This window comes from Allobosea sp. RIT-PG3_2 (assembly GCF_057321085.1).
On sequence record NZ_JBXWCA010000004.1, the window covers coordinates 112,439 to 167,327 of the forward strand.

General features: G+C 67.0%; 55 protein-coding genes (2 of these 55 cut by a window edge). 26 read left to right on the forward strand and 29 right to left on the reverse strand.

Annotated elements, in window-relative coordinates; all coding sequences use genetic code 11:
* The 4 genes in view from AC2FAN_RS13860 to AC2FAN_RS13875 are tightly spaced (at most 56 nt apart) and all read right to left on the reverse strand, a layout consistent with a single transcriptional unit that may run on beyond the window.
* On the reverse strand, positions 1-124 hold the start of the coding sequence (locus AC2FAN_RS13860; RefSeq protein ID WP_265050766.1) for an SDR family NAD(P)-dependent oxidoreductase. Its footprint begins 623 nt before the window's first position; the window shows 124 of its 747 coding nt (coding positions 1-124); its start codon is at positions 122-124; its stop codon lies off the left edge, out of view.
* The gene (locus tag AC2FAN_RS13865; protein ID WP_485174753.1) at positions 124-1,413 is read right to left on the reverse strand and encodes an ABC transporter substrate-binding protein; all 1,290 of its coding nucleotides are present in this window, start codon (positions 1,411-1,413) and stop codon (positions 124-126) included. The genes AC2FAN_RS13860 and AC2FAN_RS13865 overlap by 1 nt, the downstream gene beginning before the upstream one ends.
* 56 nt (positions 1,414-1,469) lie before the next feature.
* Complete coding sequence (locus AC2FAN_RS13870; protein ID WP_485174755.1) at positions 1,470-2,768, reverse strand: ABC transporter substrate-binding protein; 1,299 nt, start codon at positions 2,766-2,768, stop codon at positions 1,470-1,472.
* Positions 2,740-3,531: a FadR/GntR family transcriptional regulator gene (locus AC2FAN_RS13875; RefSeq protein ID WP_485174757.1), complete on the reverse strand. Its 792-nt coding sequence runs from the start codon at positions 3,529-3,531 to the stop codon at positions 2,740-2,742. Before AC2FAN_RS13875 ends, AC2FAN_RS13870 begins: the two co-directional genes overlap by 29 nt.
* Positions 3,532-3,628: 97 nt before the next feature.
* On the opposite strand from AC2FAN_RS13875, the gene AC2FAN_RS13880 reads away from it, so the two are divergent.
* From AC2FAN_RS13880 to AC2FAN_RS13905, 6 genes are all read left to right on the forward strand, one after another.
* Entirely contained in the window at positions 3,629-4,753 is a 1,125-nt protein-coding gene (locus tag AC2FAN_RS13880) for a mandelate racemase/muconate lactonizing enzyme family protein (RefSeq protein WP_485174759.1), read from the forward strand.
* 190 nt (positions 4,754-4,943) lie between these two features.
* Positions 4,944-5,816: a carbohydrate ABC transporter permease gene (locus AC2FAN_RS13885; protein WP_485174761.1), complete on the forward strand. Its 873-nt coding sequence runs from the start codon at positions 4,944-4,946 to the stop codon at positions 5,814-5,816.
* Positions 5,809-6,651 carry a carbohydrate ABC transporter permease gene (locus tag AC2FAN_RS13890; RefSeq protein ID WP_485174763.1) on the forward strand — a complete coding sequence of 281 codons (843 nt, stop codon included), beginning with the start codon at positions 5,809-5,811 and terminating at the stop codon, positions 6,649-6,651. The genes AC2FAN_RS13885 and AC2FAN_RS13890 overlap by 8 nt, the downstream gene beginning before the upstream one ends.
* 6 nt (positions 6,652-6,657) lie before the next feature.
* Positions 6,658-7,554 (forward strand): DUF6772 family protein, encoded by an 897-nt coding sequence (locus tag AC2FAN_RS13895; RefSeq protein WP_476805487.1) that lies wholly within the window; start codon positions 6,658-6,660, stop codon positions 7,552-7,554.
* Positions 7,554-7,889 carry a hypothetical protein gene (locus AC2FAN_RS13900; protein WP_265050759.1) on the forward strand — a complete coding sequence of 112 codons (336 nt, stop codon included), beginning with the start codon at positions 7,554-7,556 and terminating at the stop codon, positions 7,887-7,889. Before AC2FAN_RS13895 ends, AC2FAN_RS13900 begins: the two co-directional genes overlap by 1 nt.
* 160 nt (positions 7,890-8,049) lie before the next feature.
* A complete protein-coding gene (locus AC2FAN_RS13905) occupies positions 8,050-8,853 on the forward strand; it encodes a DUF72 domain-containing protein (RefSeq protein ID WP_485174765.1) in 804 nt (267 codons plus the stop codon).
* A gap of 3 nt (positions 8,854-8,856) precedes the next feature.
* On the opposite strand, the gene AC2FAN_RS13910 is transcribed toward AC2FAN_RS13905, so the two are convergent.
* The 6 genes from AC2FAN_RS13910 to htpX form a co-directional block, all read right to left on the reverse strand.
* Positions 8,857-9,345, reverse strand: coding sequence for a YbaK/EbsC family protein (locus tag AC2FAN_RS13910; protein WP_485174767.1), 489 nt, complete (start codon positions 9,343-9,345; stop codon positions 8,857-8,859).
* Positions 9,342-9,620: a hypothetical protein gene (locus AC2FAN_RS13915; protein WP_485174769.1), complete on the reverse strand. Its 279-nt coding sequence runs from the start codon at positions 9,618-9,620 to the stop codon at positions 9,342-9,344. The genes AC2FAN_RS13910 and AC2FAN_RS13915 overlap by 4 nt, the downstream gene beginning before the upstream one ends.
* A 155-nt stretch (positions 9,621-9,775) precedes the next feature.
* The gene (purH, locus tag AC2FAN_RS13920) at positions 9,776-11,368 is read right to left on the reverse strand and encodes a bifunctional phosphoribosylaminoimidazolecarboxamide formyltransferase/IMP cyclohydrolase (RefSeq protein WP_485174771.1); all 1,593 of its coding nucleotides are present in this window, start codon (positions 11,366-11,368) and stop codon (positions 9,776-9,778) included.
* 105 nt (positions 11,369-11,473) lie between these two features.
* Entirely contained in the window at positions 11,474-13,192 is a 1,719-nt protein-coding gene (locus AC2FAN_RS13925) for a heparinase II/III family protein (protein WP_265050754.1), read from the reverse strand.
* Positions 13,193-13,312: 120 nt separating this feature from the next.
* On the reverse strand, positions 13,313-14,635 hold the full coding sequence (locus AC2FAN_RS13930) for an RsmB/NOP family class I SAM-dependent RNA methyltransferase (protein WP_485174773.1): 1,323 nt from the start codon (positions 14,633-14,635) through the stop codon (positions 13,313-13,315).
* 44 nt (positions 14,636-14,679) lie between these two features.
* Positions 14,680-15,633, reverse strand: coding sequence for a zinc metalloprotease HtpX (htpX, locus tag AC2FAN_RS13935; RefSeq protein ID WP_485174775.1), 954 nt, complete (start codon positions 15,631-15,633; stop codon positions 14,680-14,682).
* A 122-nt stretch (positions 15,634-15,755) separates the two neighbouring features.
* Between htpX and AC2FAN_RS13940 the strand changes: the two genes are divergently transcribed.
* Together AC2FAN_RS13940 and AC2FAN_RS13945 are read left to right on the forward strand one after the other, a co-directional pair.
* A complete protein-coding gene (locus AC2FAN_RS13940) occupies positions 15,756-15,977 on the forward strand; it encodes a DUF1674 domain-containing protein (RefSeq protein ID WP_265050751.1) in 222 nt (73 codons plus the stop codon).
* Positions 15,978-16,063: 86 nt separating this feature from the next.
* Positions 16,064-17,368 carry a class I SAM-dependent methyltransferase gene (locus AC2FAN_RS13945; protein ID WP_485174777.1) on the forward strand — a complete coding sequence of 435 codons (1,305 nt, stop codon included), beginning with the start codon at positions 16,064-16,066 and terminating at the stop codon, positions 17,366-17,368.
* A gap of 107 nt (positions 17,369-17,475) precedes the next feature.
* Here the strand turns inward: AC2FAN_RS13945 and AC2FAN_RS13950 are convergent, their stop codons facing one another.
* Positions 17,476-17,793, reverse strand: coding sequence for a DUF2853 family protein (locus tag AC2FAN_RS13950; protein WP_265050749.1), 318 nt, complete (start codon positions 17,791-17,793; stop codon positions 17,476-17,478).
* A 239-nt stretch (positions 17,794-18,032) separates the two neighbouring features.
* Here AC2FAN_RS13950 and AC2FAN_RS13955 point away from each other — a divergent pair, with 239 nt between their 5' ends.
* Complete coding sequence (locus AC2FAN_RS13955) at positions 18,033-18,980, forward strand: 2-hydroxyacid dehydrogenase (RefSeq protein ID WP_485174779.1); 948 nt, start codon at positions 18,033-18,035, stop codon at positions 18,978-18,980.
* A gap of 6 nt (positions 18,981-18,986) precedes the next feature.
* Here the strand turns inward: AC2FAN_RS13955 and AC2FAN_RS13960 are convergent, their stop codons facing one another.
* The 4 genes from AC2FAN_RS13960 to AC2FAN_RS13975 all read right to left on the reverse strand — a co-directional run bounded on the left by AC2FAN_RS13960 (position 18,987) and on the right by AC2FAN_RS13975 (position 22,499).
* Complete coding sequence (locus AC2FAN_RS13960; RefSeq protein WP_265050747.1) at positions 18,987-19,511, reverse strand: L,D-transpeptidase; 525 nt, start codon at positions 19,509-19,511, stop codon at positions 18,987-18,989.
* A gap of 123 nt (positions 19,512-19,634) precedes the next feature.
* Complete coding sequence (locus AC2FAN_RS13965; protein ID WP_485174781.1) at positions 19,635-20,459, reverse strand: heme ABC transporter ATP-binding protein; 825 nt, start codon at positions 20,457-20,459, stop codon at positions 19,635-19,637.
* Positions 20,452-21,531, reverse strand: coding sequence for a FecCD family ABC transporter permease (locus AC2FAN_RS13970; RefSeq protein WP_485174783.1), 1,080 nt, complete (start codon positions 21,529-21,531; stop codon positions 20,452-20,454). The genes AC2FAN_RS13965 and AC2FAN_RS13970 overlap by 8 nt, the downstream gene beginning before the upstream one ends.
* A gap of 23 nt (positions 21,532-21,554) precedes the next feature.
* Positions 21,555-22,499 (reverse strand): heme/hemin ABC transporter substrate-binding protein, encoded by a 945-nt coding sequence (locus AC2FAN_RS13975; RefSeq protein WP_485174785.1) that lies wholly within the window; start codon positions 22,497-22,499, stop codon positions 21,555-21,557.
* A gap of 360 nt (positions 22,500-22,859) precedes the next feature.
* Here AC2FAN_RS13975 and hmuQ point away from each other — a divergent pair, with 360 nt between their 5' ends.
* The 3 genes from hmuQ to AC2FAN_RS13990 all read left to right on the forward strand — a co-directional run bounded on the left by hmuQ (position 22,860) and on the right by AC2FAN_RS13990 (position 25,330).
* A complete protein-coding gene (gene hmuQ, locus AC2FAN_RS13980; RefSeq protein WP_485174787.1) occupies positions 22,860-23,207 on the forward strand; it encodes a heme-degrading protein HmuQ in 348 nt (115 codons plus the stop codon).
* A 10-nt stretch (positions 23,208-23,217) separates the two neighbouring features.
* On the forward strand, positions 23,218-23,739 hold the full coding sequence (hutX, locus tag AC2FAN_RS13985; protein ID WP_485174789.1) for a heme utilization cystosolic carrier protein HutX: 522 nt from the start codon (positions 23,218-23,220) through the stop codon (positions 23,737-23,739).
* A gap of 223 nt (positions 23,740-23,962) precedes the next feature.
* Entirely contained in the window at positions 23,963-25,330 is a 1,368-nt protein-coding gene (locus tag AC2FAN_RS13990) for a hypothetical protein (protein WP_485174791.1), read from the forward strand.
* Between the two features lie 34 nt (positions 25,331-25,364).
* On the opposite strand, the gene AC2FAN_RS13995 is transcribed toward AC2FAN_RS13990, so the two are convergent.
* Positions 25,365-26,087, reverse strand: a complete 723-nt coding sequence (locus AC2FAN_RS13995; protein WP_265050740.1) for a fused DSP-PTPase phosphatase/NAD kinase-like protein — start codon at positions 26,085-26,087, stop codon at positions 25,365-25,367.
* 150 nt (positions 26,088-26,237) lie between these two features.
* Here AC2FAN_RS13995 and ppa point away from each other — a divergent pair, with 150 nt between their 5' ends.
* Positions 26,238-26,774: an inorganic diphosphatase gene (ppa, locus tag AC2FAN_RS14000; RefSeq protein ID WP_485174793.1), complete on the forward strand. Its 537-nt coding sequence runs from the start codon at positions 26,238-26,240 to the stop codon at positions 26,772-26,774.
* Between the two features lie 117 nt (positions 26,775-26,891).
* On the opposite strand, the gene AC2FAN_RS14005 is transcribed toward ppa, so the two are convergent.
* Positions 26,892-27,767, reverse strand: a complete 876-nt coding sequence (locus tag AC2FAN_RS14005) for an HpcH/HpaI aldolase/citrate lyase family protein (RefSeq protein ID WP_485174795.1) — start codon at positions 27,765-27,767, stop codon at positions 26,892-26,894.
* A 92-nt stretch (positions 27,768-27,859) separates the two neighbouring features.
* On the opposite strand from AC2FAN_RS14005, the gene AC2FAN_RS14010 reads away from it, so the two are divergent.
* The 6 genes from AC2FAN_RS14010 (at position 27,860) to AC2FAN_RS14035 (ending at position 34,331) form a co-directional block, all read left to right on the forward strand.
* The gene (locus AC2FAN_RS14010; RefSeq protein WP_485174797.1) at positions 27,860-29,575 is read left to right on the forward strand and encodes a serine/threonine dehydratase; all 1,716 of its coding nucleotides are present in this window, start codon (positions 27,860-27,862) and stop codon (positions 29,573-29,575) included.
* Between the two features lie 91 nt (positions 29,576-29,666).
* Positions 29,667-30,728: a MaoC family dehydratase gene (locus tag AC2FAN_RS14015; protein ID WP_485174798.1), complete on the forward strand. Its 1,062-nt coding sequence runs from the start codon at positions 29,667-29,669 to the stop codon at positions 30,726-30,728.
* A gap of 149 nt (positions 30,729-30,877) precedes the next feature.
* Positions 30,878-31,279 (forward strand): succinate dehydrogenase, cytochrome b556 subunit, encoded by a 402-nt coding sequence (sdhC, locus tag AC2FAN_RS14020; RefSeq protein WP_265050736.1) that lies wholly within the window; start codon positions 30,878-30,880, stop codon positions 31,277-31,279.
* Between the two features lie 12 nt (positions 31,280-31,291).
* Entirely contained in the window at positions 31,292-31,684 is a 393-nt protein-coding gene (sdhD, locus tag AC2FAN_RS14025) for a succinate dehydrogenase, hydrophobic membrane anchor protein (protein ID WP_265050735.1), read from the forward strand.
* A 4-nt stretch (positions 31,685-31,688) separates the two neighbouring features.
* The gene (sdhA, locus tag AC2FAN_RS14030) at positions 31,689-33,521 is read left to right on the forward strand and encodes a succinate dehydrogenase flavoprotein subunit (RefSeq protein WP_265050734.1); all 1,833 of its coding nucleotides are present in this window, start codon (positions 31,689-31,691) and stop codon (positions 33,519-33,521) included.
* Positions 33,522-33,533: 12 nt separating this feature from the next.
* Positions 33,534-34,331, forward strand: coding sequence for a succinate dehydrogenase iron-sulfur subunit (locus AC2FAN_RS14035; protein ID WP_265050732.1), 798 nt, complete (start codon positions 33,534-33,536; stop codon positions 34,329-34,331).
* Positions 34,332-34,588: 257 nt separating this feature from the next.
* On the opposite strand, the gene AC2FAN_RS14040 is transcribed toward AC2FAN_RS14035, so the two are convergent.
* Together AC2FAN_RS14040 and AC2FAN_RS14045 are read right to left on the reverse strand one after the other, a co-directional pair.
* Complete coding sequence (locus tag AC2FAN_RS14040) at positions 34,589-35,830, reverse strand: NAD(P)/FAD-dependent oxidoreductase (protein WP_485174801.1); 1,242 nt, start codon at positions 35,828-35,830, stop codon at positions 34,589-34,591.
* Complete coding sequence (locus AC2FAN_RS14045; RefSeq protein WP_485174803.1) at positions 35,827-36,630, reverse strand: glutamine amidotransferase; 804 nt, start codon at positions 36,628-36,630, stop codon at positions 35,827-35,829. Before AC2FAN_RS14045 ends, AC2FAN_RS14040 begins: the two co-directional genes overlap by 4 nt.
* Before the next feature lie 249 nt (positions 36,631-36,879).
* On the opposite strand from AC2FAN_RS14045, the gene AC2FAN_RS14050 reads away from it, so the two are divergent.
* The 3 genes from AC2FAN_RS14050 to AC2FAN_RS14060 all read left to right on the forward strand — a co-directional run bounded on the left by AC2FAN_RS14050 (position 36,880) and on the right by AC2FAN_RS14060 (position 42,004).
* Positions 36,880-37,518 (forward strand): TetR/AcrR family transcriptional regulator, encoded by a 639-nt coding sequence (locus AC2FAN_RS14050; protein WP_485174805.1) that lies wholly within the window; start codon positions 36,880-36,882, stop codon positions 37,516-37,518.
* 77 nt (positions 37,519-37,595) lie between these two features.
* Positions 37,596-38,771, forward strand: coding sequence for an efflux RND transporter periplasmic adaptor subunit (locus tag AC2FAN_RS14055; RefSeq protein ID WP_485174807.1), 1,176 nt, complete (start codon positions 37,596-37,598; stop codon positions 38,769-38,771).
* Between the two features lie 11 nt (positions 38,772-38,782).
* Positions 38,783-42,004, forward strand: coding sequence for an efflux RND transporter permease subunit (locus tag AC2FAN_RS14060; RefSeq protein ID WP_485174809.1), 3,222 nt, complete (start codon positions 38,783-38,785; stop codon positions 42,002-42,004).
* A 4-nt stretch (positions 42,005-42,008) separates the two neighbouring features.
* On the opposite strand, the gene AC2FAN_RS14065 is transcribed toward AC2FAN_RS14060, so the two are convergent.
* The 3 genes from AC2FAN_RS14065 to AC2FAN_RS14075 form a co-directional block, all read right to left on the reverse strand.
* Entirely contained in the window at positions 42,009-42,677 is a 669-nt protein-coding gene (locus tag AC2FAN_RS14065) for a hypothetical protein (RefSeq protein ID WP_485174811.1), read from the reverse strand.
* Positions 42,674-43,786: a hypothetical protein gene (locus AC2FAN_RS14070; RefSeq protein ID WP_485174813.1), complete on the reverse strand. Its 1,113-nt coding sequence runs from the start codon at positions 43,784-43,786 to the stop codon at positions 42,674-42,676. The genes AC2FAN_RS14065 and AC2FAN_RS14070 overlap by 4 nt, the downstream gene beginning before the upstream one ends.
* Positions 43,787-43,861: 75 nt before the next feature.
* Positions 43,862-44,365, reverse strand: coding sequence for a winged helix-turn-helix transcriptional regulator (locus tag AC2FAN_RS14075; RefSeq protein ID WP_485174815.1), 504 nt, complete (start codon positions 44,363-44,365; stop codon positions 43,862-43,864).
* 99 nt (positions 44,366-44,464) lie between these two features.
* Here AC2FAN_RS14075 and AC2FAN_RS14080 point away from each other — a divergent pair, with 99 nt between their 5' ends.
* Positions 44,465-45,025 (forward strand): dihydrofolate reductase family protein, encoded by a 561-nt coding sequence (locus tag AC2FAN_RS14080; protein ID WP_485174817.1) that lies wholly within the window; start codon positions 44,465-44,467, stop codon positions 45,023-45,025.
* A 10-nt stretch (positions 45,026-45,035) separates the two neighbouring features.
* Here AC2FAN_RS14080 and AC2FAN_RS14085 read toward each other — a convergent pair whose 3' ends face one another.
* Positions 45,036-45,938 carry a DMT family transporter gene (locus AC2FAN_RS14085; protein ID WP_485174819.1) on the reverse strand — a complete coding sequence of 301 codons (903 nt, stop codon included), beginning with the start codon at positions 45,936-45,938 and terminating at the stop codon, positions 45,036-45,038.
* 164 nt (positions 45,939-46,102) lie between these two features.
* On the opposite strand from AC2FAN_RS14085, the gene AC2FAN_RS14090 reads away from it, so the two are divergent.
* The gene (locus AC2FAN_RS14090) at positions 46,103-46,969 is read left to right on the forward strand and encodes a LysR family transcriptional regulator (RefSeq protein ID WP_265050721.1); all 867 of its coding nucleotides are present in this window, start codon (positions 46,103-46,105) and stop codon (positions 46,967-46,969) included.
* 77 nt (positions 46,970-47,046) lie between these two features.
* Positions 47,047-48,090, forward strand: a complete 1,044-nt coding sequence (gene obgE, locus AC2FAN_RS14095; RefSeq protein ID WP_485174821.1) for a GTPase ObgE — start codon at positions 47,047-47,049, stop codon at positions 48,088-48,090.
* Positions 48,091-48,257: 167 nt separating this feature from the next.
* Here the strand turns inward: obgE and AC2FAN_RS14100 are convergent, their stop codons facing one another.
* Positions 48,258-49,034: a hypothetical protein gene (locus AC2FAN_RS14100; RefSeq protein WP_485174823.1), complete on the reverse strand. Its 777-nt coding sequence runs from the start codon at positions 49,032-49,034 to the stop codon at positions 48,258-48,260.
* A 66-nt stretch (positions 49,035-49,100) separates the two neighbouring features.
* On the reverse strand, positions 49,101-50,237 hold the full coding sequence (locus tag AC2FAN_RS14105) for a DSD1 family PLP-dependent enzyme (RefSeq protein WP_485174825.1): 1,137 nt from the start codon (positions 50,235-50,237) through the stop codon (positions 49,101-49,103).
* 121 nt (positions 50,238-50,358) lie between these two features.
* Here AC2FAN_RS14105 and AC2FAN_RS14110 point away from each other — a divergent pair, with 121 nt between their 5' ends.
* Positions 50,359-52,179: an ABC transporter ATP-binding protein gene (locus tag AC2FAN_RS14110; protein WP_485174827.1), complete on the forward strand. Its 1,821-nt coding sequence runs from the start codon at positions 50,359-50,361 to the stop codon at positions 52,177-52,179.
* Positions 52,180-52,333: 154 nt separating this feature from the next.
* Here AC2FAN_RS14110 and AC2FAN_RS14115 read toward each other — a convergent pair whose 3' ends face one another.
* The 4 genes from AC2FAN_RS14115 to AC2FAN_RS14130 all read right to left on the reverse strand — a co-directional run.
* Positions 52,334-52,855, reverse strand: coding sequence for a hypothetical protein (locus AC2FAN_RS14115; RefSeq protein WP_485174829.1), 522 nt, complete (start codon positions 52,853-52,855; stop codon positions 52,334-52,336).
* A 12-nt stretch (positions 52,856-52,867) separates the two neighbouring features.
* Positions 52,868-53,797, reverse strand: a complete 930-nt coding sequence (locus AC2FAN_RS14120; protein WP_485174831.1) for a nucleoside hydrolase — start codon at positions 53,795-53,797, stop codon at positions 52,868-52,870.
* A 4-nt stretch (positions 53,798-53,801) separates the two neighbouring features.
* Positions 53,802-54,563 carry an ATP-binding cassette domain-containing protein gene (locus AC2FAN_RS14125; RefSeq protein WP_485174834.1) on the reverse strand — a complete coding sequence of 254 codons (762 nt, stop codon included), beginning with the start codon at positions 54,561-54,563 and terminating at the stop codon, positions 53,802-53,804.
* Between the two features lie 135 nt (positions 54,564-54,698).
* Positions 54,699-54,889 carry the 3' portion of a sugar ABC transporter substrate-binding protein gene (locus tag AC2FAN_RS14130; RefSeq protein WP_485174836.1) on the reverse strand. It continues 730 nt past the right edge of the window, so the window shows 191 of its 921 coding nt (coding positions 731-921); its start codon lies beyond the right edge, outside the window; its stop codon occupies positions 54,699-54,701.

The window sequence follows — 54,889 nt, forward strand, 5'->3', positions numbered from 1 at the left end:
CTTCGTCGCGATCGTGGATGACGATATGCGCGCCCGCGCCGGCCAGGGCCGTCGCGATGGCGAGGCCGATCCCGCGCGCCGCGCCGGTAACCAGCGCGACGCGTCCCGAAAGTGCGCCCGTCATCAGCCGAGCAGCGGCTTCACACGGGCGGTCGCATCGTCCATCGCCTGCTGCGCCGGCTTGCGGCCGAGCACCGCGGCCTGCGTCTCCTCGATGAAGATGTCGTGAGCGCGTGCCTGTTCGTCGAACGCCGGGAGATGGATGCGCGAGGCCTTGAGCGCTGCGGCCTCGTCGGCGGCATAGGGCATCGCCGCCTTCAGCTTCTCGTCGGCATAGGTCGAGATGCGCACGGGGCCGTTGCCGTTCAACGCCATCGCGGTCGTGCCGGCCTTGGAGGAGAGCGCGCGGATGAACTCCCAGCTCAGCGGTTTCTGCTTGGCGTTCTTCGGGATCATCAGCGACCAGAACTCGACCGTCGGCGCGAAGGCGACCTTGCCGGCGAGATCGGCCGCCATCGGCGGCAGCAGCGATTTGAAGCGCCCGCCATATTTGCCCTTGGACGGGTCGTTATAGGTGACGAGCCGGGCGAAGGGGTTGATCGTCATCGCGGCCCGGCCCTGCTGCATCCAGGTCGTGATTTCCTCGTTGTTCACGGTGGCGAAGTTCCGCGGCAGCACGCCGGCCTTGTAGAAATCGGCGAGCAAAGAGAGCGTCTTCACCATCGGCGGCTCGGCCGCGACGATCTTGCCGTCCGATGTCATGTAGTCGCCGCCGAGGCAGCGGGCGAGGGTGAGGAAGTTCGAGGCGAAGACGGCGGTGAAGGCGAGGCCGTAGACCTGCGTGCCGTCCTCGCGCTTGAAGGTGAGCTTGCGGGCGAGCTCCGTCAGCTCCTCGAAATTCGTCGGCAGCTTGGTGACGCCGCGCTCCTCCAGCAACGCTTCGTTGTAGATCAGCGCGTTCGTCGCATGGCGCACCGGGATGCCGTGCAAGGCGTCGCCGACCTTGAGCGGCCCGATGAGACCGGGCGCGAAATCGTCGAAAGCCTCGATCGGCGCCTGCTTCATCAGCGCGTCGAGCGGCTCGAAGAGCTGGAGATTGCGGGGCACAGCGCGGCCATTGACGAGATAGGCGACGTCGATCGAGGTCTCCGACAACGAGGCTTCGCGCAGCAGCCGCTCATGCACGGCGTTGACGTCGCCGAAGGTCACCCAGTTCACATCGGCGCCATTGGCTTTGCGGAAGCCCTCGGTCGCGTCACCGCCGGGGCCCGTCGTCGCCGCCGTCTGGTGGACGCGATGGCCGAGCGCCGTCAGCGTCTTTGCCTGGGCGAGGGCGCCTTTCGGCAGAAGTGCCGAAGTGGCGGCGGCACCAGCGAGAGCGCCGAACCGGCGGCGCGAGATCCGAAACGTCATCGATGTCCTCCGGGATTGTGTCTCCGGCGCCGTTACCGCGCCGTATTCTCGATCGTTCAGGCCGGCAGCAGCGGCTGCACGCGCTTGACCAGAGAGGCCATCGCCTCCTCCGGCGTCTTCATGCCGAGCACGGCGGCCTCCGCCTCTTCCTTGAAGAAGTCGCCGGCCCGTGCCGCCTCGTCGAAGGCCGGCAGGGGCACGCGCGCCACCTTCAGCACCTTCAGCTCCTCGGCGGCGTAGGGCACCGTTCCGGCGAAGCTCTGGTCGGCATAGGTCGAGGCGCGCACCGGCCCGTTGCCGTTGAGGGCGGCCTTCAGCGTCGCATCCTTGGCGGTCATCGCCTTGATGAAGCTCCAGGCGAGATCCTTGCGCTTGGCATTCTTCGGGATGACCATGCCCCAGAACTCGACCTTCGCGGGGGCGGCATCGTATTTGCCGGCGAGCGTCTTCGAAGCGGGAACCGCGATCGTCTTGATCTTGCCGGGGAATTTCGACTTCTGCGGATCGTTGTAGATCCGGTTGCGGCCCATGCTCTGCAGGCTCATCGCTGCCCGGCCCTGCTGCATCCACACGTTGACGTCCTCCGGCGAGAGCGTCGCGAAGCTGCGCGGGAAGGCGTTGGCCTGGAAGAGTTCGCGCAAGGTGCGGACCGCGTTCAGCATCGGCGGCTGGTCGGCGACGCATTTGAAGTCGGGCGTGATGAAGTCTCCGTCCCAGGCGCGGGCGAGGTCGATCACGTTGGGATAGGTGACGCCCGGCGTGCAGAGACCGACGACCTGCGTTCCGTCGGCGCGGCGATAGCTGCAGGCCTTGGCGATCTCGATCATCTCCTCGATCGTCGCCGGCGGCTTGGAGAAGCCCTTCTCGGCCAGTATCTCCTCATTGTAGTGCAGGCCGGAGGAGGCATGGCGGAACGGGATGGCGAGCTGCTTGCCGCCGACCTTCATGCCTTCCATCAGGCCGGGGAAGATGTCGGCGATGTCCTCGACCGGGTCCTTCTTCAGATAGTCGTCGAGCGGCTCGAACAGCGTCGCCGCGCGGGGCACGACCTGCGTGTTGACGACGAAGCCGACATCGACCGAGGTCTCGCCGAGGCTGGCTTCGCGGAACAGCCGCTCTTGCAACGGACCGGTGTCGAAGGTCGTCCATTGGACGGTGACGCCGTTCTTCTGCGCCCAGTCCTTGGTGATGTCGCCGCCCTGCGCACCGGTTGAGACCGTCTGCATGACGCGATGAGTGAAGACGTTGAACGGGCCGCTCTGCGCGCGAGCCTGCCCGGCGCCGAGCCCGGCGAAGCTCAAGCCCAGAATGCCCGCCCCGAACTGCCTACGGTCGAGCGTCGTCCTCTGGCTCATGGTGATCCTCCCTGTGGTTCGCGAGTTCCGCGATGGCGGCTTCTGCCGCTTCGAAATGCTTATTCATGGCAGCGAAAGCCCCGGCCGCATCGCCAGCCCGGATCGCATCGACGACACGGACATGGCGCGCAAAGGTGCGCTGCCAGTCCTCGGGGCCGCGGGCCTCGCGCGAATTGAAGATCTCCATCACCTCGCGGATCACCGGCCTCAGGCCCCGGATCTGGAAGTCGAGCAGGCGGTTGCCGGAGGAGGCGGCGACGGCTTCGTGGAAATCGAGATCGGCCTCGATCCAGCGCGGTACGTTGCCCAGCGCATCTTCCATCCGGGCGAGGATGAGGTCGAGCTTCTCGAGGTCCTCGGCCGAGCGGCGCTCGGCGCTATGGGCCGCGGTCGGCGGCTCGAGGATGCGGCGCAGCTCCACCGCCTCGGTCAGCCCATTGCTGCGGCCACGCACGGCGAAGCGGTAGAAGCGATCGAGCGGAGCGGCATCGAGCGCCCGCACGCGGGTCGGCTTGCCCTGCTGGATGTGGACGACGCCCATCGCTGCGAGCTGGCGAATGGCTTCGCGCGCGATCGGCTTGCTGACGCCGAAGGAAGCGGCGATCCGCGCTTCCGACGGCAGGAAGTCGCCCGGCTTCAGCCGTCCGTCATGAATCGCCTGGGTGATGCGCTGGATCACGGCATCGCCGAGGCGCATCGGCACGACATCGCCGCCCGCGAAGGGGTCTTCGTCGTCCAGCACCGATCGGGCGATATCGCTCATCAAATTCCTCCAGTAGTGATCATTGACAGATGCCGCGTTCCTTGGCAACTGTTCAACCTATCAGATAAGATGATGTCCTTCAGGGAGGACGCGCCTCATGTCGGCCGGCCGCATATCGAAGATCGTCGTGCATCCGCTGCGTGCGACGCTGCCCAAGGTTCAGCGGACGTCGCAGGGCGACTATCCCGCGATCGAGGTCGTCGTCGTCGAGGTTGAGACCGCGGACGGCATCGTCGGCTTCGGCGAGGGGCTGTGCCGTCGCGGTGCGGCCGGCTATGCGCGCTTTATCGAGGAAGCGTTGGTTCCGCGACTGCTCGGACGCGACGCGGCCGATCGCAGGGCGCTCTGGAAAGCGATGCGTGCCGCGCTGTCGGGGCGCCCCGGCGGCCAGATCGTCGAGGCGATCGCGGCGGTCGACATCGCGCTCTGGGACATCGCCGGAAAGCAGGCTGGGCAGCCGATCCACAAGCTGCTCGGCGGCATGGGGCGCACGGAGGTCGCCGCCTATGCCTCCTCGATCAACTGGCTCGACGATGCGACGGTCGAGGCCGAGGTGGCGGCCGTGCTCAGGGCCGGCTTCCGCGAGATCAAGGTCAAGCTCGGCCATCCGCTCAGGGATGCGGTGGCGCGGGCGAAGCTGGTCCGCAGGCTCGCCGGCGACGACATCGCGCTCTATGTCGACGCGAACTGGGCTTATGACGTCGACGACGCCATGATCGTCGGCCGCGCGCTTGCCGATCTCGGCTACGGCTTCTTCGAGGAGCCGATCGCGCCGCATGATCGCGAGGGCTATCGCCGTCTCGCCCAGCACCTGCCGATCCGGCTCGCCGCGGGCGAGAGCGACTTCGTTGCGGGCGAGGCGCTGGTCATGCTGCAAGATCGCTCGCTCGGACTGATCCAGCCCGACGTGACGCGCTCCGGCGGCATCACCGAGACCTGGCGCATCGCCGAGCTGGCAGCGACCTTCAACACGGCTTACGCGCCGCATGTCGGCTGGTCGGGCGCGATCTGCGTGGCTGCGAGCCTGCAATTGGCAGCGGCGGCCGAGAGCTTCCGCACGTTCGAATGCATGGTCTACGAGAACCCGCTGCGCGACGCGTTCACGCAGCCGATCGTCGGCGAGGGCTCGCAATTGGTCGACGGCAAGCTCGCCGTCCCGCAGGGACCGGGCCTCGGCATCGAGATCGATCGCGAGGCGCTGAAGCGCTTCAGGATCGCGTGAGGCCGGGGATGCGACGCTCCGTACCTTCCGTCCATTGCGCTCATGAACCTCCGTGTCATCCCGGACAAGCCGCGGAGCGGCGCCGATCCGGGATCCATCGGAGGCCTCTGCTCCCTACGATGGATCCCGGGTCTGCGCTTCGCTTGCCCGGGATGACGGCGCGAATTGGTGAGACGTTGCGAGGACGACTATGACCACGCGCACGCCTCTCTCCGCCATCGCGCTCGTCACTCCGGTCCAGCTGATGATCGGCGGCATCATCTTCCTGCCGGCGATCTATGTCTTCTGGCTGAGCCTCAACCAGTCGACCTTCGGCCAGCAGGCGAGCTTCGTCGGCCTCGCCAACTACGCAAAGGTGTTGAGCGATCCCTATTTCTGGAAGGCGCTGCTCAACACCGTCATCGTCGTCGCCGTGGTCGTGCATGTCGAGCTTCTGATCGGGCTCGGCATGGCGCTGTTCTTCGCCTCCGGCGTGCCGGCTCGCGCCCTGCTGCTCGCCATCGTGCTCGCGCCCTATGCGGTCAGCGAGGTCTCGGCCGTGGTGATGTGGCGCTATCTCTTCGAGCCGGATGTCGGGATGATGAGCCGGCTCCTGGCCTCTATCGGCTTGCCGCCGATCGAATGGGCGGTGAATCCGAGCCACGGCCTCGCCATGGTCAGCCTGCTCTCGATCTGGCTGCACCTGCCGTTCTCGTTCATCATCCTCTACGCGGCCCGACTCTCGATCCCGACCGATCTCTACGAGGCGGCTGCCATCGACGGGGCTTCAGCCTGGACGTCCTTCCGCCGGATAACGTTGCCGCTCCTGATGCCGGCGCTGCTGATCGCCGCGCTGTTCCGCTACATCTTCGCCTTCCGCCTGTTTTCCGAAGTCTGGCTGATGACGGGCGGCGGGCCGGCGCGCTCCACCGAAGTCATGGCCGTCTACCTCTACCTCGAGGCCTTCCGCTACAACGCCTTCGGGCCGGCGGCCGCGACTGGCTGGCTGCTCGTCCTCGCCTCGCTCCTGCTCGCGCTGTTCTATCTCCGCCGGCTCTACAAGGAGATGTTCGCTCGTGCGTAATCTCTCCTTGTCCAAGCTTTTGCGCCATCTTCTGAAGCTGGTCGGTGTCCTGGCGGTGGTCGCCTGGTCGCTCGTCCCGATCGGTCTGATCGCGATGTCGTCCTTCAAGGCCGACCGCGACATCTTCTCGACCACCGGCACCTTCTCCTTCGCGCCGACGCTGGCGAATTATCAGGCGCTATGGAGCCGCTGGGGCGATTTCTTCTTCGGCCTCTGGAACAGCTTCCTGGTCACGGTGGGAGCGACCGTGCTGGCGGTCGGCGTCTCGCTGCTTGCCGGCTTCGCCTATTCGCGCTTCGCCTCGCGCGGGCTTCAGGCCTCGGCTTTCTTCCTGATCTTCATCCGGCTGATCCCGCCGATCGTGATCACGCTGCCGCTCTTTCCGGTGGTGAACTGGCTCGGGCTCAACGACACGCATTTCGTGCTGATCGTGCTCTACGCCACCTTCTTCGTCTCGCTGGGCACGGTGGTGATGCGCACCTTCATCGACCAGATCCCGCGAGAGCTCGACGAGGCCGCGATGATGGACGGCGCCTCGCAGATGCAGATCATCACCCGCGTCATCCTGCCGATGGCGGCGCAGGGCATGCTGGCGGTCTCGGTCTTCGTCATCGTCTACGCCTGGAACGAGTTCCTCTTCGCCTTCATCTTCACGACCACCAAGGCCAAGACCGCGCCGCTGGTGATCTCCGAGATGATCGGCGCCGTCGAAGGCGTCGAATGGGGCGTGCTCTTCGCGGCCTCCACCGTGCAGCTCGTGCCGGTGCTCGCCTTCGTCATCCTCATGCAGAAGCATCTCGTGGCGGGTCTCACCGCCGGCGCAGTGAAGGGGTAAAGCCCAATGATCGCTCCCAACTCCCAGCTCGACGACATGCGCCGCGCCATCCGCGAGGCCGACCCGCAGCTCAGCCGCTTCGACCCGCTGCCGCGCATCATCTGCCTCGATGATTTCGATCGCGGCATGTGCGGCTGGACGCAGCTCGTCGGCAATTACGAGGACACGCTGGATGCGATGCTGCCGGGCTATGCCCAGCACAGCCACGCCATGCTCTCGACCCTGCCGAACTGGGATTTCGGCTCGCATGGCGGTGTCGACGGCTCCTATGCGCTGAAGATCGCGACGCGGCCGAAGAAGGGCGCACAGAATGTCGCGATCAAGCGGCTGACTTTCCGCAAGGCCGGGCCGATCCGGCTCGAGACCTATTTCACCTTCAAGCCCGAAGCGACCGACCTGCAGCTCTCGGAGACCGACATCCGCTCCTTCGGCTTCCTCTACGATCTCCAGATCGGCGACAGCTCAGGGCCCGGCGACCGTGTCATGCCGCATCTGCGCTTCCTCAATGCGCAGGACGGCCAGCACATCCAGCGCTGGCAGTTCAAACGGAAGACGACGCCGATCAAGCCGATCGGCACCGCCGGCAAGACGATCACGCATTACCATCTCGCGCCGGATGATTGGGAGGATCTGCCGGGCGGCGAGCAGCGGCTCTGCTACAACGAGATTCCGACCAAGGTGAACTGGCACTATCTGCGCTTCGACTTCGACCTGGCTTCGATGCAGGCGACGCGCTTCCAGGTGAACGACCGCGTCTTCGACATGAGCAGCTATGACTGCATCCGCATCCCCGCGATGAAAAACCTGTGGTGCATGCTGAACCTCGGCTTCTTCGCCGAGACCGACACCGACAAGCGCGCCTTCGCCTATCTCGACTCCGTCTGCCTGTCGGGGGATTTCTGATGCTGCCCGAGAACCTGACCGCGGTCGTCGCCCGCAACGAAACCTGGACCGGGCAGAGCGCGAGCGAGCCCTATGAGGCCGGCTGGGCGAAGGAGGCGATCGTCTTCGTGCGCGCACTCAAGGAGCCGAAAGGCGAACTGCCCAAGGCGCGCATCGAGATCTCCGCCGACGGCATGCATTGGTGCGCGGAGGGTTCCGAGTTCGCGCTGCCTGCGGCCAAGGACGCCGTCACATTTCAGCGCCTCGCCCATTTCGGCAATTTCCTGCGAGTGGCCGCGACGCTGCAGGACGGCTCCGAGATCACAGTGCTCGTGACATTCCATCTGAAAGCCTGAACGCCGGCAGCTCCCTTGCCGAAGCGTCCTTTTGCCGGGCAGGTCACGTCCTCCTGACAGGCCTGCGCGCCCGACGGGATTAGACAAAGGCGATCGCTGGAAACGGGTGGTGCAAAACCAGCCCCCGCGTCAGGATGACGGCCCAGCGAAGGAGCGAGCCATGGCGCGTGAGGCAGGTCAAATCCATATCGGCATCGGCGGCTGGGTGTTCGAGCCGTGGCGTGGCGCTTTCTATCCCGATGGCCTGCCGCAGAAGCGCGAGCTCGAATATGCGGCGGGCAAGCTGACCTCGATCGAGATCAACGGCACCTATTACGGGTCGCAGAAGCCGGAGAGCTTCGCCCGATGGCGCGAGGAGACGCCGGAAATTTTCGTCTTCGCGCTCAAAGGCTCGCGCTTCTGCACGAACCGGCGCGTGCTGGCCGAAGCCGGGCCGTCGGTCGAGAAATTCCTGACCAGCGGGCTGACCGAGCTCAAGCACAAGCTCGGTCCGATCAACTGGCAGTTCATGCCGACGAAGAAATTCGATCCCGAGGATTTCGAGGCCTTCCTCAAGCTGCTGCCGAAGAAGCTCGATGGCATCGCCCTGCGCCACGCGGTCGAGGTTCGGCATGACAGCTTCCGCTCGCCGGATTTCGTCGCTCTTCTGCGCGAATATGGCGTAGCGGCCATCACCTCGGCCGATGCCGACTACACCCAGATCGCCGATGTGACGGCGCCCTTCGTCTATGCGCGGATCATGGGGACGAAGGAAGCCGAGCCGAAGGGCTATTCCGAGTCCGGTCTCGACCGCTGGGCCAAGGCCGCGCATGTCTGGGCGGAGGGCGGCGTGCCGGATGGGCTGGAAACAGTGGGAGCCGCTGCGCCAAAGCAGAAGCGCGACGTCTTCCTCTATGTCATCAGCGGCGACAAGGTGCGCAATCCGGCGGCTGCGATGGAGCTGATCGCGCGGACGAAGGGCTGAGCCCTACTCCGCCGCCGCTGCCTCCAGCACGGCCTCCTGGCAGACATCCACCCATTCGGCCTGCGTCAGCTCTGCCATGCGCTGCGGCGCGATGCGCAGCGCGCTATGCGTCGAGCCGGCCGCCGGCACGACGATGTCGAAAGCGCGCAGCGAGATGTCGCAATAGATCTTGAGCGGCGTGGCGAGCCCGAAGGGGCAGACGCCGCCGACCGGATGGCCGGTCAGCGCCTCGACTTCATCGGGGCCGAGCATGCGCGGCTTGCCGCCGAGGGCGGCTTTCGCCTTCTTGTTGTCGAGGCGGGCATCGCCACGGGTGACGACGAGGACGACGTCCTCGCCGATGCGCAGCGAGAGCGTCTTGGCGATCTGCCCCGGCTCGACGCCATGGGCGGCGGCGGCCAGCGGCACGGTCGCGCTGCTCTCCTGCGTGACGATGACGGCGATGTCGGGAGCGTGCTGGGCGAAGAAGGCGCGGACGGAATCGAGGCTCATCGGACAATTCGGGAGGTCAGCCACAGGATCAGCAGGCTGGCGATCGCCGGCACGCCGAAGACGACGAGGAAGATCGGTGCCTCCTCCATCACGGTATAGCCCGCGCGGCTGACGCCGATCCAGAGCTTGATCAACGCGCCGGCGAACCAGAGCGGCAGGAAGAGCCTGACGGCGAAGGGGATCGGCCGCCCGGCCGAGAGGGAAAGCCGCGGTGCCGCGACGAGCAGGATGCCGAGCAGGGCGAAACCGATGCCGATGACCTTGACGGTATGCATGTCCCGGGCCTCGTTAGCTCGCAGCGAGGCCGCTCTTCAGGCGGCCACCAGCATCAGGAACGCGGTTGCGCACAGAGCCGGATCGACCCTGAAACCGCCGGCCGGACTGCGATGCGCAGCCGGCCGACGAGGGTGTCCCGCGGCCTGCGTTTCCGTCAATGGCGGAAATGCCGGTGCCCGGTGAAGACCATGGCGAGGCCGGCTTCGTCGGCGGCCTTGATGACTTCGTCGTCGCGCATCGAGCCGCCGGGCTGGATCACCGCGGTGGCACCGGCTTCCGCCGCCGCGAGCAGGCCGTCGGCGAAGGGGAAGAAGGCGTCGGAGGCGACGACCGAGCCCTTGGCGAGGCTTTCCGCGCTGCCTGCGGCCTTCGCTGCCTCGGCGGCTTTCCAGGCGGCGATGCGCGAGGAATCGACGCGGCTCATCTGGCCGGCGCCGATACCGACCGTGGCGAGATCCCTGGCATAGACGATGGCGTTCGACTTGACGTGCTTGGCGACGCGGAAGGCGAAGCGCAGATCGGAGAGCTCGCGCTCGCTCGGCTGGCGCTTGGTGACGACCTTTAGCTGCATGTCGTCGACGACGGCGTTGTCGCGCGACTGGGCGAGGAAGCCGCCGGAGACGGTGCGCAGCGCGAGGCCGGGCGCGCGGACATCCGGCAGGCCGCCGGTCAGCAGCAGGCGCAGGTTCTTCTTGGCGGCGATCATGGCGATCGCTTCCTCGTCGGCATCCGGGGCAATGATGACCTCGGTGAAGACCTCGACGATCTTCTTCGCGGCGGCGGCATCCAGCTTTTGGTTCAGCGCGACGATACCGCCGAAGGCCGAGACCGGGTCGCAGGCGAGCGCGCGCTCATAGGCTTCCAGCAGCGAGCCGCCGGCCGCGACGCCGCAAGGGTTGGCGTGCTTGACGATGACGCAGGCGGCCGAAGCGTTGGGATCGAACTCGGCGACGCATTCGAAGGCGGCGTCGGTATCGTTGATATTGTTGTAGGAGAGCTGCTTGCCCTGAAGCTGACGTGCCGTTGACACGCCCGGCCGGCTCTCGGGCGTGCGGTAGAAGGCGGCCCATTGATGCGGGTTCTCGCCATAGCGCATGCTCTGGACGAGCTCGCCGCCGAGCGCGCGGAAGGCCGGCGCCGTGTCGGCGAGCTCATTGGCGAACCAGTTGGAGATCGCCGCGTCGTAGGCGGCGGTGCGGGCATAGGCCTTCTGGGCGAGCTTGCGGCGCAGCGTCAGTGTGGTCGCGCCCTTCTGGGCCTCGAGGTCGGCCAGCACCGAGGGATAGTCTGCGGGTTCGACCACGACGGCGACGTCGTGGTGGTTCTTAGCGGCGGCGCGGATCATCGCCGGGCCACCGATATCGATGTTCTCGATGCAATCGTCATAGGGCTTGGCCGCAGCGACCGTCGCCTCGAACGGGTAGAGGTTCACGACCAGCAGGTCGATCGGCTGGATGCCGTGTCCGAGCATCGAGGCCTGATGCTCCGGGTGCGAGCGAATCGCCAGCAGGCCGCCATGCACCTTCGGATGCAGCGTCTTGACCCTACCGTCCATCATCTCGGGGAAGCCGGTGAGATCGGAGACGTCGCTGACCGGCAGGCCGGCCTCGGCGATGGCCTTGGCCGTGCCGCCGGTCGAGACCAGCGCGATGCCGAGCTTGTGGAGGGCGCGGGCGAAGTCGATCAACCCCGTCTTGTCGGAGACGGAAAGGAGAGCGCGTTCGACGCGGCGAAGTTCATTCGGCATCGGGGTCAGGTCCGGCTTGGATTGCAAGGGCAGGCGGTTCTTGGAGCAGCCGCGCGCGGGCTATCATGCTGCGCCGCGAAAGGCAAAGCGCGCCGCCGCAGAACGTCACGCGTCGGGAGCGGATTCCGTGGCCTCGCGCTCGGCGATGGCGGCGGCAACGGTCTTTCCGGCGCGCGGATTGGCGGTGCTGATCCGGCTCAGGCGCCAGGCGATGCGCGGCGTCGTCACGGCATCGAAGGCCACCACGAGCTGTTCGGTGCGGCGGCGCCCGTCGGAGGCGGCGAGAAAAAGGCTTTCCTCGATCGCGATCGGCAGCCCGCCGGCCTCGAAGCTCCAGACTTCGCCGGAAGCGAGCGCCAGCAGCGCGCCGCTGCCTTCGCGCACCAGGCTGGCGCGAACATTGGGGTGAAGATGGAAGCGGACGGCGGCCTGCAGCGCGGCACGCGCACCGGTCAACGTGACCTCCTCTTCGCCCGAGAGCGTGGCGCCGTCGCGGGCGAGCAGGAGCCGGCGCGTATGGACGGCCCCGAGGCTGCGGCGATAGCCGTCATGGCTCGCCACCCATTCCGGGCCGTCAGCGCCATCCTGGCGCGCGACCCGGACATCGCGCGGGCCGGAGACGATCCGCATCTCGCCGAGCACCATCCCGAAATTCGCGCTCGAGCGATCGTCGAGGACGAGCGCCGAATGGGCGGCGGTGCTGCGCGCCGCAAGCTTCAGCTCGGGCGGGCCGAAGCGGCTGGCGCCGCAGTTAACGATGATGCGCTGCGGGCCGCTGGAGAATTCGAAGGCGAGGCAGCCGGCATGCGCCTCGACCGAATAGGCGCCCCGCGGCGGAGCGCCGGCATCGGCGACGACGATGCTGCGCTCGGCGGCGAGGCGGCTGTACCCGGAATAGGCGGCATGTTCGGTCGGCCGGCCGCGCGCATCGTCGTAAGCCGCGAGCGTGGCCATCAGATCGGGGGCGGTGGTGCCCATGCCGTTGAACAGGGCGAGCGAACCGTCGCCATGCCGGAACAGGCGCAGATGCGGCATCATCCGCTCGATCGCGGTCAGCACGCCGCGCGGCGGCTCCAGCCCGCGCGCGGCGAAGGTCTCGCGCAGCGGCAGCAGGTCGAGCAGGAGCTCGATCAGGAGGCGGGGATTGCGGGAGAGATGCCCGCCATCGGGCAGGATCTGCTCGTCCAGCTCGTCGGAGAGCATGGTCTCGGCGCGGCGCCGGCGTGCATCCTGCCCATCGAGGCAGATCGCCGCGAGCGTGACGGCGATCAGGCCGTTCAGGCGATCCGCGCCTTCCACCGCGCCGGCGAGAGCGAGGCTCAGCCGGTCCGCCAGCCGCGCGACATGGCGCAGGAAGCGCTCGTAGAAGACATGATCGGCGCCTTCCAGCAGCAGCGGGGAATGCGAGAGAAAAGCGATCAGCCGGCGGGCCGCCACGGCCGGGCGGCGGCCGATATCGTCCCGGTCGCGGCGCTTGGCCATGAAGTCCTCGACCAGGCTGCGGGCATTGGCGCGCGCGATCGCGGTATCGGCGGCCCGCATGTGGCGCAGCCAGCCGAAGCCGTGCAGGGCCTCGGCCCAGGCCTCGCTCGGGGGCTCGACATCGAAGGGGGATTCGCCATGGCTGCGCAGCGTGCGGCCGGCGAAGGTGTAGTAACCGGCATAGAAATCGCCGGCCGTGGTCGGATCGGCGGTGCGCAGGTCGTGGGGGGCGAACAGCAGGCGGGTCGCGGTGTTGCGCCCGAAGGGCCAGAGCCTGCGCGTCGCGCCGACGAACTGGCCACGGGTCCGCCGCGCCGCCCGTCCGATCGCGGCCTGGGCCAATCCCCGTCGCTCAGACCAGCCGCTCAAATCTCCCGTATGCTCCGTCCCCGTGCGCGACGCCGTGCCGCGCGGATACTGCCAGAGGAATCGCGCCGTCCCACTGCGCGAATCCCTGTTCCGTCATAGCCTGATCAGGCGGCTTGCGTAAAATCCCGCCCATCCCGAAAGGCGCGGGGTTTCGCCGCGGAGCTGGTGCGGCAGGGTCCGAATATCGCCGTTCGCGTCGATTGCTTCCGACAAACCGCCGATTTCCGCCGCTTCGACGGGCTTGCGCCGAAACTGGGGATGACGCGCGAGAAAGGCTTCGATCTGCGCTTCGCCTTCCTGCGCTTCCAGCGAACAGGTGCAATAGACGAGGCGCCCGCCGGGCTTGGTCAGGCCGGCGGCGGCATCGAGCAGGCGCGCCTGCAAGCCTGCGAGCCGGTCGCGATCGTCCGGGAGCTTCGTCCAGGCGACATCGGGATGGCGGCGGATCGTGCCGGTGGCGCTGCAGGGTGCATCGAGCAGGACGGCGTCGAAAGGTTCGGCTTTCCAGCTCGTCGCATCGGCGGTCACGACCTCGGCCGTCAGGCCGAGACGCGCGAGGTTGGCCTTGAGGCGGCGTAGGCGCGGGCCCGAGCGATCGAGCGCAGTCACATTCGCTCCCGCCGCCGCGATCTGGGCGGTCTTGCCGCCGGGGGCGGCGCAGAGATCGACGATCCGCTCGCCGGGGGCCGGCGCCAGCAGCATCGCCGGCAGCGCGGCTGCGGCGTCCTGCACCCACCAGGCGCCTTCGTCGAAGCCGGGCAACCCGGCGATGGCGTGCCGCTCGCGCAGGCGTACCGAACCGTTCGGCAGCGCGATACCCTCCAGCGCTTCCGCCCAGCGGGCAGGGTCGGCCTTGACGGAAAGGTCGAGCGGGGGCTCCTCGCGATGGCTCGCTGCGATCGCCGCAGCCGCCGCCTCGCCATAGGTCTCGCTCCAGCTCTCGGCCAGCCAGTCGGGCGTGTCGAGGAAGGGGTCGGCCTGCGCCTCGGCCAGGATCGCGTCGCGCTCGCGCACGATGCGGCGCAGCAGGGCATTGCCGAGAGCGACGTAGCGGGCCGAGCGCAGGTCCTCATGCAGATTTCGGATCGCGAGATCGACGGCGGCATGATCGGGCACGTCGAGGAAGAGGATCTGCGCGGCCGCGGCCGTCAGGATCGGCTCGAACGGGCCGGATTTGCGCGGGCTGCCGCGTTCGAGGCGCTGATCGACGGCGTGCTGGATCGTCCCGAGCCGTCGGAAGGCGGTGACGGCGATGGCGCGCGCCAGCCCGGCATCGGCGGCGTCCAGGCCCGAATCCGGCAGCAGCCGCTCGAAGGTCTCGTCGAGGGCGACGCGGGCGCGCAGGACTTCGTCGATGATGGTGGCGGCGAAACGGCGCGCCGGCAGTCCGGGCGCATCGCTGCGTCCCGATTCCACGGGTTCCGGTGCGGGGCGGCTGGGGGAGGGGCGCTCGGCCATTTTCAACCCCAAGGTCCGGGCTGGCGGGGCGTATTATCCCAAGGGCCGCCGCCGGCTTGACCCCAGGGGCTGCTGCCGGCCTGGGCGGAGAAGCTCGCTCCACCCGTGCTGCGGCCGATGCCCATGGCGCTGGCCTGCTCCATCAGCGCGGCGATGCGGTTGCCGGTGTCGGGATGGGTCGAGAACAGATTATCCATGCCGCCGCCGGTCAGGGGATTGATGATGAACATGTGCGCCGTAGCAGGCTTGGCCTCGGCTGTCTCGTTGGGAATGTGCTGGACGGCACCGGCGATCTTGGCGAGTGCATCGGCGAGCCAGACCGGATTGCCGGCGATCGCGCCGCCGAGCCGATCCGCCTCGTATTCGCGCGAGCGCGATATCGCCATCTGGATCAGTGCCGCCGCCATCGGCGCGAGGATCGAGAGCAGGATCTGGACGATGAAGTTCGGGCGGTTGTCGCGCGAGCCGAAGAACATGCCGAAGGTGACGAGCGACGAGATCGCACCGGCGAAGGTCGCGGTGATCGTCATCGTCAGCGTGTCGTGATTCTTGATGTGCGCCAGCTCATGCGCCATCACGCCCGCCAGTTCCTCATAGGTCAGCGTGCGCAGGATGCCGGTCGTCGCCGCCACCGCCGCGTTCTGCGGGTTGCGGCCGGTGGCGAAGGCGTTGGGCTGGTCTTCCTGGATCAGGTAGACGCGCGGCATCGGCATGTCGGCGCGCGCCGCTAGGTCGCGCACCATGCGGTAGAGTTCGGGCGCGCCGCGCTCGTCGACCTCCTGGGCATTATGGGCGGAGAGCGCCAGCCGGTCGGAATTCCAGTAGCTGAAGAGATTGGTCACGGCGGCGAAGCCGAGCGCCGTCAGCATGCCGCCGCCGCCGCCGATCAGATAGCCGACCGCGCCGAACAGCGCGGTGAGGCCTGCCATCAACATGCCGGTGCGAACGTAGTTCATCGGTTCCCCTTAGTCGTCGGCTTCGCTTGGGCGCAACCCCCTCGCGAATGCCGGGTTCGTGCCCTATGTGGTGGGGGCGATCCTGATCCTGCAAGAGAAAGCCTGCAAGGAAACGAGCCGAAATGCCTGACCAAGTCGACGACGATGTGCCATTGGCGGGCACCGAGCCGAAAAGCCTGTCGCCGGCAGCGCAGCGCGCGCTGGCCGAGGCGGCGGCCCGGCGCGCGGCGATCGATGCGCATGCGGCCGAGGTCGCGAAGCAGCGCGAGGTCAACGGACGCGGCGGGCTCGAACCGGTGCGCTACGACGACTGGGAAGTGAAGGGCATCGCCAGCGACTTCTGAGGTGCCGACGCGCCCGGACCCGCCGAATATTGCCAAGCCGCGAGCTTGCGTTCAAACAGCAGCGGAAAGCAGCGGATTCTCGGGTCATGGATAGCAACGACAAGCGCCTCGCAGCTCTGCGCCGCCTTCTGAACGAGGCGCATGACAAGCTCGGCCTGAAGCTCGGCTTCCGGCTCTGGGACGGGAGTTCGGTGCCGGCGTCCTGGCCATCGGACGGCCTCGCCATCGCGATCGCCGATGCCGGCGTCCTGGCCGCGCTGGTCCGCAAGCCCAAGCTCGACACGCTGCTCAATCTGCATATCACCGACCGCATCTCGATCCGGAACGGCTCGATCTTCGATCTCGCGGCGGCGCGGCCCGACGGCAAGCTCGGCCGGCTGGCGCGCAACATCCCGAAGGGCGCGGTCTTCGACGTCATCAGGCGATTCATCTTCGCGCCGGGCAAGGCTGCCGAGGCCGTCGATCATCGCAGGGGCGACGAGATCGCGCGCGACGGCGCGCCGGCCACCAACAAGGCCAACATCGCCTATCACTACGACGTCTCGAACGATTTCTACCGGCTCTTCCTCGACGAGGAGATGGTCTACACCTGCGCCTATTTCACCGAGGACCATGGCGATCTCGAACGCGCCCAGCGCGACAAGCTCGACATGATCTGCCGGAAGCTGCGGCTGAAGCCGGGCGATCGCTTCCTCGATATCGGCTGCGGCTGGGGCGCGTTGGTCTGCCATGCCGCGCGCCATTACGGCGTCGAGGCCCATGGCGTGACGCTGGCGGAGGAGCAGCTCGCCCTGGCGCGCGAGAAGGTCGAGAAGCTCGGCCTCGCCGGCAAGGTCACGCTCCACCTCAAGGACTTCACCCAGATGGAGGGTGAATTCGACAAGATCTCCTCGATCGGCATGTTCGAGCATGTCGGCATCCGCAACCACCCGTCCTATTTCCGGGCGGTGAACCGGCTGCTGCGGCCGCGCGGGCTCTATCTGCACCACACCATCTCGCGCCGCGCCAAGAAGACCGAGAAGGCCTTCAACAAGATGCCGGCGGAATATCGCGCGCTGGTGCGCTACATCTTTCCGGGCGGTGAGCTCGACCATCTCGGCATGTCGATCGCCAATCTCGAGCGCCACGGCTTCGAGATCCACGACGTCGAGGGCTGGCGCGAGCACTACCAGCGCACGACGCGGCTGTGGTGGGAGCGGCTCGACGCCAACAAGGCGAAAGCCGAGGCCGAGATCGGGCCGGAGCGGACGCGGATGTGGCTGCTCTATCTCGCCGGCTGCTCGCTCGCCTTCGAGCGTGGCGGGGCGATGGTCAACCAGACGCTGGTCTCGAAGCGGCGAAAAGGTCCGTCCGGCCTGCCGCTGACGCGGGCGGACCTCTATCGCGATTGAAATCGATTGCGATGAACGGCTTCACGGCCTGCTCCGCGCCGGCCAGCCAATCGTTCAGCCACGATGTGCCGATGAAAAAAATGCCCGGCGAAGGCCGGGCCGGGGACTTATTTCTTGATGAAAAGGTCGAGTTTTCCGTGATGCTCGGCCAGCAGATAATAGAAAGTCAGGCGCGACTTGGTCCTGTCCGCCTTCATGTGCTCGCAGATCGCCTTGATCGAACCGTCGAGATCGCCGGATTTCAGGCCCAGCTTCTTCTTCAGGAAGTTCTCGCGGACACGGTCGATCTCGGCCGAATCCGAACAGGCGACGTAACGGGTGTCCGGCTTGCTCATCACCAGCGCATAGGCCTTCGACATGCCGGCGAAGGCAGCATCGTTCAACGGCTTCTTGGCGAACTTCTTCACGTCGGCGAGGTGATCCATCTGGTAGCCCCTTCCTGGCCCGTGGGAGGCACGGGCGGTTGCGTGTCGCGAAGGAAGGTTAACGCGGTTCTTTCCGGGGGGCGAGTGGGAAACGCGCGCTATTTCAGGCTTTTGGAACGGTTTGATGCCGTCTTTGGTCGAAGTCGGGAATGCGCGGCGCGGATGGCGGGGCATTCGCAAATGTGGGTTGAGCACGGGGCTGCGCGGTGTTGCGATGCAGCATCTTCTGGAGCGATGCAATGAAGCCGACGATTCTGATGGTGCCGCGTCTCGCCGACGACGCGATCGAGAAGCTGAAGCAGCTCTATACGGTGATCGGGCCGATCGAGGGCGACGATGCGGCTGCGGTGCCCGAGGAGGCGAGACAGGCGCGCGTGCTGCTGACCTATGGCGGGCGGCCGACCAGCGCCGGGCTGATGGACGCCTTGCCGAATCTCGAACTGATCGCCTGCTATGGGACGGGCATCGAGGGGGTCGATCGCGTTGCGGCCAAGGCCCGTGGGATCAGGCTTTGCAACGCTGCCGACGCCAATGCGCGCAGCGTGGCGGAGTTCGCCATGGGCCTCGTGCTCTGCGTCATGCGCGGGATCGGACAGGGAGACCGCTTCGTACGCGCGGGTCTCTGGAGCAATCGGGGCCATGAGCCGGTAGCGAACACGCCGGATCTCGCCGGCCGGAAGCTCGGCATCTACGGGCTCGGCGCCATCGGCAGCCGCATCGCGAGCCGCGCCGCCGCGTTCGAGATGGAGGTGGGCTATCACAACCGCTCCGCCAAGCCGGAGCTGCCCTATCGCTTCCATGACAGCCTGCTCGGCCTTGCCGCATGGGCCGATGTGCTCGTCGTCGCCGTCCGCGCCAATGCCGAGACGCGTCATGCGGTCGATGACGCGGTGCTGAACGCGCTCGGCCCGCAGGGCTACGTCGTCAACATCTCGCGCGGCCTCGCCATCGATGAAGATGCCCTATGCGATGCCCTCGAACAGAAGCGGATCGCCGGTGCGGCGCTCGACGTCTTCGCCGCCGAGCCGCATGTGCCGGAGCGGCTGCGCAAGCTCGAGAATGTCGTGCTGACGCCGCATATCGCGGCCAGCTCGCAGGATGCCAAGCAGGGGCAACTCCGGCTCCTGCTCGGCAATCTCGAGACGTTCTTCGCCGGGCACCCCTTGCTGTCGGAAGTCGATCTTTAGATCGTCTCAGGGCATGACGACGACCGGCGTGCCCATCTGGACGCGGGCGTAGAGGTCGATCACGTCCTGGTTGTGCATGCGGAAGCAGCCATAGGAGGCTGCGGTGCCGATGGTGTTCGGCATGTTGGTGCCATGGATGGCGTATTGTCCGCCGGGTCCAAGGCCGATGACGCGCGCGCCCATCGGGTTGCGCGGCGAGCCGCCGGGAATGACGTCGGGCAGGCGGGGATTGTCGCGCCTGACCTCGGCCGGTGGCGCCCAGGCCGGGTCGACCTGCAGCTCCTCGACATATTTGACGCCGCGCCATTGCTTGCCGGCCTTGCCGACGGCGATGGTGTAGCGGATCGCCTCGCCCGGAGCGACGACGTAGTAGAGCCGGCGCTCGCCGGTGCGGATGACGATGGTGCCGGGCTCGAAGCGTGCATCGCGGATGCCGACGACCTCACGCGCTTGCGCGGCATCGTTCGTGGCGACAATCAGGCCCGGCGCCAGAAGGGCGGCGAGGCCGAGGGCGGCAACATATCTGGCCATGATCGAAACTCCCGTTCGCTGGTGAGCGGGAGTTAGGCCCCCGAGCCGTGAAGCGCGGGTTGAGCGATATGGTGAAGCGGCGATTCAGGATGAATCGCCGGTGAACCCATGGGGAGCGCGGGTTTACGCTGCCGGCCCGGAGCGGTGCTGCTGCGGCAGGAGGAAGGGCAGGCCGGGCGCCGGGGCACGGCTCAGCGTCAGATCGACCTTGAATACCTGGCGCAGCAAGGCGTCGTCGAGCGTGCGTGCCGGTGGGCCCTGCGCGATGATCTGGCCCTGATCCATTACGACGAGATGATCGGCATAGGTCACGGCGAGGTTGAGGTCGTGCAGCACGATCAGCACCGCGACGCCGCGTGCGGCGATGCTGCGCGCCATGTCGAGCAACGAGAGCTGATGGCAGAGGTCGAGGCTGGCGATCGGCTCGTCGAGGAAGAGCACCTGCCGTTCGGCGACGCTCCTGCCGGCTTCGAGCTGGCAGAGCACGCGGGCGAACTGCACGCGCTGCTGCTCGCCGCCCGAGAGCGTCTGGTAGCGCCGGCCGGCGAGATCGATCACGCCGGCGGACGCAAGGCTCTCGGCGACGATCGCCTCGCGTCGCTGGCGCGTCAGTGCCCGGCCGATGCCGTCGACGCCGAGGCTCGCGACCTCGTAGACGCTGAAGGGGAAGGCGATGCGGGCATGCTGGGCCATGACTGCGCGCAGGCAGGCCATGCGCCAGGCCGGCACCGCCGCGAGCGGCTCGCCGGCGATGCGGATCCCGCCGCCTGCCGGCTTGATCTCGCCGGTCAGCAGCTTGAGGAGCGTCGACTTGCCGGCCCCGTTCGGCCCGATCAGGATCGTCGTCGTGCCGCCGGTGAGTTCGAGCGTGGCGTCGGCAACGAGCCGGCGCCCGCCGGCGACGAAGCTCAGCTCCCGACAGGAGAGGATCGGTACGGACTCAGACATCGAGGACGCTCGAACGACGCAGCAGCAGCCAGAGGAAGAAGGGCGCGCCGATCGTGGCCGTGACGATGCCGATCGGCAGCTCGGCCGGGGCGACGATCAAACGCGCGACGATATCGGCACCGACGAGCAGCATCGCGCCACCGAGCGCAGATAGCGGCAGCAGCAGCCGGTGATCGGGGCCGACGGAGAGCCGGATCAGATGCGGCACGACGATGCCGACGAAGCCGACCAGCCCCGCCGAGGCGACGCTCGCACCGACCGCCAGGGCAACGAACAGGATCGCCAGCGCCTTGATGCGCTGGACGGGTATGCCGAGATGGTAGGCCTCGGCCTCGCCCAGCATCAGCCCGTTCAGCCCGCGGGCCAGAAGCGGCATCAGCAGGAGCATCGGCAGGATGATCGGCGCGACCGCTGAAAGCTTGGTCCAGCTTGCGCCGCCGAGACTGCCGAGCGACCAGAAGGTCAGGTCGCGCAACTGGCGGTCATCCGAGATGAAGGCGAGGAGGCCCGTCAGCGCGCTCGCCAGCGCGCCGAGCGCGACACCGGCGAGAAGCATGGTGGCGACCGAGGTGCGGCCGCCGCGCGTGGCGATGAGGTAAAGAGCCAGCGTCGCGACCAGCCCGCCGCAGAAGGCGCCCATGGGAAGGGCCGCGAAGGGCAGCTTCATCATGGTCCCGGCAAGGGACCGGTCTCCGAGCACGATCGTGGCGGCCGCTGCGAGGGCCGCGCCGCTCGAGACGCCGACGAGGCCGGGATCGGCCAGCGGATTGCGGAACAGCCCCTGCATCAACGCACCGGAGACGGCGAGGCCCGCGCCGACGAGCAGGCCGAGCAGGACGCGCGGCAGGCGTATGTTGAGGACGACGAGGACGTCGCGCCCTTCCAGCAGGGTCGTATCGCCGGAGAGCCTCGCCATCAGGATTTCGGCGACGCGGCCGGGCGGGATCGAAATCGCGCCCTGGCCGATCGCGACGATGGCTAGCAGCAGGCAGGCCAGGGAGAGGCCGATAACGGCGAGCAGGCCGATGCGGCGCCGGCCGGCGATCAGCGTCGTCAGGGCGGTGGAGGTCATCGACGGGGCTGGAGCCACGAGCGTCACGGGGCGGCGGCCGTCTTCAATGCGGGGATGGCGGCTTCCGGGTAGATCGCGGCCATGAGATCGCGCGCGGCCATCGGTGTGCGCGGGCCGAAGCCGAGCAGATAGAGGCCGTCCATGTGGACCAGGCGCTTGCCGTTGGCGGCGGGCGTCTGGGAGAAGGACGGCATGGCGAAGAGCTCTTCGGGCGTGGTGTTGTGGGCGCTGCTGTTGCGCATCATCAGCACCATCTCCGGCGCGGCGGCGGCGATCGCCTCATCCGTCATCGGCTTGTAGCCCTCGATCGCGTCGGCGACATTGCTGCCGCCGGCGAGCGCGATGATCCCATCGGCCGAGCTGTTGCGGCCGCCGACGAGGGCGCGGCCGTTCTGAAGCGAGAGCACGAAGAGCACGCGGCGCTTCTTGGTGATACCGGAGCGCAGCGCCGCCAGCTCGTCGAAGCGCGCCCGCGTCTGCGCCGCGAGGCGCTCCGCCGGGGCGGCGGCGCCGATGGCCGCACCGATCGCGGCAATCTTGGTGGCAACGCCGTCCGGCGTCAGCCCATCGGAGATGCGGGCGAGCTTCACGCCGGATTCGTTGAGCAGGGAGACCGCGTCCGGCGGGCCGGCGCCCTCGATCAGCATGACGAGCGTGGGCTTGAGTGACAGAACGCCCTCGGCGGAGAGAGCCCGGACATAGCCGATATTGGCCTTGTCCTTCAGGGCATCGGCCGGAAACTGACTCGTCGAATCGACGCCGACGACCCGGTCCTGCAGGCCAAGCGCATAGATGACCTCGGTGATGACGCCGCCGGCGACGACGATGCGCTCGGATGTCTGGGCCGAAGCGGGGGCGAGGGGAGCAAGCCCGCCGAGGCCGAGCAATGCCAGAGCCGTGGCGGTCAGTTCGCGCCGGTTCGGCCGCATGAGGCCGGAATATGCCGTTTGGTCGCGCGAGCCAGACATGTTGCCACTCCATTCGGGCGCAGGCGATGGGCCGCGGCCACCGCAGATCGGCCCGATCGTCTAAGATCGGTTGTGTTTAGAATGATTCAACGCCAAGTAATTCCTGTTTTTAATTATTCAAAACAAGAATTGCTCTTACGTATTGTTGACGGTGATATTCGCCTTTACTACAAGGGGTCAAGGGCAGCGCCTGAGCGCGGCTGGCTTCGGTCGCGACGCATTGCCGTGCGGCCGCCTCCGGCGTGCGCTCCTACGGATACAACGCTTCGCAAGGCGCTCATCCGGAACCGGCGATGACCGGCCGCGTCGCGGCACCGTTCGTTTCAGCCGTCTCGCGGCTTCTCACTGCAGGATTTGTCGATGTTCATCGCCATGAATCGCTTCAAGGTCGTCAAGGGCGAGGAAGCCGCCTTCGAGACAGTCTGGTCTTCGCGCAAGAGCCGGCTCGACGAAATGCCCGGCTTTCTCTCCTTCCACCTGCTGAAGGGTCCGGAGAAGGAGGATCACACGCTCTATTCGTCGCATACGAGCTGGGCCTCGAAGGACGACTTCACCGCCTGGACCAAGTCTGAGCAGTTCCGCGAGTCCCACCGGAATGCCGGTCAGCCGCGTCCGACGCCGATCTATCTCGGCCATCCCGAATTCGAGGGGTTCGAGACGGTGCTGAGCGAAACCAATCCCCATCTGCCCCGCCAGGCGGCCGAGTGAGGCAGTGACCATGACGACTGCCGATGTCGCGACCCGCGACCCGATCGAGCACGCTCGCGCGCTGCTCGCCGCCAAGCCCGACGGTCTCATTGAGTCCGTGGCGCGTGAGGCGAACGTCTCGACGCGTGCGGTGCTCGAGCTCTTGCCAGCCGAGCAGCGGCTCTTCGTGGCGCCGGAGCGCTTCGAGGATATCTGGAAGGATCTCGCGACCTGGGGCACCGTGCTCTTCCTGATGCACACGCCCGACATCGTGCTGGAATGCGAAGGCTCGCTGCCGGTCGGCAGCTTCGGGCACGGCTATTACAACATCCATGGCGACAGCCCGATCGGCGGTCACATCAAGGCCGAGAACTGCCGTGCGATCTACCTCGTGGACCGCAGCACGGCGCAGGGCCGGCGCGCTTGCTCGGTGCAGTTCTTCAACGGCGCCGGCGAGGTGATGTTCAAGATCTTCGTGCGGCGCGATGCCGCGCGCGAACTCCTGGCGGATCAGCTAGGACGCTTCGAGGCGCTCAAGACGACGTTCGTCTAGCCGCAAAAAAGGCGACATGGTGCAGTTAATGCGCCGTGTCCGCGGGGCCGTCGCCCCGCCCACGGCTGACCATGACTGAGATTTACGGATCATTAACCATTCGGGCGCAGCCTTCGCGACAGAAGGCCCGTCGCCCGTGACCGCCTCGCCTGAGCTCCCTTTGAAGGGGAATATAGGTCCGGTCGGCGATCGGCTGCCCGATGGCTCAGTCGTGGATGTCGATATGGCCGCTCGTGTCGCGATGGAACGGGCGCTGCTTCCGCCCAGCCGGCCCGCCCTGGCTGTTGCGGCGGGGCGGCGCTTCGTGGCTGCGCGCAAGCCGATGCTGCGCTCGAGCCTGGGTTCCGCGGTGCTCCTTGGCCTGCGTTTCATCCAGGCACGAATGATCTCGGTCTGGGGCCTGCTGATCGCGGCCGCGCTCTGCCCGCCTTTCGTCTTCGCCGCCTTCGCCGTCTTCTCCTCCGTGGTGAATTTCGTTTCGATGGCCGCGCTGCTGCGGCTGGAAGCCGTGTTCTTCCGGAATGGGGATCGCGCCCGGCTCGGTCTGGCCTTCCGGCTCGCCATCGCCGTCGGTCTGGCATTCTGCGGCGCAACGGCCGTCGCATTGGCCGGGCTGGCCATATCCGGCTGGGTCGCTCCGGCTGTCGCCGTGCTCTTTCTCTGTTCTTTGGCCGCCCGCGCTGTCCTCAGATTGCTCTGGACCGAGGCGACGGCTGAAGGGGATTTCCGCGCGATCGGCAGCAGCAACGTCGTGCAGGCGATGCTCCAGCCCGCGATCATGCTGATCCTGATCGGCCTCTTCGGGCCGAAGGCTCTCGCCCTGTTCATGGCCGACGCGCTAGGCCATATGCTCGCGGCCGGCTATCTGCTGTGGCGGCGCCGGGGGGCGGTCTCCGCGCTTGTCGAACCGCGGCTCTGGTCACGGCGCAGCCTGTTCGAGGGGGCTTACCGCTGGCGCGCCGTGCCCGTGACGCTGCTGCCGAGCGCCTTGCTCGCCTATGGTTTCGCGATCGCGCCGGTGCTGGCGCTGCCCTACGCCGCGAACACGCTGCTGGCCGCCCATGTCGCACTGTCGATGCGGCTCCTCGATATGCCCGCGCAGATGTTCGGCACGGTCTCGACACCCATCGCCTTGAACCGGCTCCGTTCCTATGCCGGATCGCGCCGACGCTTCGCGGCGCGGATCATGGCGCTGGGGCTGATCGCCGTTGCGGCTGCGCTGTTCGGGGCGATTGCCGTTGCCGCCGATGTGATCGAGCCTTTCCTTGAAGGGACTCATTGGGAGCAGCTCGGCACGGTGATCGCGCTTCTCGCGCCCTTCTATGCCGGCATCGCCATTCTGACGCCGCTTCAGGACATGGCCACGTTGTCGCGCCAGCCATTCTGGCAGGTGCTGGTCAATGCGGCGGCGCTGGCCGCGATCATAGCGACCATGATCTGGTTCGGCTCGCTCTCCGCCGGACTGCTGCAGGCGATCGGCGCGATCTCGATGCTGCGCGCCCTAGCGCACACCCTCTTCATCTGGCTGCATCTCGGAGAGGACGAGACGACGACGATGGACGGCTTCGCCGCTGGGAGCGCGGCTCGCTGAAGGAAGCCGCCTCCACCGCTGACAGCTGGCCGGCCTACTCCCGGCGAAGCAGCCGGTCAGCAATCATCGACGAAAACAGGCTCGGCTTGAATTCGCGCTCGAGCCTGGCGGGATCGTAGATCGTTTCGACCCAGGTCAGGAAGCCGATACCCTTCGCGTCGCCTTCCCGGCGATAAGCATCGAAGAACGCATCCAGGATTCCGGTCTTGGCGAAGCGGAAATGGCCGTAGCGCAGCGCAAGCTGGCGCGTGGCTTCATCCAGCGGCCGTTTTTCGTGGATCAGCAGATAGAGCGCAGAAAAGAAGCCGGCCCGGTCCGCGCCCGACTTGCAGTGCACGAGCGCCGGCTCCTGCAGGTTCTCGAAGAAGCTTTTCGCACTCAGGATGGTCTCGCGGTCGGGCGCGCCGCGCGAGCGCAGCACGAAATCGACGAGAGCGATGCCGTGCTGCTCGCTGGCTTCCTTCTGCAGGGGCCACGAGCCGTGCTCGCGGCCGCCGCGCAGGTTGACGATCGTCTTGAGGCCCTGGCGGGCGAAGCGGGCGATCTGATGCGGGGCAGGCTGCGCCGAGCGCCACAGGCCCGGCGTCACGCGATGCGCGTTGAGATAGGCAATGCGGAAGATGCCGTGGTCGACGAGCAGCATGTTGGCCCAGGCGCGCAGGCGCTGGCCTCGGCCCTCGATCGGCCGGTCCCAGCGTGCGATGCGTGCCATGCGGCGGGCATAGCGCTCTTCGTCGGAGCGCAGCCGGGTCAGCATGGGAGGGCTTCGGTCGATTTCATGCAGCGCCCGATACCAGCGTGACTCCGGCAGCGCAAATCATTGCGAAACCGAAAACCAAGTAAGGGGTTGGACTTTTCGCACCGAACTTGCATAAGGCCGGGCAAATTTCGCAACGACAGGTTCCCCATGCGCATCGACGCCATCTCCATCGGCAAGAATCCGCCTGACGAAGTCAACGTCCTGATCGAAGTGGCGATCGGAGGCGAGCCGATCAAGTACGAGATGGACAAGGAAGCCGGGACGCTCTTCGTCGATCGCTTCCTCTATACGCCGATGCGCTATCCCGGAAACTACGGCTTCATCCCGCATACCTTGTCGGAAGATGGCGACCCCTGCGACGTGCTCGTCGCCAATACGCGCCCGCTGGTGCCGGGCTCCTATATCGCGGTCCGGCCGATCGGCGTGATGCTGATGGAGGACGAGGGCGGCGGCGACGAGAAGATCATCGCCGTTCCCGTGCCGAAGCTGACCAAGCGCTACGAGAACGTCCACAATTATACCGATCTGCCGCAGATCACCCTCGACCAGATCCAGCACTTCTTCGAGCACTACAAGGATCTCGAGCCCGGCAAATGGGTGAAGCTCAAGGGCTGGGGCGATGCCGTCATGGCCAAGAAGCTGATCGTCGAGGCGATCGAGCGGGCCAACGCTGCGAAGGCCTGAGCCGGGCTGCGGGAAGCGTCATGCTCGGGCTTGTCCCGAGCATCTCGGAGACCAGCGCCTTCTCGTCATGAGATTCTCGGGTCCGCGCAAGGCGCGGCCCGAGAATGACGCAGGTGGTCAGGCCGCGATCGCCTCGGCCAGCGCCACCGTCCGGCGCGCGATCTCGGCATGAAGCAGCTCGACCATGCGGCCGTCGAGCTGGATCGCGCCCTTTCCGGCGTTATCCGGCAGGTCGAAGGCGGCGATGACGGCTCGCGCCCGCGCCAGCTCCGTCTCGTCGGGCGCGAAGACCGCGTTGGCGACGTCGACCTGCGACGGGTGGATCAGCGTCCTGCCGTCGAAGCCGAGGTCGCGCCCCTGCTCGCATTCGGCCCGGAAGCCAGCCTCGTCCTTGATGTCGTTGTAGACGCCATCGAGGATGTCGATGCCATGGGCGCGGGCGGCCAGCAGGGCGCTCGTCAGCCAAGGTAGCATCGGCGCCCGGCCCGGCACGAAGCGGGCACGTGTCTCCTTTGCGAGATCGTTCGTGCCCATCACGAAGCAGGACAGGCGCGTCGCCGGATCGCTTGCGGCGCGTGCGATGCGCTCGACATCGAGGATGGCGAGCGGCGTCTCGATCATCGCCCAGATCGCGATCGCGGGGTCGGCCCATAGGCCGGTCAGCTGTGCCCCGATCTCCCCCAGGGTCTCGGGCGCGGAAACCTTGGGGATCAGGATCGCATCGGGCTTCGCTTCCGTGGCGGCTGCGAGATCATCGGCGAACCAGGGCGTCCCGACGCCGTTGACGCGTATCACCAGCTCGCGCCGGCCATAGCCGCCGGCCTTCACCGCGGCACAGACCTGCTCGCGCGCAGCGGCCTTGGCATCTGGAGCGACGGCGTCCTCCAGATCGAGAATCAGGACGTCGGCCGCGATGTCGCGCGCCTTTTCGAGCGCACGCGCGTTCGAGCCTGGCATATAGAGGGCGCTGCGGCGGGGGCGGATCGTCGTCATTGTCTCTCCTGACACGGCCGGCTTGTGCTGCGCTGCACAGTAGAGCAACGCAGATGCAATGCCAGCGCTGCGAAAGGCGGAGGAGAACAGGGATGGCGTGGGTGGCAGGCGTCGATGGCTGCCGTGGCGGCTGGATCGCGGCTTTCACCGATACGCAGAAGCCGGACCACGCCCCGGTGGTGCGGGTCCTTTCTCGTTTCGGGGATCTGTTCTCGGGCGAAATCCTGCCCGACATCGTGGCGGTCGACATGCCAATCGGCTTGCCGGATCGGGTGAAGGGCTCCGGTCGCGGGCCGGAGCGGCTGGTGCGGCCGTTGCTCGGCGAGCGGCAATCCTCCGTCTTCGCGATTCCGGCGCGCGCTGCCGTGGCCGCCTTGGACTATGCCGAAGCCTGCAGGCTCGCGCTCGCGGCTTCCGAACCGCCGCGCAAGGTCTCGAAGCAGGGGTTTCACCTCTTCCCGAAGATCCGCGAGATCGACGGGCTGCTGCGCTCCGAAGCCGCGCTGTGCGAGCGTGTCTTCGAGGTCCATCCCGAGCTGGCGTTCCGCACGATGAAGGGCGCGCCACTCTCCCACCCCAAGAAGATCAAGGGCGTGATCAATCCATCGGGACTGGCGGAACGACGCGGTCTGCTGGTTGAGGCGGGGATTCCGGCCGAGACCGCCGCGGCACGCCCCCCGCGCGGTGCGGCGTGCGACGATCTGCTCGACGCGCTGGCGGCCCTGGTCGTCGCCCGGCACATTGCTGCCGGGCGCGGGAAGCCCTTCCCCGATCCGCCGGGACGCGATAGCCACGGGCTGCCCATCGCGATCTGGACGTTTTCGTCCCCGCGCCAGCCCCTACAGGATACCGTCATGAGCGCCTCGCCCGTCTCCCGTCCGATGATCGAGGAAGCGGCCGGGCGCATCGCCGGTCATGCCCGGATCACGCCGGTGATGCGGCTCGGGGCAGGCGCCTTCGGCTCGGTGGGGGACATTTCGCTCAAGCTCGAATGCCTGCAGCATGCGGGCTCGTTCAAGACGCGCGGCGCCTTCAACAACCTGCTCTCGTTGCCGATTCCGGCTGCCGGCGTGGCGGCGGCCTCGGGCGGCAACCATGGTGCTGCGGTAGCCTATGCGGCGCGGGCACGCGGCGTGAAGGCGACGATCTTCGTGCCGGAGATCTCGCCGGCCGCGAAGATCGAGGCGATCAAGCGCTTCGGCGCCGAAGTCGTCGTCGGCGGCGCCCAATATGATGACGCCCAGGCGGCCTGCGATCGCTTCGTCGCCGAGACCGGCGCGCTCAAGATCCATCCCTTCGCGGCTTTGGAGACCATCGCCGGACAGGGAACGCTGGGTCGCGAGTGGGATTTGCAGGAGCCCGATCTCGATACCGTGCTCGTCGCGGTCGGCGGCGGCGGCCTGATCTCGGGCATCGCCAGCTGGTTTGCCGGCAGCAAGGTGAAGGTCGTCGGCGTCGAGCCAGAGGGCTCGCGCGCGCTGCAGGCGGCCTTCGAGGCTAAGGGGCCGGTCGAGGTCAAGGTCGCATCGGTCGCGGCTGATTCGCTGGGCGCCCGCAATGTCGGCCAACTCGTCTTCGATGCGACGAAGGACAGCGTGGATCACGTCGTGCTGGTTCCGGATTCCGCGATTACCGAGGCGCAGGGCGTGCTCTGGCGCGATTTCCGCCTGGCGGTGGAGCCGGGCGGGGCCGCGGCGCTGGGCGCGCTTCTCTGCGGCGCCTACAAGCCGGCGCAAGGCGAGCGGCTCGGCGTGCTGGTCTGCGGCGCCAATGTCGATCTGGGCAAGCTCGCGGCCATCGTCGGCTGATCCTCCGCCCCTTGGTCGCTGCCGTCGGGGCTGGACGATATCGCGCGCGGCTGCGCATGCTCGCCCCAGCGAAGCCGGATGGATGGCCCTCATGTCGATCAGCACGAGCAAGACGAATCCGGGCCGCTTCTTCGAGGATTTTCATCTCGGCGACGCCATCGTGCATGCGACGCCGCGAACCGTAACGGCCGGCGACGTCGCGCTCTATACCGCCCTCTACGGCCCGCGCTTCGCCGTGCAGTCGTCGGATGCCTTCGCCAGGGCGGTCGGCTATCCCGCCGCACCGGTCGACGATCTGCTGGTTTTTCACATCGTCTTCGGCAAGACCGTGCCGGATATTTCGCTAAATGCCGTGGCCAATCTCGGCTATGCCGATGGCCGCTTCCTGAAGCCGGTCTTCCCTGGCGACACGCTCTCGACGACCTCGGAGGTCATCGGGCTCAAGCAGGCGTCGTCGGGCGATGCCGGCATCGTCTATGTCAGGTCCATCGGCCGCAACCAGCATGGCGAGATCGTGCTGAGCTATGCGCGCTGGGTGCTGGTCCGCAAGCGCATCCCCGGTACGCCGGCCCATGCCGAGCAGGTGCCGGAACTGGCCAAGGGCGTCCTGCCGGAGCAGCTCGGCGAAGGCTGCCCGGCGATCGAGCTTGCGGCCTATGACGATGCGTTGGCCGGCTCGGCGTTCCGCTGGGGAGATTATACGCCGGGCGAGCGGATCGACCATGTCGACGGCATGACGGTCGAGGAAGCCGAGCATCAGCTCGCGACCCGCCTCTATCAGAACACGGCCAGGGTCCATTTCGACGCGCATGCCGCGCAGGGCAGCCGATTCGGCAAGCGGCTGATCTATGGCGGCCACGTCATCAGCCTTGCGCGGTCGCTGTCGTTCAACGGGCTCGGCAACGCCTTTCACATTGCGGCGATCAATGGCGGGCGACATGTCGCGCCGCTCTTCGCGGGTGATACGGTCTATGCCTGGAGCGAGGTGCTGGCGAGCGCAGAGCTGCCCGGACGCGGCGATGTCGGCGCGCTCCGGCTCCGGCTCGTCGCGACCAGGAACCAGCCCTGCAGCGGCTTTCCGCTGAAGTTCGGCGATCAATACGACCCGAGCGTGATCCTCGATTTCGACTATTGGGCGCTGCTGCCGCGCTAAGGTTTTCGTAACAAAATGACGAATTTCAGAATCTGTAACTTCGTTCCGTGCATGCCGCATTGCAGCGCAGGGGCGGTTTCGCTACAGAACCAACCACTCTAGAATGATCCCAAATGGGTCCGCCTTCCGGCGGGCCGCTTGATCGGAGAATGATATTGGCCGAGGTCAAGCCCGCGGCTCGCCCGCTTTCGCCGCATCTGCAGATCTACCGCTGGTCCTGGACGATGGCGATGTCCGTCGCCCATCGCGTCACCGGCACGGGGCTCTATCTCGGCACGGTGCTGATCGCCGCCTGGCTGGTCGCTGCCGCCTCGGGTCCCGCCGCTTTCGACACGGCGCAGTGGATCGCCGGCTCGCTCCTCGGCCGTCTGGTGCTGTTCCTCTACAGCTTCTCGCTGATCCACCACATGGTCGGCGGTCTCAGGCATTTCGTCTGGGACATGGGCCATGGCTATGACCCGCAGACGCGGATGAACATGGCGAAGTTCTCCCTCGTCGCCTCGGCGAGTCTGACGGTCCTGGTCTGGATCGTCGCCCTCGTCCTGCGCTGAGGAGCTGAAACCATGCAATCCAACTCCTCCATGCGCACCCCGCTCGGCCGTGTCCGCGGCCTCGGTTCGGCGAAGTCGGGCACCGGGCATTTCTGGCTGCAGCGCGTCACCGCGGTCGCCAACGTCATCCTGACGGTCATCTTCATCGGAATCGTCATCGCGCTGGTCGGCCGTCCCTACCCGGCGGCGGTGGCGCTGCTGTCGCATCCGCTCGTCGCGATCCTGATGCTGCTCTTCATCCTCTCGGCCTGCGTCCATATGCGGTTGGGCATGCAGGTCATCATCGAGGATTACATCACGAACGAAGGTCTCAAGATCCTCGCCGTGATGGGCAACACCTTCTTCGCCCTCGCGATCGGCGCGGCCAGCGTCTACGCGGTGCTGAAGCTGTCTTTTGGAGGCTGATCCGATGGCGATCACCAAGTCCCGCCCGGTCCCGGCCTATGCCGGCGCTGCCTATCCGATCACCGATCACACCTTCGACGTCGTCGTCGTCGGCGCCGGCGGCGCCGGCCTTCGCGCCACGGTCGGCTGCTCGCAGGCCGGCCTGCGCACCGCCTGCATCACCAAGGTGTTCCCGACCCGCTCGCACACCGTCGCGGCGCAGGGCGGCGTCGCGGCCTCGCTCGGCAACATGGGCAAGGACACCTGGCAGTGGCACATGTTCGACACCGTGAAGGGGTCGGACTGGCTCGGCGACCAGGACGCCATCGAATATCTCGTGCGCAACGCGCCGGCCGCCGTCTACGAGCTCGAGCACTGGGGCGTACCCTTCTCGCGCACCGAGGACGGCAGGATCTACCAGCGCCCCTTCGGCGGCATGACCACCGAGTTCGGCGAGGGCCCGCCGGCCCAGCGCACCTGCGCCGCGGCCGACCGCACCGGCCACGCCATGCTTCACACGCTCTATGGCCAGGCGCTGCGCTACAATACCGAGTTCTTCATCGAATACTTCGCCATCGACCTGATCATGGACGAAGACGGCCATTGCCGCGGCGTGATCGCGCTCAAGCTCGATGATGGCACGCTGCACCGCTTCCGCTCGCAGCAGACGATCCTGGCGACCGGCGGCTATGGCCGCGCCTATTTCTCGGCGACCTCGGCCCATACCTGCACCGGCGACGGCGGCGGCATGGTGCTGCGCGCCGGCCTGCCGATGCAGGACATGGAGTTCGTGCAGTTCCACCCGACCGGCATCTACGGCTCGGGCTGCCTGATCACCGAGGGCGCGCGCGGCGAGGGCGGCTACCTCACCAACTCCGAGGGCGAGCGCTTCATGGAGCGCTATGCGCCCTCGGCCAAGGACCTCGCCTCGCGCGACGTCGTCTCGCGCTCGATGACGATGGAGATCCGGGCCGGTCGCGGCGTCGGCAAGAACAAGGACCACATCTATCTGCACCTCGACCATCTCGACCCGAAGATCCTGCACGAGCGCCTGCCGGGCATCTCCGAGAGCGCCAAGATCTTCGCCGGTGTCGACGTGACGCGCGAGCCGATCCCGGTGCTGCCGACGGTGCACTACAACATGGGTGGCATCCCGACGAACTTCCACGGCGAGGTGCTGACCAAGGTCGGCGGTGATCCGGATACGGTGGTGCCCGGCCTGATGGCCATCGGCGAGGCGGCCTGCGTCTCCGTGCACGGCGCCAACCGCCTCGGCTCCAACTCGCTGATCGACCTCGTCGTCTTCGGCCGCGCGGCTGGCCTGCGCTGCGCCGAGACGGTCACGGCCGGCGAGAAGCAGCCGGAGCTGCCGAAGAATTCGGCCGATCTCGCGCTGACCCGCCTCGATAAGTACCGCAACGCGTCGGGCGGCACGCCGACGGCCGATCTGCGCGACCGGATGCAGCGGACGATGCAGGATAACTGCGCCGTCTACCGCACCGGCGAGACGCTGGAAGAGGGCCACAAGCTCATCCACGAGGTCTGGGGCGGCATCACCGACATCGGCACCAAGGACCGCTCGCTGATCTGGAACTCCGATCTCATCGAGACGCTGGAGTTCGACAACCTGATCACCCAGGCGGTCGTCACCATGGATTCGGCGCTGAACCGCCCGGAAAGCCGCGGCGCGCATGCCCGCGAGGATTATCCGAACCGCGACGACAAGGACTGGATGAAGCACACCCTGGCCTGGATCGACGACGAAAAGCGTTCGGTCACGCTCGATGACCGGCCGGTGCACACTTACACGATGTCCAACGACATCGAGTACATCAAGCCCAAGGCGCGGGTGTACTGAGGGACTCTTCCGATGGCTGAATTCAATCTCCCGAAGAACTCCCGTCTGACCGAGGGCAAGGCGTGGCCGAAGCCGGCCAATGCCAAGCACGTCACCGAGTTCAAGATCTATCGCTGGAACCCGGACGACACCGCCAATCCGCGCACCGACACCTATTATGTCGACCGCGACGATTGCGGGCCGATGGTGCTGGACGCGCTGATCTGGATCAAGAACAAGGTCGACCCGACCCTGACCTTCCGCCGCTCCTGCCGCGAGGGCATCTGCGGTTCCTGCGCCATGAACCTGGACGGCAAGAACGGGCTCGCCTGCACCACCGGCATCGACGAGTGCGGCGGCACCGGCAAGAATGCGGGCCGGGTCGCGATCTACCCGCTGCCGCATATGCCGGTGGTCAAGGACCTCGTGCCGGACCTGACCCGCTTCTACGCCCAGCACGCCTCGATCGAGCCCTGGCTGCAGACCACGACGCCGGCGCCCGAGAAGGAGTGGCGCCAGGCCAAGGACGACCGCGAGAAGCTCGACGGCCTCTACGAGTGCATCCTCTGCGCCTGCTGCTCGACCTCCTGCCCGAGCTACTGGTGGAACGGCGACCGCTATCTCGGCCCGGCCGCGCTGCTGCAGGCCTATCGCTGGCTGATCGACTCGCGCGACGAGGCGACCGGCGACCGCCTCGACAATCTGGAAGACCCCTTCCGGCTCTATCGCTGCCACACCATCATGAACTGCGCGAATGCCTGCCCGAAGGGGCTGAACCCGGCCAAGGCGATCGCGGAGGTCAAGAAGATGATGGTCGCGCGGCAGGTCTGAGACGGCGCGAATGCTACTGGCGCGGCCGTCTGACGCGACGGCCGGCGCTTCCGGTGCTCACGTACTGATGTACGCTCCGCTCCGGTTCTCGGCCATCACGCCAGCCGACTCACGCCAGCGCGCTCGGCTCGGTCAGGGCGTCATTCTCGGGCGGAGCGAAGCGCAGACCCGAGAATCTCGTGAAGGAAAGCGCTGGAGCCCCATTCGGCCAGAGATGGTCGGGTCAAGCCCGACCATGACGGCAGGCGGGACGGCTTTCAGCCGATATAGCGCCCTGGACGAAACGGCTTCGGATCGGCCGGCGGCGTCTCGCCGCAAATCATCGCCGCGATCATCTCTCCCGTGATCGGCCCCGTCGAGAAGCCGATATGCTGGTTGCCGAAGGCGAGCCAGAGGCCGGGATTACCAGGCGCTTCGCCGATCATCGGCAGTGAATCCGGCAGGGTCGGCCGTGCGCCGCGCCAGGTTTCGCCGATCACGCCGTCGAACGGGAAGGCTTCGTGGGCGGCCTTGGTGACGCCATCGATCTGGCGGTGGTCGTCGGGTGCGTCGCGATCGCTGAGATCGACGCCGCTGGTGACGCGGTAACCCTGCTCCATCGGCGCCATGTAATAGGCGGCGTCGGCGTCATAGACCGGCCGCGACAGGCGGGCGCCGGCCCGGGCCTTCAGGTGGCGATGATAGCCGCGCTCGACATCGAGCTTCGGGTCGAGGCCGAGGGGCTTCAGCAGGTCGCCGCTCCAGGGACCCAGTGCGACCACGGCGATGTCGGCGTCAAAGGCGCCCGTCGCGGTGCTCGCGCGCCAGCCGGTGCCCTGGCGGGCGAGGTCCGTGACCTCGGCCTGTTCGATGCGCCCGCCGCGATCAGCGAAGAGAGCGGCATAGGCCGCGGTGACGGCGCCGGGGGAATCGACCGAGCCGACGGCGGGGATCAGCAGCCCGGCCGGGAAGATCGGGTTCAGGTTCGGCTCGACGGCGGAGATGCCCTGCCGGTCGAGTATCTGGGATTCGATGCCGTGGCTCTTCAGGAAATCATGCTCGGCCTTGGCCGCGGCATGGCCGGCGTCGGTGCGCCAGAGCTTCAGCGTGCCGGTCTCGCGCAGGCGATGCGCGACGCCGGCCTCCGTCATCAGGGCGCGATGCCGCTCGACGGTGCAGGCGGTCAGGGATTCGAGGGCGGCGATGCGGGCCGCGGCTTGCGAGGGTCGGGCTTCCCAGAGGAAGCGCAGCAACCAGCCGGGCCGGGTCAGGGCGCGGCGCCAGCTCAGATTGAGCGCCGGGTGGCGGTTGCCGAGATAGCCGGGGATCCGGGGGAAGAGCGAGGGATTGTTGAGCGGCACGATCGAGGAGAGTGCCAGCACCCCGGCATTGCCGTAGGAGGTTTCGCGGCCGGGCTCCCGGCGGTCGATCAGGGTGACGGCGATGCCGCGCTTCTGCAGCGCGAGCGCGCAGGAGACGCCGACCATGCCGGCGCCGAGGACGAGTGCTGATTTGGTCACGCGGATGTCGTTCCGGCTTCGGCCGGTTCCTTCAGCCAGTGGTCGAGGAAGGCGTCGAGCCAGAGCCGGATCGCCGGATCGTGCTGGAACCAGCCGGGAACATGGGTGTGGCCGAGCTGGGCGCCGGGCATCAGCGTGCGCTCATAGCCGCGCACCGACCAGCGATGCATCATTGCTGGTGTGACCTCGGGATGGAACTGGATGCCGTAGGCCTTCGATCCCGCGCGAATGGCCTGCACCGGAAAATCCCCGCCCGTGGCGAGGCATTCGGCGCCATTCGGGCAGTCGAAGCCGTCTCGATGCCATTGATAGACGGTGCCCGGCCAGGCGAATCCCGCCATGCCGGCATGGGCGGCGCCGGCCTCGGTGATGGCGAGGGGATAATAACCGACCTCGGCGCGGCCCTCGCCATGGGTGTAGACGCGCGCGCCCATATGCTTCGCCAGCATCTGCGCGCCCAGGCAGATGCCGAGGAACGGTGCATCCTCCCTCAGGCAGGTGCCGATCCAGTCGATCTCGGCCTTGACGAAGTCCTCGGGATCGTTGGCGCCCATCGGGCCGCCGAAGATCACGGCGCCGGCGTGATCGCGCATCGTCTGCGGCAGCGGATCGCCGAAGCGCGGCTTGCGGATGTCGAGAGCGTGGCCGCGCGCCTGCAGCAGCCGGCCGACGCGGCCGGCGGTCGAATGCTCCTGATGCAGCACGATCAGGACCGGTTTCGGGACGGGGCGGACGGGCCGGGTGGATAGCGGCGAGCGGGTTCTGCGGGCCGCGCGGAAAGGGAAGGCGTGGTCGTTCATCACGGACTTCAAGGTCGCTCGCGCTTCGGCGGACGGGGTAGATGCGCGCAAAGCCATGCCAGATCGCCCCTAAACATGAGGTTCCACACGGGACGACGCAAGCAATTTGTGCGCCGGGATCGCTGCAATGATCCGGCAAGCTTCGGGCGGTATGCCCGGCGGCATCGCAACCCCCGATGGCAAATCGCTTGACCGCGTTTCCGCTTTCTGAGATGAGAATGAACGTTCATTCTCATTTTCCGAGTTCTGATGCCACCTCTGGTTTCCACGTCGCAGCCCGATCCCGCCCTGTCGGAGCGGCATATCCGCATCCTCGACGCGGCGGAGCGCGTCTTCGCGCGCGCCGGGTTCCACGCGGCGACGATGCAGGATGTCGCGGCCGAGGCGGGCATGAGCCCTGGCAATCTCTATCGCTATTTCAGCTCCAAGGACGCCATCATCGCCGGCATGGCCGAGCGCGACCGTTCCCTGATCGCGGCCGATTTCGGCGAGCTCTGCCCCGACAACGGCGCGCTGCTCGATCAGCTTGAGGAGCTCGGCCGCAAGCATCTCGTCCGCCAACCGCGCGAGAAGGCGGTCATCGCCTTGCAGATATGGGCAGAGGCGGCGCGCAACCCGGAGATGGCGCGCATGTGTGCGGATATCGAAGGCACGGTGGCCCAAGGGCTTGCGGCGGCGATCGGCGAGGCCAAGCGCAACGGCGAGCTGCCGCCGCGGCTCGACGAACACCGCTTCCTGCTGGCGGTCTCGATGATGGCCGATGGCTTCTTCTGTCGGCGCGGGATGGATCCGGCCTTCGACGAGGCAACTGCCGCCGACACGCTTTTCGCCAGCATGCGCCAGCTCGCGCAGACCATGCTCCTGCCCGAAGCGGACGTGCAGCCATGATGTCTGCACCCGCCGGGCTTCTCGCCTTTTCCTCCGGCTTCAAGGCCGCAACAGGACCACACCCGATGCCCGTTCGCATGACCGTTTCTCGCTTGGTCGCCCCGATGGCGCTGGCAGCGGCTCTCCTGGCGATCCCGTTGCCGCTCGTCGCGCAGACGCCGGCCCCGGCCGCGGCTGCTGCCGGGCCGTCCGTCACCGTGACGCAGGCGCAGATGACCGAGATCGTCCAGAGCGTGGTCGTCTCGGGCTCGATGGTCGCGCGCGACGAGATCCTGGTGGCACCGGAGGTCGACGGGCTGTCGATCGTCGAGCTTCTGGCCGAGGAGGGCGACAAGGTCGCGCAAGGGCAGGTGCTGGCGCGGCTGAACCGCGTGACGCTCGACGTTCAGAAGGTGCAGAACGACGCGCAGATCGCCCGCGCGGAAGCATTGGTCGCTCAGGCTAATGCCCAGATCGCCGAGGCCGACGCCAATCTCGTCCAGGCCAACAACGCCTTCGACCGGACCAAGGCGCTGCGCGACACCGGCAATGCCAGCATCGAGACGTTCGACCAACGTGCGGCCGCCGCGCGCTCGGGTCAGGCGCGGGCGAACTCGGCCCGGCAGGCGCTCGCCATCGCCACGGCCGATCTGGCGCTCGCTCAGGCGCAGGGCAAGGACATCACCGTCAAGCTCGCGCGGACCGATATCAAGGCGCCGCATGCAGGCATCGTCAGCCGCCGCACCGCGCGTCTCGGCGCCACGGCCGGCATGGGCGCCGGAGCCGAGCCGCTTTTCCGGATCATTGCCGACGGGGCGGTCGAGCTGGAAGCGCAGGTCGCCGAGGTCGAGCTGCCGGGATTGAGGGTCGGTCAGGGCGTCTCCGTCTTGCCCGCGGGGGCCAGGGACGCGCTCGCGGGCACGATCCGGCTGATCTCGCCTGAGGTCGACAAGGCCTCGCGCCTCGGCCGCGTCCGCGTCGCGCTCAACGGCAACCCGCCCGTGTCGCTCGGCAGCTTCGCCCGCGGCATCATCGAGACAGGCCGCAAGCGGGCCGTGACCCTGCCGCTTTCGGCGATCACCTACAGCCGCTCGGGCGCGACCGTGCAGACCGTCAAGGGCGGCAAGGTCACGACCAAGCCGGTGACGATCGGCCTGGCCGGCGGTGGACGGGCCGAGATCGCGACCGGACTCGCGGAGGGGGAGACCGTGGTGGCTCGCGCCGGCACCTTCGTGCGCGACGGCGATCTCGTCACGCCTGTCGCGACCAACTGACGGATTCGGCCATGAATGTGAATTTCTCCGCCTGGTCGATCCGAAAGCCGGTTCCGGCGATCCTGCTCTTCGTCGTGCTCTGCGTGCTCGGGCTGCTCTCCTTCTCGAAGTTGCCGGTCACGCGCTTCCCGAACATCGACGTGCCGCTGGTTTCCGTCACCGTGACGCAATCGGGCGCCGCACCGGCCGAGCTCGAAAGTCAGGTCAGCAAGCGCGTCGAGGATTCGGTCGCGAACATCACGGGCGTGAAGCATGTGATGTCGACGCTGACCGACGGGCAGTCGCAGACCATCATCGAGTTCCGGCTCGAGACCAACACGGACCGGGCCGTCAACGACGTCAAGGACGCGATCGCCAAGATCCGGGCCGATCTGCCGCGGACGATCGACGAGCCGATCATCCAGCGCATCGACGTCGAGGGCCAGTCGATCCTGACCTATGGCGCGGCCTCGGCCGGGATGACGCTGGAGCAGATTTCCTGGCATGTCGACGATGTCGTGGCGCGCGAGCTGCAGGGCCTCAAGGGTGTCGGGCGCGTCGAGCGCTATGGCGGCGTCGACCGCGAGATCCGCATCTCGCTCGATCCCGACCGGCTGCTGGCGCTCGGCATCACCGCGGGTGAGGTCAACCGCCAGATCCGCGCCACCAATGTCGATCTGGCCGGCGGGCGCGGCGAGGTCGGCGGGCAGGAGCAGGCGATCCGCACGCTGGCGGGCGCGCGCACGGTCGCCGAGCTCGCCGAGACCAAGATCACGCTGACCGGCGGGCGCGAGGTGCGCCTCAAGGAGCTCGGCCGCGTCGAGGATTCGAATTCCGAGCCGCGCGCCTTCGGCCGGCTGAACAAGAGCCCGGTCGTGACCTTCGCGGTGTTCCGCTCGAAGGGCTCGAGCGAACTCTCCGTCAAGGATGTCGTCGCGCAGCGGGTGGCGGAGCTGAACAAGCGCTTCCCCGACATCAAGATCACCCCGATCGACGATGCCGTCGCCTATACGCACGGCAACTACAAGGCGGCGATGGAGACGCTGATCGAGGGTGCCGCGCTCGCCGTCGTCGTCGTCTTCCTTTTCCTGCGCAATTGGCGCGCGACGCTGATCACGGCGATCGCCCTGCCGCTTTCGGCCATCCCCACCTTCTGGGCGATGGAACTGATGGGCTTCTCGCTCAACCTCGTCAGCCTGCTCGGCATCACGCTGGTGACTGGCATCCTCGTCGACGACGCCATCGTCGAGATCGAGAACATCGTCCGGCACATGAAGATGGGCAAATCGCCCTATCGTGCCGCGATGGAGGCGGCCGACGAGATCGGTCTCGCCGTCATCGCGATCACGCTTACCATCGTCGCGATCTTCGCGCCGGTCTCGTTCATGGGCGGCGTTGCCGGGCAGTATTTCCGTCAGTTCGGCCTGACCGTGGCGGTTGCGGTGCTGTTCTCGCTGCTCGTCGCGCGATTGATCACGCCGATGATGGCCGCCTATCTGATGCGCCCCGTGAAGCATGCCGATCCGAAGGACGGGTGGATCATGCGGGCCTATGTCGGCCTACTGAACGGCACGCTGAAGAAGCGGCGCATCCCGTTCTTCCCGCGCTTCGACGGCTCGGGGCACTGGCGGACCATGCCGTTCAACACCGCCTATGCGACGCTGGTGGTCGGCTTCCTCTTCCTCGTCGGCTCGATCCAGGCGACGCAATTGCTGCCGACCGGCTTCATCCCAGACGAGGACACCTCCCGCGTCGTGGCCTCGGTCGAGCTGCCGCCCGGCTCGACGCTCGAGGATACGCGCGTCACCACCGACCATCTCGTCGACGCGCTGAAGGCGATTCCCGAGGTCACCAACGTCTTCGTGCTGGGCGGGGCATCGCCGACCGGCCAGCGCGAGGTCCGCCGCGCCGCCGTTTTTATCCTGCTCAAGCCCAAGGCCGAGCGCGACATCAGGCAGAAGGAGCTGAAAGTCACGATCGCCGAGAAGCTCGCCAGCGTGCCGGACGTGCGCGCCTGGTACGTCAATGAGCGCGGCGAACGCGAGATGGCCTTCTCGATCATGTCGAAGGATGGCGATGCGCTCGATGCCGCCGTCGCCAAGATCGAGGCGCGGATGCGCCAGGTCGACGGCTATCTCAACGTCGCCACCGCCGGCTCGCTGAGCCGCCCGGAGCTGCGCGTCACGCCGAAGCTGGAGGAGGCCGCCAATCTCGGCGTCACGCCCGAAGCGATCTCGGAAGCCGTGCGCGTCGCGACGATCGGCGATGTCGGCGCCAATCTCGCCAAGTTCAACGCCGGCGACCGGCTGGTGCCGATCCGCGTGCAGCTCGAAGAGGATGCCCGCACCGATATCCGCAACATCGCCGCGCTGCGCGTGACCAACACGAGCGGCGTCTCGATTCCGCTCACCGCCGTCGCCGATATCGGCTTCGGCGAGGGGCCGAGCTCGATCGACCGCTACGATCGGGTCCGCCGGGCACAGATCGGCGCCGATCTCAAGCGCGGCTTCGAACTCGGCACGGCGCAGGAGAAGTTCCAGCAGATCGTCAAGGAGGTCGGCCTGCCGTCCGGCGTCTGGATCGCCGCAACCGGCGATGCCGAGATCCAGGGCGAGGTCGTCGAAGGCTTCATCACGGCGATGACGACCGGGCTGATGCTGGTGCTGGCCGTGCTGATCCTGCTGTTCGGGTCGGTCTTCCAGCCGATCACGATCCTGCTCTCGCTGCCGCTCTCCTTCGGCGGCGTCGTGATCGCGCTGCTGGCGACCGGCAATGCCGTGTCGATGCCGGTCTATATCGGCCTGCTCATGCTGATGGGCATCGTCACCAAGAACGCGATCATGCTGGTCGATTTCGCGGTCGAGGAGGTTGGGCGCGGAAAGGATCGGCTGACGGCGCTGATCGAGGCCGGGCGCAAGCGCGCGCGGCCGATCCTGATGACCACCATCGCCATGGCTGCGGGCATGCTGCCCTCGGCCTATGGCGTCGGCGACGGCGGCGAGTTTCGCGCGCCGATGGCGATCGCGGTCATCGGCGGCCTCCTCGTCTCGACGGTGCTGTCGCTCGTCTTCGTGCCATCCTTCTACATGGTGATGGACGATCTCTCGCGGGCGACGGGCTGGCTCTTCGGCCGCTTCTTCAGCAAGGCCGAGGACGAGAGCAACTGGGAGCCGATCGACGAGCACGCGGCCCCCGCGATCGCGACGGCCGAGGCGATGTCGAAGCCGGCGCCGCCGCGGCTGGCGGCGGAGTGAGGATTCAGGACTGGAGTTCGAGCGGGAAGGGCGTGCGTTCGTGATGCGCGGACAATTCCCAGCGCCCTATCGAGTCCGCTTCCCAATCGTGCAACATGGCAGCCACCGCGGTGCGGTCATTGGCCAAGATCAGTGGCCGGAGATGGTCCAGAAGGGCACTCAGGACCGGCTCCATCACGCGGTGACCGCGCGGGATTTCAGTTAGAACTTCAAGGCTTGCGGCTGCAGCTTTGAAATCGCCCCGAGCGGTATGGAGCAAGGCCTTCATATGCACGAGCTCGAACGCATCTTCGAGCGGGAGTTCCGGCCCTTGACGAAGTGGGTCCTGTTCAATGGCAAAAGTTGCTAAGTTCAGGGGCCTCAGCGACGGCAAGACGTATTCTCGGATAATGCGTTCGAAATGCTGCTGAAGATTCGGCTCCGTCCAGCGGGCCAGCCAGTTCTCGCATCTGAAAACCTGGGACACCGCACGTGGGGTCCCCAACGCCGGGTCAAAGCTGAGGCCGACGAACAAGGCGATGTCAAAACGATCGGCCTCACCCGTCCGATATATTCTGAGGCCGCGGGTGACATGATGGATAGGCACGAGATAAATCTCATGCCCACGGACATGAAGGTCTTTGCGCTGCCGATAGGGATGAAGAAGCTCGTCGATCTGTCGCCGCGTTGTCAAAGTCGAGGCCTCAACTCGATTACGAGAAGTCGATTCACTGATCCGCGAATGCGCATAGCGGCATCGGCGGTAATGTCCGCCTCAGAACGTGAGAGCTCGCGGCCCGTCTTGATATCGTAAAGGCAACGGGTCCCATTGATTCCTCTTTCAAAGACATCAAAACGTTTGGTTCCGGCTGTTCCATAAGGCTGCTCCCCCAATTCGCGCAATTCTTTGAAGTAGGACCGTTCTGCGACGACGGCAGGATTGTTCCAGACATCGACGCGATTCTTGAGTCGGAGATGAACGTCTGTGCCGTATTTCTGCATCGTTGAGAAATTGCTCGGCGGTCCGGCCTCGCGTGCCGCATCATCCAACATTTCCTGGATTTTTGGGAGGTAAGGGCAGGCTTGTTCGACTTCGGCACGATCAACCTTGCCGACCCATGACGTGCTGAAAGAATCGGCCTTCCCAGGTGCATAATCGTGGGCACGAAACCCTAGAACGGGTAGAGCGCCGCTGCTTTCTCCCAGGCTATTGAACCAGTCGAACAATTTGCCGGCCGCTTGCGACCGAGAACCTCCTGATCCTCCGCCGCGTCGCCATCTCGCCTCGACCACGTCTGGTCCATTTTCTCCCCAGACCGATTGGCTGACTATTTCTCCGTCTGGGCCGCCGTCGCGAAGCGACTGGACCTTGTCTGTCGTTTCGAAGCTTACCGTGTTGCCATCGGGTCGGGTGACGGTCTGGCGCTCGTCGAAGCCGGCGGCGCGCGAGGCGGCGTATTCCGACTGGATCGTCGTGCCCTGGCCGTCCGTGACGGCCTGCTCGAAGACCGAGCCGTCCTCGTTCCAGCCCTCGCCGAGCGAGGACCAGCCGGTATCTGCGTCGAGCGATGTGCCGTCGGGAAAATCCGGGTTTCCGCCGCCTGAACCGCCGCCACCTCCCGCGCCGCTGGTCCACTGTCCACCGCCAGGGCCGCCGGCAGGAACGCGGGGTTGGGAAGGATTGTATTTGCGAAGCCAGTGATCGCGCCGGATCAGACCGAGTTCGTCTCGCAGGCGAAGCAGGCGCATGCGCAGGGTGCGAAGCTCGCTCCCGCGGTCAGAAAAGCGATGGTGGGCTGGCATGACGGGCTCCTGAGAGGAGCCCTATTGTCCGGTAGTCCTGGCCACCGGGGATAAGTCGGCCGGTGTCCGTGCGGCTCAGCCTGCCAGAGCCTTCCGCCGCGCCAGCGCTGCTTGATAGGCCTGCGTCAGCTCGCCGAGCACGGAGTGCTCGGGCTTGTTTGCATCGAGATGCAGGTGCCTGAGTTCCTGCATGAAGCGCTCCCACAGGGCCGGGCCGCCTTCGCTCAGGAGTTCGGCGCGGATCGAGAGTTCCTCCGTCACCGGCAGGAAGCGGCGGCCCCATTCGCCCATCGCGGCGAAGACGGGAACGAGCGCGATGCCCATTTCGGTCAGGCTGTAGATCGCCTTCTGCTTGTGGCTGGCATCGTCGCGGCGCGAGAGCAGGCCCTTCTCGACCAGACGCTTCAGTCGATCGGCGAGGATGTTCGAGGCGATGCCCTCGTCCGATTTCGACAGCAGCTCGCGAAAATGGCGGCGATTGCCGAACATGATGTCGCGCAGGACGATCAGGCTCCAGCGATCGCCCAGGATTTCCAGTGTCCGATTGATCGGACAGCCCGAACGGCCGGTCTCGCGCATGCTCGTCTCCAAACTGATTGCAATGTAGGATCGGTTTGGATAATCATCAACCAATTGCAATTCACAACCGGTTTATCCGAGCGCAGCAGGAGAGGTGAGATGGCCAAGCTGATGGTCTGGAATCTGATGACGCTGGAGGGCTTCTTCGAAGGGCCGGAAAAATGGGATCTGGCCTTCCACAGCGATGCCTGGGGCGAGGAACTGAACGAGATGAGCAGCGAGTTCGGAGACAAGGCCGGGCTGCTGGTCTTCGGCCGGGTCACCTATGAGGGCATGAAGGCCTATTGGACGAGCGCGGAGGAGGAGGGCGAGACCAAGGCCTTCATGAACAGCCTGCCGAAGCTCGTCGCCTCGCGCAGCCTGACGGGCTCGGACTGGAACAACACGACGGTGACGGCCGACATCGCCGGCGAGATCGTCCGTCGCAAGGCCATGCCGGGGAAGGATATCTATGTCTTCGGCAGCGCCGAGCTGACGGAATCGCTGCTGGCCGCCGGGCTGGTCGACGAGATCATGCTCGGGGTCGCGCCGGTCACGATCGGCCGGGGCACGCCTTTCTTCAAGCAAGGCACCGACAAACGCGGCTTCTCGCTGATCGCGGCCCGTCCGCTGAAGAACGGCACCGTGATCCTGCACTACGGCGTCAAGGCAACGGCGTGAGCCTTGCGGTTCAGCCGCGCCGGACCATCAGCACGGCGGCGAGGATGGCGACGCCGCCGAAAGCCTGGACGGGCGTCGGCTGCTCGCCGAAGAGCGCCCAGGCGGCGAGCACGCTGACCAGCGCCGGCCAGACCATGACGAGCGAGGCGGCGCTGGCGCCATAGCTGCCGAGCGAGAGCGTGATCAGCCCTTGGCCGAGCGCATGCGAGACGAGGCCGAGCGCGGCGACGGCGAGCCAACCCTGCAGGCTCGACGGAATGATGGCCTCATCAAGCGCCAGCGCTGCCGCAAGGCAGAAGACGGCGCAGACCACGCTGGAGACGAGGCTGACATATCCGGCATCCGCCCGGTCGCGGGCACGGCGCACGGCGAGGATATAGGTGGCGTAGGACATCGCCGCACCGACGGCGAGGCTGTCGCCCAGCAGATTGCCCGAAACCTGGGCGGCACCGGTGAATTTCGGCAGGACGAGCAGCAGCGCGCCGGCGATCGCGAGCATCAGCGCGCCGAGAATGCGCCGGGACGGGCGCTCGCCGAGCAGCAGCCAGCCGCCCAGCACGACGCCGACCGGGGCGAGATTGCCGAGCAGCGAGGCATTGGCGATCGTGGTGTGGCCGAGCGCCGCGTTGTAGAGCGTGACGTCGATGCCGAAGGTCAGGCCTGCCAGCGCGACCGCGCCGAAAGCGCCGCCGCGCACCTTGTCGCCCGCAGGCTTGCGCTGCTCCAGCGCCGTCCAGGCGGCGAGGACCGGCAGGGCGAACACCATGCGCCAGAACCCGGCCGCGGCGGGGCCGACATCGGCCAGTCGCACGAAGATGCCGGAGAAGCCGATGAACGTCGCGCCGGCGAGCAGCGTGAGGAACATCGCGAGCGCGGGCGAGGCAGGCCGGACGGAAATGGCGGGAGCTGACATGGTGTTTCTGACTGAGTTGAAGCCAGCTTCGGTCGCGACGATGCGGCGGGCTGAGCCTCGTTCAGGCGTGGATATAGGGCGCTTCCTTCCATCGGAAAAACGGATTATTCTGATTTAACCATTCTTAAAATCGATCGAAGGCCCTCGTTCCAGGGAGGCACGTCATGACCGTTCATTTCGACCTTGCCGCGCTCGGCATGCTGGTGGCCGTGGCCGAAACCGGCGGCTTCACCGCTGCGAGCGCCAGGCTCGGCCGCACCCAGTCGGCGATCTCGGTGCGGATTCAGGATCTCGAGAACCAGCTCGGCCACAAGCTGCTGGAGCGCTCCCGGCGCGGCGTCACGCCGACCGATGCCGGCGAACGGCTGATCGCCCATGCGCGGCGCCTGCTTGCAGTGGAGCGCGAGGCGCTGGCCGATCTCAGTGGCGACACCCCGTCCGGCCGGCTGCGCATCGGCATTCCCGACGACTACATGGATGCCTACCTCAGGCCGCTGATCGCGCGTTTCGCCGCCGAGCATCCGAAGGTCGAGCTCGAAGTGCGCTGCGATCTGTCGAAGCGCATCGAGCCGGCGCTGCTGGCCGGAGAGTTCGACATCGCCGTGGTCACGCAGGATCCGAACAAGCCGATGGGCGAGATGCTGCGGCGCGAGCCGCTGGTCTGGGTGGCGGCGCGCGGCCACCGGCCGGAACTACAGGAGACTCTGCCGCTCGCGCTCTTTGCCGAGGGATGCCGGGCGCGGCCGCGCATCCTTGCTGCGCTCAACACGGCCGGCAAGGCGCATCGGCTCGTCTTTTCCTGCTCGCATACGTCGGGCGTGCTGTCGGCAGTGGAAGCCGGCTTCTGCGTGGCGGCGATCACCGAAAGCGCGATGCCGCCCTCGCTCCGCCGGCTCGGCCCGGCCGAGGGCCTGCCGCCCCTGTTCGAGCTCTCCGTCGGGCTGATCATGGCGCCGCATCCCGATCTCGCGGCGCGGCGTTTCGCCGACGCGCTTCGCGAGGAAATGAGCATGCTGCGGCTTGCGGCTTGACATCATTCCTCCTGACGCGAGGGGCGAGAAGGAAAGGCGGCATTGCCCTTTCCTTCTGTCATCACTACTGAAACGGCATGAAATTCCTCGACCAAGCCAAGATCTATGTGAAGGCCGGTGACGGCGGCGCGGGCTGCGTCTCCTTCCGCCGCGAAAAGTTCATCGAGTTCGGCGGGCCCAATGGCGGCGACGGCGGGCGCGGCGGCGATATCGTCGTCGAATGCGTGCAGGGGCTGAACACGCTGATCGATTTCCGCTTCCAGCAGCATTTCAAGGCGAAGATCGGCGAGCACGGCATGGGCAAGGATCGCCATGGCGCGAATTCGCAGGCGATCGTGCTGAAGGTGCCGCCGGGCACCGAGATCCTCGAAGAGGACGGCGAGACCAAGATCGCGGACCTGACTGAGCCGGGCCAGCGCTTGGTGCTGTGCAAGGGCGGCAATGGCGGCTTCGGCAATGCCTATTTCAAGACCTCGACGAACCAAGCGCCGCGCCACGCCAATCCCGGCCTGCCCGGCGAGGAGCGCTGGGTCTGGCTGAGGCTGAAGCTGATCGCCGATGCCGGGCTCGTCGGCCTGCCCAACGCCGGCAAGTCGACATTCCTCGCCACCGTCACGGCGGCGAAGCCCAAGATCGCCGACTATCCCTTCACCACGCTCCATCCCGGCCTCGGCGTGGTACGGGTCGACGGGCGCGAGATGGTGCTGGCCGACATTCCCGGGCTGATCGAGGGCGCGCATGAGGGGCACGGCCTCGGCGACCGCTTCCTCGGCCATATCGAGCGCTGCCGCGTGCTGCTGCATCTGGTCGAGGGCACGAGCGAACACGCCGGCAAGGCCTACAAGACCGTGCGCGAAGAGCTCGAGGCCTATGGCGAGGGGCTGGCCGACAAGCCGGAGATCGTCGCGCTCTCAAAGGTCGACGCGCTGACGCCGGAGCTGCTCAAGGAGCAGGTCGCACGGCTGAAACGGGCGGCGAAGCGCATGCCGATCATTCTGTCTTCCGCCTCGGGCGAGGGCGTCGATGCGTCGTTGCGGGCGCTCTTCGCCATCGTCGAGGAGGCGCGCCGCCAGGAGGAGCGCGAGAGCGCTCCTGTCGAGGAAACCGGTTGGCGGCCGTAAGGTCTAGTATCCTGTGGAACCGCCTCGTCATCCCGGACAAGCCGCGTCAGCGGCGCTGATCCGGGATCCATCATAGAGCTCCGGTGTCCTTCGATGGATTCCGGGTCAAGCCCGGGATGACGGCGCGGTTTCGCATGCATCCTGAAAGCGTCGGACGACAGCGCACTCTAGCGGAAATCCGGCCAGGCGCCGACGCGGTGGATGCTCTCGCGGTCGCGAGCCGCTTCGCCGAAGGGCGCGACGGGCCAGTCCCAGCTTTCGTCCGGCGCAGGCAGTTCGACGCCACGCGTGAGATCGAGCCGGTCGACGATCGCGCCTGAGCGATCGCGCTCTATCATCTCGACATCGCTCAGCAGGATCACGCGGCCGCGGAAGCGGCCGAGATCGGCGATGTGCCAGGCGATGCAGCGTGCCGGCAGATCGGGTGGCAGCGTCGCCGCGCGGGCCGGGTTGTCGGCAAGCCAGTCCTCGATGGGCCAGGCGAGCTGCGAAAGCAGATTGGCTGAGACAACGAGGTCCAGCTTCGAATCGGCGACGAGGTCGGCCAGCGGATCGCTGCGGCCGTCGCCCTCGCCGGCGAGCCAGCCCATGATGCCGGTCAGGTCGCGGGTCAACAGCGTGACATTGCGCCGGAAGCGCATGCGTAACCTGATCTGAGGGAGATGGACGGCATCGACCAGCAGGACACGCTCGAAATTCGCGCAGAGCAGGCCGAGCGGGATGTCGCGCAGCAGGCCGGAGCCGAGGATGACGGCGGTCCGCCGCTCGGGCAGTTCGGCGATTGCTTGCGCCACTACGGCCCGGCAGCGAGCGTGATGCTCGGCCCAGGCGCGGCGCTGCCGGAGGCCGCGCGACCAGAGCGCGACGCTCTCGGTCACCAGGCCGAGCTTGCGCGTCATCCGCGCGGCCGGCGTCGCCAGCCGCAGGGCGAGTTCCGCGAGCATGGCTATGCGCTTGCGTTTCGCATCGGCCGCTTCCGAAAGCCGGTTCCCACTTTGCGGGCCGATGCGTCAGGTCAGGGCGCCGCGCGCCGCCACCGGCCAGAGCGCCTCGACATGGGCGTCCGGCCCGTGCAGGCCGCGGACGCAGACATACCAGTCGTGCAGGTTGACCGTCGGGTCGCAATGGCCGGGTACGAGCAGCAGCCTGTCGCCGCGATGGGGCAGCGCGATCGGATCGCCGGTCAGGATGCCGTGCTCATCGGAGGGCTTGGTGTAGATGACGCCGTCGCGACGGAACGCGGTCGGCATGCCGGAATCGATGGCGGCGGCCTTGTGGCCGGCATCGACGATGGCGCGGTCCGGCACCGGCTTGCTCATCACCCCGGCGAGGATGAAGAGCGCATGCTCGAAGCTGCGGAACGGCGTGCCATCGGCTTGGCGGTTGCGGGCGTAATCGGCGTCCATGAAGATGTAGGAGCCGGCCTGGATTTCGTTCCAGATGCCGGATTGCGTCTCCAGCTCGTGCGTGCCGGTGCCGGCACCGCTGACGATCTCGCAGTTCAGCCCGGCATGGGCGAGACGCTCGACGGTGTTGCGCGCGGCGAGCCCCGATCGCTCGATCGCCTCGCGCCGCTCGTCGATGGAGCGCATATGCTGGGCGGAGCCATGATAGGCCTGAATGCCCGCGAAGCGCAGCGTGTTGGAGCGGGCGATCGCTTCCGCGAGCCTGACGGCGCCTTCGCCGGGCGCGACGCCGCAGCGCCGGCCGCCGACATCGATCTCGACATAGACGTCGAGCGTGACATCCTGGCGGGCTGCCGCCTCCGCCGCCTCGCGCACGCCGTCGGGGTGATCGACGCACAAGCCCACGCGGGCGCTGCGGGCCAGCCGGGCCAGCCGGTCGAGCTTGGCGGGGCTCGCGATCTCGTTGGTCACCAGCACGTCGCCGACGCCGCCCGCGACCAGGATTTCGGCCTCCGAGACCTTCTGGCAGCATTGCCCCACCGCCCCGTTTGCGATCTGGCGCAGGGCGATCTCGGGGCTCTTATGGGTCTTCGAATGGGGCCGAAGCCGGACGCCGTGAGCCTGGGTGAAGGCAGCCATGGCGACGAGGTTGCGCTCGAAGGCATCGAGATCGAGGACGAGGGACGGCGTTTCGATTTCGGCGAGGCTTTGGCCGGGCTGGGCCGGCGGCGATAGCGGCATGGAGTCTCCTGAATCGGTTGTGGCCATGGGAAGACAGCTTCGTGTCCGTAGCAAGGCCTCCGGCCTCCATGCGGGCATGCGCCCAGTGGCGCTTGCCGCCCCGCCGTGATAGGCGCGGCCCATGAAGATCGGACGCGTTACCGACGATACCCTCGCGCTCTTCGCCCGTGTCTGGCGCGAGCAGATCAAATCCTACCTGCCACAGATGGCAATGATCCTCGCGCTCGTGGTGATCATCGCCGCGACGACGAGCTTCTATCCGCTCCTGATCAAGGCGGCCTTCGACGCTTTCGCCGATCCGCTGACGGCCGAATCGACCGGCTTCGTCAGGCGCATGGAGCGGTTGGTCTCGAAGTCGATCAACTACGAGATCGGCGTGGTGAACGCGATCGCGACGGTGGTCGTCATCGTCACCGCCATCAAGGGCTTCTCGCTGCTCGCCCAGACGGTGATGACCAACAATGTCGTCAGCCGCATCGAAGCCGACATGCAGACCGCGCTCTACGGCCATCTGATCGATGCCGACCTCGCGCAGTTGCAGAAGGAGAACCCGGCCTCGCTGACCCAGCGCTTCACCACCGACTTCACCTTCGTGAAGGAGGCTCTGACGCGGATCGTGAACATCGCCATCCGCGACGTCGTGACGGCGATCGCGCTCGTCGGCGCGCTGTTCTGGATCGACTGGCAGATGACGCTGGTGGTCCTGCTGATCGCGCCGGTGGTGGCTCATCCGATCGGCCGTATCGGCCGCAAGCTCAGGCGCATGGCGAGTTCGCAGCAGGAGCAGACCGGCATCATGGCAAGCCTCGTCACCGAGAGCCTGCAGGGAGCCCGCGTCGCCAAGACGGATTCGCTCGAACCCTATCTGAAGCAGCGCGCGGGCAGCGCCTTCGAGACGATCAGGACCCTGAAGATGAAGGCCGCCAACGCGCGCGGCCGTCTCGACCCGCTGCTCGAGGTCGGCGGCGGCATCGCGGTCGCGGGCGTGCTCGCCGCGATCGGGGTGCGCATCACTTCGGGCTCATCGACTGTGGGTGATTTCACCGGCTATGTCTCGGCGCTGCTGCTCGCGGCGCAGCCGATGCGTTCGCTGGGCAACCTCAACGCCATCGTCCAGGAAGCCGGCGCCTCTCTGAAGCGCTATTACGCTCTGATCGACGAGAAGCCGCAGATCGTCGAAAGACCGGGCGCCAAGCCCCTGGCGATCGAGACCGGCGAGGTCGCCTTCCGGCATCTGCGCTTCCGTTATCGCGAGGATCAGCGCGCGCTGGAGGGAATCGAACTCGTCGCCCAGGGCGGCAAGATGACGGCGCTGGTCGGCCGCTCCGGCTCGGGCAAGTCGACCTTGCTCGCCTTGGTGCCGCGCCTCTACGATCCGAGTGGGGGGCGCATCGAGATCGATGGTCAGGACCTGCGCAGCGTGACGCTCGAGAGCCTGCGCCATCGGATCGGCGTGGTCAGCCAGGACGTGGTGCTGTTCGACGACACGGTGCGCGCCAACATCGCCTTCGGCCGCCCCGATGCCACACAGGAGGAGATCGTCGCCGCCGCCCAGGCCGCGGCCGCACATGACTTCATCATGGCGATGCCGGGCGGCTACGGCGCCTCGGTCGGCGAGCGCGGCCACAAGCTCTCCGGCGGCGAACGCCAGCGCATCGCCATCGCACGCGCCATCCTAAAGGATGCGCCGATCCTGCTGCTCGACGAAGCCACGAGCGCGCTCGACACCGAATCCGAACGCCTCGTCCAGCAGGCGCTGGCGAAGTTGATGAAGGGGCGCACCACCATCGTCATCGCGCACCGGCTCTCGACCATTCGCGAGGCCGACCTGATCGTTGTGATGGACGAGGGCAAAGTCGTCGAGACCGGCAGCCATGACGAGCTTCTGGCCCGCGACGGAGCCTATGCCCGGCTGTACAGGATGCAGTTCCTGGAGAGCTGAGCACCGGGCTCGCTGTTCTGTCGCGGAAATACGCGGTCATCCCGGGCTTGACCCGGGATCCATGCTGGAGCGTTTCCGAGCAAGGTTCAGGCATGGATCCCGGCTCTGCGCTTCGCTCCGGCCGGGATGACCCGCGCTTCCGTGAGAACGCAGCCTACTTGCAGAACTCGGCGCAGCCGGCTTCCCAGAATGCTTTGCCGGATTCAAGCGGGGGGATCGAGGGCCGCGCCTTGCGGCCGGGCAGATCGTCCGGGACCGGCTTCACCAGCTCCCACCAGCCATGGGCGCATTGCGAGCGGAAGGCCATCTGGTCGGAGATCGAGGTGCCTTCTTGTTCGAGGACGGCGTCGAGCGTGGCGCAGGTTTCGCGCAAGCGCGTGTCATGCGCCTCGCCGGGATCGTTGGCGTAGTCATGGAAGGCCTCGGTGAAGGCCTCCATCTCGCGGGCGATGTGCGGCCACTCGGCGCGGCCGAGGTTCCAGGCGTCCATCCATTCGCGCACGACAGTCTCGACAGCTTCCGCCTTCGGCTTGTCCCTGACCTTTCGGGCGGTGGTCAGCATGTGCCGCATCAGCTCGGCGCGGGCATGGGCATGCCGCGCCCGCAATGCGGCCTCCTGCATCTGCGCGATGGCCTCAGCGGCCTCCAGCTGCAGCGCTTCGACGAAATGCGGCATGGTTTTTATCTCTCAGGGCAAGGTGGCGAGGCGCTCGATCAGGCGCTCGAACAGCTCATGGGCCTTCACGGCCGAGACGACATGTGCGTTGGGCACCTGTTTCCGCCGTCCGTTCCAGTCGATCGTGGTGCGGCCGCGCAAGGGGTTATCGCCGGTCTCGACCGTGACGAAGCAATCACGCCCGTCGAACAGCTCCGGCCAGAGCAGAAAGGCGATGACGCAGGGGTCGTGCATCGGATGGCCGTCGGAGCCGAGTCCGCCGGGGCGTGGGCGGTTGAGCATCCCGTGTATCGCCGCGCCCGTTTTGGTGCCGAGCGTGCCGATGCGGGCGATCTGCGCGTGACTGGCAATCGCCTGGAGCGTGACGCCGAGGCCGAACATCACGATCGGGCGGTCGCAGCCGAAGACGACCGCGGCGGCGTGCGGATCGACATAGGTGTTGAACTCGGCCGCGGGCGTGATGTTGCCGAGCCCGATGGCGCCGCCCATCACCACGATGCGCTTGACCTTCGGTAGGATGTCCGGCGCGAGCCGGAAGGCGAGCGCCAGATTGGTCAGCGGCCCGAGCGGGCAGAGCGTGATTTCACCCTCCGGGGCCGCACGGCAGATGTCGATGATCGTCTGCACGGCATGGCCGGGTGCGGCTTCGCTTGCAGGCGCAGGAAGCCCCGCCCCCGCGAGCCCATCCGGACCGCAGACGAATTCGGCCGTTTCAAGCGGGAAGACGAGGGGGCCTTCGGCGCCGCGATGGACGGGGATGTCGGCGCGTTCGCCCAGGTCGCGGATGCGCAGCGCATTCGCCGTGGTCTGAGCGACCGGGACGTTGCCGGCGACCGTCGTGATCGCCTTGACATCGAGCTGATCCCGGCTGGCGAAGGCGAGCAGCAGCGCGACGGCGTCGTCCTGCCCCGGATCGGTGTCGACGATGATCGTCTCGCGCATGGTCTCAGGCCGCCTTGGCGTTGCCGGCCATGATCAGATGGGCGATGTCGTCGGCGGTGAGGTCTCCAAGCGGGCGGTCGACGTATTTGCGCCCGGCGCCCATGATGACGACGCGGTCGGCGAGCGCCACGACATCGCGCATGTTGTGGCTGATCAGGATGACGGTGCGCCCGTCGGCCTTGAGCTTGCGGATGAGGTCGAGCACGAGCGCGCTTTCCTTGACGCCGAGCGCGGCGGTCGGCTCGTCCATGATGATGATCTCGGCGTTCCAGCGCAGCGCCCGCGAGATCGCGACCGCCTGACGCTGCCCGCCGGAGAGCCGCTCGACGGGGCGGGTCATGTCTGTGACGGCGGCGGAGAGCTGCGACAGGTAGCGCTGCGATTCCGCGATCATCCGCTTCTTGTCGAGGATGCGCAGGAAGGGCAGCAGCACCGGCTTGGTCAGCTCCGAGCCCATGAAGACGTTCTGGGCGATGGAGAGGCGCGGGGCGAGCGCGAGGTCCTGATAGATGGTCGCGACACCGTTCTCGAGCGCATCATGCGGCGAGGCGAAGGTGACGGGCTTGCCGCGCAGGCTGATCGTGCCGGCCGACGCCTCCTCCGCGCCGGAAATCACCTTGATCAGGCTCGACTTGCCGGCGCCGTTGTCGCCGCACAAGGCCACGACCTCGCCAGGGAAGATGTCGAGATCAACGTCGCTGACAGCGACGACCGGGCCGTAGCTCTTGCCGATGCCGCGCAGCGAGAGGAGGGGGGTGGGGGTCATGGATGGATCATCCGGGATTGCGGAACGGCTGCCGTCATTCCCGGGCGAAGCAGGCTTCGACCCGGGAAGCTCAGTACGAGAGGGCGCTGGTTTCCGAGATGCTCGGGGCAAGCCCGAGCATGACGGTTCCCGTCCTCACTTCTTCAGGAACTGCTGGACGTTGTTCTTGTCGACCAGCACGGCTTCCGTGAAGAGATAGGGGCCCGACGCGATGGTTTCCTTCGGCTTCTTCTCGACGACGATCGTCTGGATCGCGTCGACGGCCTGCTTGCCCATCTCCTCGAACGGGATCGCAACCGTGGCGACGAAGGTCGAGGCGGGATCGG

Coding starts and splice junctions, on each gene's coding strand:
- AC2FAN_RS13865 (WP_485174753.1), bottom strand. CDS start 1,413: ATGACGTTTCGGATCTCGCGCCGCCGGTTCGGCGCTCTCGCTGGTGCC.
- AC2FAN_RS13870 (WP_485174755.1), bottom strand. CDS start 2,768: ATGAGCCAGAGGACGACGCTCGACCGTAGGCAGTTCGGGGCGGGCATT.
- AC2FAN_RS13875 (WP_485174757.1), bottom strand. CDS start 3,531: ATGAGCGATATCGCCCGATCGGTGCTGGACGACGAAGACCCCTTCGCG.
- AC2FAN_RS13880 (WP_485174759.1), top strand. CDS start 3,629: ATGTCGGCCGGCCGCATATCGAAGATCGTCGTGCATCCGCTGCGTGCG.
- AC2FAN_RS13885 (WP_485174761.1), top strand. CDS start 4,944: ATGACCACGCGCACGCCTCTCTCCGCCATCGCGCTCGTCACTCCGGTC.
- AC2FAN_RS13895 (WP_476805487.1), top strand. CDS start 6,658: ATGATCGCTCCCAACTCCCAGCTCGACGACATGCGCCGCGCCATCCGC.
- AC2FAN_RS13900 (WP_265050759.1), top strand. CDS start 7,554: ATGCTGCCCGAGAACCTGACCGCGGTCGTCGCCCGCAACGAAACCTGG.
- AC2FAN_RS13905 (WP_485174765.1), top strand. CDS start 8,050: ATGGCGCGTGAGGCAGGTCAAATCCATATCGGCATCGGCGGCTGGGTG.
- AC2FAN_RS13910 (WP_485174767.1), bottom strand. CDS start 9,345: ATGAGCCTCGATTCCGTCCGCGCCTTCTTCGCCCAGCACGCTCCCGAC.
- AC2FAN_RS13915 (WP_485174769.1), bottom strand. CDS start 9,620: ATGCATACCGTCAAGGTCATCGGCATCGGTTTCGCCCTGCTCGGCATC.
- purH (WP_485174771.1), bottom strand. CDS start 11,368: ATGCCGAATGAACTTCGCCGCGTCGAACGCGCTCTCCTTTCCGTCTCC.
- htpX (WP_485174775.1), bottom strand. CDS start 15,633: ATGAACTACGTTCGCACCGGCATGTTGATGGCAGGCCTCACCGCGCTG.
- AC2FAN_RS13940 (WP_265050751.1), top strand. CDS start 15,756: ATGCCTGACCAAGTCGACGACGATGTGCCATTGGCGGGCACCGAGCCG.
- AC2FAN_RS13945 (WP_485174777.1), top strand. CDS start 16,064: ATGGATAGCAACGACAAGCGCCTCGCAGCTCTGCGCCGCCTTCTGAAC.
- AC2FAN_RS13950 (WP_265050749.1), bottom strand. CDS start 17,793: ATGGATCACCTCGCCGACGTGAAGAAGTTCGCCAAGAAGCCGTTGAAC.
- AC2FAN_RS13955 (WP_485174779.1), top strand. CDS start 18,033: ATGAAGCCGACGATTCTGATGGTGCCGCGTCTCGCCGACGACGCGATC.
- AC2FAN_RS13960 (WP_265050747.1), bottom strand. CDS start 19,511: ATGGCCAGATATGTTGCCGCCCTCGGCCTCGCCGCCCTTCTGGCGCCG.
- AC2FAN_RS13965 (WP_485174781.1), bottom strand. CDS start 20,459: ATGTCTGAGTCCGTACCGATCCTCTCCTGTCGGGAGCTGAGCTTCGTC.
- AC2FAN_RS13970 (WP_485174783.1), bottom strand. CDS start 21,531: ATGACCTCCACCGCCCTGACGACGCTGATCGCCGGCCGGCGCCGCATC.
- AC2FAN_RS13975 (WP_485174785.1), bottom strand. CDS start 22,499: ATGTCTGGCTCGCGCGACCAAACGGCATATTCCGGCCTCATGCGGCCG.
- hmuQ (WP_485174787.1), top strand. CDS start 22,860: ATGTTCATCGCCATGAATCGCTTCAAGGTCGTCAAGGGCGAGGAAGCC.
- hutX (WP_485174789.1), top strand. CDS start 23,218: ATGACGACTGCCGATGTCGCGACCCGCGACCCGATCGAGCACGCTCGC.
- AC2FAN_RS13990 (WP_485174791.1), top strand. CDS start 23,963: ATGGCCGCTCGTGTCGCGATGGAACGGGCGCTGCTTCCGCCCAGCCGG.
- AC2FAN_RS13995 (WP_265050740.1), bottom strand. CDS start 26,087: ATGCTGACCCGGCTGCGCTCCGACGAAGAGCGCTATGCCCGCCGCATG.
- ppa (WP_485174793.1), top strand. CDS start 26,238: ATGCGCATCGACGCCATCTCCATCGGCAAGAATCCGCCTGACGAAGTC.
- AC2FAN_RS14005 (WP_485174795.1), bottom strand. CDS start 27,767: ATGACGACGATCCGCCCCCGCCGCAGCGCCCTCTATATGCCAGGCTCG.
- AC2FAN_RS14010 (WP_485174797.1), top strand. CDS start 27,860: ATGGCGTGGGTGGCAGGCGTCGATGGCTGCCGTGGCGGCTGGATCGCG.
- AC2FAN_RS14015 (WP_485174798.1), top strand. CDS start 29,667: ATGTCGATCAGCACGAGCAAGACGAATCCGGGCCGCTTCTTCGAGGAT.
- sdhC (WP_265050736.1), top strand. CDS start 30,878: ATGATATTGGCCGAGGTCAAGCCCGCGGCTCGCCCGCTTTCGCCGCAT.
- sdhD (WP_265050735.1), top strand. CDS start 31,292: ATGCAATCCAACTCCTCCATGCGCACCCCGCTCGGCCGTGTCCGCGGC.
- sdhA (WP_265050734.1), top strand. CDS start 31,689: ATGGCGATCACCAAGTCCCGCCCGGTCCCGGCCTATGCCGGCGCTGCC.
- AC2FAN_RS14035 (WP_265050732.1), top strand. CDS start 33,534: ATGGCTGAATTCAATCTCCCGAAGAACTCCCGTCTGACCGAGGGCAAG.
- AC2FAN_RS14045 (WP_485174803.1), bottom strand. CDS start 36,630: ATGAACGACCACGCCTTCCCTTTCCGCGCGGCCCGCAGAACCCGCTCG.
- AC2FAN_RS14050 (WP_485174805.1), top strand. CDS start 36,880: ATGCCACCTCTGGTTTCCACGTCGCAGCCCGATCCCGCCCTGTCGGAG.
- AC2FAN_RS14055 (WP_485174807.1), top strand. CDS start 37,596: ATGACCGTTTCTCGCTTGGTCGCCCCGATGGCGCTGGCAGCGGCTCTC.
- AC2FAN_RS14060 (WP_485174809.1), top strand. CDS start 38,783: ATGAATGTGAATTTCTCCGCCTGGTCGATCCGAAAGCCGGTTCCGGCG.
- AC2FAN_RS14070 (WP_485174813.1), bottom strand. CDS start 43,786: ATGCCAGCCCACCATCGCTTTTCTGACCGCGGGAGCGAGCTTCGCACC.
- AC2FAN_RS14075 (WP_485174815.1), bottom strand. CDS start 44,365: ATGCGCGAGACCGGCCGTTCGGGCTGTCCGATCAATCGGACACTGGAA.
- AC2FAN_RS14080 (WP_485174817.1), top strand. CDS start 44,465: ATGGCCAAGCTGATGGTCTGGAATCTGATGACGCTGGAGGGCTTCTTC.
- AC2FAN_RS14085 (WP_485174819.1), bottom strand. CDS start 45,938: ATGTCAGCTCCCGCCATTTCCGTCCGGCCTGCCTCGCCCGCGCTCGCG.
- AC2FAN_RS14090 (WP_265050721.1), top strand. CDS start 46,103: ATGACCGTTCATTTCGACCTTGCCGCGCTCGGCATGCTGGTGGCCGTG.
- obgE (WP_485174821.1), top strand. CDS start 47,047: ATGAAATTCCTCGACCAAGCCAAGATCTATGTGAAGGCCGGTGACGGC.
- AC2FAN_RS14100 (WP_485174823.1), bottom strand. CDS start 49,034: ATGCTCGCGGAACTCGCCCTGCGGCTGGCGACGCCGGCCGCGCGGATG.
- AC2FAN_RS14105 (WP_485174825.1), bottom strand. CDS start 50,237: ATGCCGCTATCGCCGCCGGCCCAGCCCGGCCAAAGCCTCGCCGAAATC.
- AC2FAN_RS14110 (WP_485174827.1), top strand. CDS start 50,359: ATGAAGATCGGACGCGTTACCGACGATACCCTCGCGCTCTTCGCCCGT.
- AC2FAN_RS14115 (WP_485174829.1), bottom strand. CDS start 52,855: ATGCCGCATTTCGTCGAAGCGCTGCAGCTGGAGGCCGCTGAGGCCATC.
- AC2FAN_RS14120 (WP_485174831.1), bottom strand. CDS start 53,797: ATGCGCGAGACGATCATCGTCGACACCGATCCGGGGCAGGACGACGCC.
- AC2FAN_RS14125 (WP_485174834.1), bottom strand. CDS start 54,563: ATGACCCCCACCCCCCTCCTCTCGCTGCGCGGCATCGGCAAGAGCTAC.